General features: G+C 64.6%; 57 protein-coding genes and 1 pseudogene (2 of these 58 cut by a window edge). 43 read left to right on the top strand and 15 right to left on the bottom strand.

Annotated features, from left to right (window positions below):
* The 13 genes from AB7535_RS28990 to AB7535_RS28930 form a co-directional block, all read left to right on the top strand.
* Positions 1–276, top strand: the 3' portion of a protein-coding gene (locus AB7535_RS28990; RefSeq protein WP_063981311.1) for a flagellar hook protein FlgE. It extends 957 nt beyond the left edge of the window; the window shows 276 of its 1,233 coding nt (coding positions 958–1,233); the start codon falls outside the window, past its left edge; its stop codon occupies positions 274–276.
* A gap of 34 nt (positions 277–310) precedes the next feature.
* Positions 311–1,786 (top strand): flagellar hook-associated protein FlgK, encoded by a 1,476-nt coding sequence (gene flgK / locus AB7535_RS28985; RefSeq protein WP_439037393.1) that lies wholly within the window; start codon positions 311–313, stop codon positions 1,784–1,786.
* A 3-nt stretch (positions 1,787–1,789) separates the two neighbouring features.
* The gene (locus AB7535_RS28980) at positions 1,790–2,836 is read left to right on the top strand and encodes a flagellar hook-associated family protein (protein ID WP_231143350.1); all 1,047 of its coding nucleotides are present in this window, start codon (positions 1,790–1,792) and stop codon (positions 2,834–2,836) included.
* 54 nt (positions 2,837–2,890) lie between these two features.
* Positions 2,891–3,235: a flagellar biosynthesis regulator FlaF gene (flaF, locus tag AB7535_RS28975; protein WP_208069782.1), complete on the top strand. Its 345-nt coding sequence runs from the start codon at positions 2,891–2,893 to the stop codon at positions 3,233–3,235.
* Positions 3,235–3,654 carry a flagellar biosynthesis repressor FlbT gene (flbT, locus tag AB7535_RS28970; protein WP_063981315.1) on the top strand — a complete coding sequence of 140 codons (420 nt, stop codon included), beginning with the start codon at positions 3,235–3,237 and terminating at the stop codon, positions 3,652–3,654. Before flaF ends, flbT begins: the two co-directional genes overlap by 1 nt.
* Positions 3,655–3,669: 15 nt before the next feature.
* A complete protein-coding gene (flgD, locus tag AB7535_RS28965; protein WP_063981316.1) occupies positions 3,670–4,089 on the top strand; it encodes a flagellar hook assembly protein FlgD in 420 nt (139 codons plus the stop codon).
* On the top strand, positions 4,086–4,352 hold the full coding sequence (gene fliQ / locus AB7535_RS28960; protein ID WP_014492683.1) for a flagellar biosynthesis protein FliQ: 267 nt from the start codon (positions 4,086–4,088) through the stop codon (positions 4,350–4,352). The genes flgD and fliQ overlap by 4 nt, the downstream gene beginning before the upstream one ends.
* A gap of 76 nt (positions 4,353–4,428) precedes the next feature.
* Positions 4,429–6,510 carry a flagellar biosynthesis protein FlhA gene (gene flhA / locus AB7535_RS28955; RefSeq protein WP_071909981.1) on the top strand — a complete coding sequence of 694 codons (2,082 nt, stop codon included), beginning with the start codon at positions 4,429–4,431 and terminating at the stop codon, positions 6,508–6,510.
* On the top strand, positions 6,507–7,259 hold the full coding sequence (fliR, locus tag AB7535_RS28950; RefSeq protein ID WP_063981318.1) for a flagellar biosynthesis protein FliR: 753 nt from the start codon (positions 6,507–6,509) through the stop codon (positions 7,257–7,259). The genes flhA and fliR overlap by 4 nt, the downstream gene beginning before the upstream one ends.
* 5 nt (positions 7,260–7,264) lie before the next feature.
* Positions 7,265–7,684 carry a hypothetical protein gene (locus AB7535_RS28945; RefSeq protein ID WP_208088488.1) on the top strand — a complete coding sequence of 140 codons (420 nt, stop codon included), beginning with the start codon at positions 7,265–7,267 and terminating at the stop codon, positions 7,682–7,684.
* Entirely contained in the window at positions 7,681–8,166 is a 486-nt protein-coding gene (locus AB7535_RS28940) for a rod-binding protein (protein WP_063981319.1), read from the top strand. The genes AB7535_RS28945 and AB7535_RS28940 overlap by 4 nt, the downstream gene beginning before the upstream one ends.
* 39 nt (positions 8,167–8,205) lie before the next feature.
* On the top strand, positions 8,206–8,718 hold the full coding sequence (locus AB7535_RS28935) for a flagellar biosynthesis protein FlgN (RefSeq protein ID WP_231143348.1): 513 nt from the start codon (positions 8,206–8,208) through the stop codon (positions 8,716–8,718).
* Complete coding sequence (locus AB7535_RS28930; protein WP_014492689.1) at positions 8,715–9,173, top strand: hypothetical protein; 459 nt, start codon at positions 8,715–8,717, stop codon at positions 9,171–9,173. The genes AB7535_RS28935 and AB7535_RS28930 overlap by 4 nt, the downstream gene beginning before the upstream one ends.
* 122 nt (positions 9,174–9,295) lie before the next feature.
* Here the strand turns inward: AB7535_RS28930 and AB7535_RS28925 are convergent, their stop codons facing one another.
* Positions 9,296–10,066, bottom strand: coding sequence for a response regulator transcription factor (locus AB7535_RS28925; RefSeq protein ID WP_231145403.1), 771 nt, complete (start codon positions 10,064–10,066; stop codon positions 9,296–9,298).
* Positions 10,067–10,883: 817 nt separating this feature from the next.
* Between AB7535_RS28925 and AB7535_RS28920 the strand changes: the two genes are divergently transcribed.
* Positions 10,884–11,810 (top strand): hypothetical protein, encoded by a 927-nt coding sequence (locus AB7535_RS28920; protein ID WP_231143347.1) that lies wholly within the window; start codon positions 10,884–10,886, stop codon positions 11,808–11,810.
* A gap of 14 nt (positions 11,811–11,824) precedes the next feature.
* On the opposite strand, the gene AB7535_RS28915 is transcribed toward AB7535_RS28920, so the two are convergent.
* Complete coding sequence (locus tag AB7535_RS28915; RefSeq protein ID WP_208088486.1) at positions 11,825–12,406, bottom strand: MarR family winged helix-turn-helix transcriptional regulator; 582 nt, start codon at positions 12,404–12,406, stop codon at positions 11,825–11,827.
* A gap of 545 nt (positions 12,407–12,951) precedes the next feature.
* On the opposite strand from AB7535_RS28915, the gene AB7535_RS28910 reads away from it, so the two are divergent.
* On the top strand, positions 12,952–14,178 hold the full coding sequence (locus tag AB7535_RS28910; RefSeq protein ID WP_231145400.1) for an MFS transporter: 1,227 nt from the start codon (positions 12,952–12,954) through the stop codon (positions 14,176–14,178).
* 101 nt (positions 14,179–14,279) lie between these two features.
* On the top strand, positions 14,280–15,167 hold the full coding sequence (locus tag AB7535_RS28905) for a dienelactone hydrolase family protein (protein ID WP_231143346.1): 888 nt from the start codon (positions 14,280–14,282) through the stop codon (positions 15,165–15,167).
* A gap of 58 nt (positions 15,168–15,225) precedes the next feature.
* Here AB7535_RS28905 and AB7535_RS28900 read toward each other — a convergent pair.
* Together AB7535_RS28900 and AB7535_RS28895 are read right to left on the bottom strand one after the other, a co-directional pair.
* A pseudogene (locus AB7535_RS28900) lies at positions 15,226–16,494 on the bottom strand (serine hydrolase domain-containing protein).
* 121 nt (positions 16,495–16,615) lie between these two features.
* On the bottom strand, positions 16,616–17,464 hold the full coding sequence (locus AB7535_RS28895; protein ID WP_231143344.1) for an NAD-dependent epimerase/dehydratase family protein: 849 nt from the start codon (positions 17,462–17,464) through the stop codon (positions 16,616–16,618).
* Positions 17,465–17,611: 147 nt separating this feature from the next.
* Between AB7535_RS28895 and AB7535_RS28890 the strand changes: the two genes are divergently transcribed.
* Positions 17,612–18,367 carry an HAD family hydrolase gene (locus tag AB7535_RS28890; protein ID WP_231143343.1) on the top strand — a complete coding sequence of 252 codons (756 nt, stop codon included), beginning with the start codon at positions 17,612–17,614 and terminating at the stop codon, positions 18,365–18,367.
* Positions 18,368–18,391: 24 nt separating this feature from the next.
* Here the strand turns inward: AB7535_RS28890 and AB7535_RS28885 are convergent, their stop codons facing one another.
* The gene (locus AB7535_RS28885) at positions 18,392–18,799 is read right to left on the bottom strand and encodes a nuclear transport factor 2 family protein (RefSeq protein WP_231143342.1); all 408 of its coding nucleotides are present in this window, start codon (positions 18,797–18,799) and stop codon (positions 18,392–18,394) included.
* 98 nt (positions 18,800–18,897) lie between these two features.
* Positions 18,898–20,382 (bottom strand): mannitol dehydrogenase family protein, encoded by a 1,485-nt coding sequence (locus tag AB7535_RS28880; RefSeq protein ID WP_231143341.1) that lies wholly within the window; start codon positions 20,380–20,382, stop codon positions 18,898–18,900.
* Between the two features lie 146 nt (positions 20,383–20,528).
* Between AB7535_RS28880 and AB7535_RS28875 the strand changes: the two genes are divergently transcribed.
* The 7 genes from AB7535_RS28875 to AB7535_RS28845 all read left to right on the top strand — a co-directional run bounded on the left by AB7535_RS28875 (position 20,529) and on the right by AB7535_RS28845 (position 28,185).
* Positions 20,529–21,338, top strand: coding sequence for a FadR/GntR family transcriptional regulator (locus AB7535_RS28875; protein WP_231143340.1), 810 nt, complete (start codon positions 20,529–20,531; stop codon positions 21,336–21,338).
* A gap of 88 nt (positions 21,339–21,426) precedes the next feature.
* Positions 21,427–22,386: a sialic acid TRAP transporter substrate-binding protein SiaP gene (locus AB7535_RS28870; RefSeq protein ID WP_071917185.1), complete on the top strand. Its 960-nt coding sequence runs from the start codon at positions 21,427–21,429 to the stop codon at positions 22,384–22,386.
* 233 nt (positions 22,387–22,619) lie between these two features.
* A complete protein-coding gene (locus tag AB7535_RS28865) occupies positions 22,620–23,198 on the top strand; it encodes a TRAP transporter small permease (protein ID WP_231143339.1) in 579 nt (192 codons plus the stop codon).
* Between the two features lie 4 nt (positions 23,199–23,202).
* Complete coding sequence (locus AB7535_RS28860) at positions 23,203–24,609, top strand: TRAP transporter large permease (RefSeq protein WP_231143338.1); 1,407 nt, start codon at positions 23,203–23,205, stop codon at positions 24,607–24,609.
* Entirely contained in the window at positions 24,606–25,655 is a 1,050-nt protein-coding gene (locus AB7535_RS28855) for an L-idonate 5-dehydrogenase (RefSeq protein ID WP_231143337.1), read from the top strand. The genes AB7535_RS28860 and AB7535_RS28855 overlap by 4 nt, the downstream gene beginning before the upstream one ends.
* Positions 25,656–25,728: 73 nt before the next feature.
* Complete coding sequence (gene uxuA, locus AB7535_RS28850; RefSeq protein ID WP_231143336.1) at positions 25,729–26,919, top strand: mannonate dehydratase; 1,191 nt, start codon at positions 25,729–25,731, stop codon at positions 26,917–26,919.
* 114 nt (positions 26,920–27,033) lie between these two features.
* Complete coding sequence (locus tag AB7535_RS28845; protein WP_063981332.1) at positions 27,034–28,185, top strand: alpha-hydroxy acid oxidase; 1,152 nt, start codon at positions 27,034–27,036, stop codon at positions 28,183–28,185.
* Between the two features lie 20 nt (positions 28,186–28,205).
* Here AB7535_RS28845 and AB7535_RS28840 read toward each other — a convergent pair whose 3' ends face one another.
* A complete protein-coding gene (locus AB7535_RS28840) occupies positions 28,206–29,144 on the bottom strand; it encodes a LysR family transcriptional regulator (protein ID WP_231143335.1) in 939 nt (312 codons plus the stop codon).
* 212 nt (positions 29,145–29,356) lie between these two features.
* On the opposite strand from AB7535_RS28840, the gene AB7535_RS28835 reads away from it, so the two are divergent.
* From AB7535_RS28835 to AB7535_RS28810, 6 genes are all read left to right on the top strand, one after another.
* Positions 29,357–30,439: an ABC transporter ATP-binding protein gene (locus tag AB7535_RS28835; RefSeq protein WP_231143334.1), complete on the top strand. Its 1,083-nt coding sequence runs from the start codon at positions 29,357–29,359 to the stop codon at positions 30,437–30,439.
* Between the two features lie 36 nt (positions 30,440–30,475).
* Positions 30,476–31,192: an HAD family hydrolase gene (locus AB7535_RS28830; RefSeq protein WP_014492710.1), complete on the top strand. Its 717-nt coding sequence runs from the start codon at positions 30,476–30,478 to the stop codon at positions 31,190–31,192.
* A gap of 15 nt (positions 31,193–31,207) precedes the next feature.
* A complete protein-coding gene (locus tag AB7535_RS28825) occupies positions 31,208–32,515 on the top strand; it encodes an NAD(P)/FAD-dependent oxidoreductase (RefSeq protein ID WP_231143333.1) in 1,308 nt (435 codons plus the stop codon).
* Positions 32,516–32,537: 22 nt separating this feature from the next.
* Entirely contained in the window at positions 32,538–33,584 is a 1,047-nt protein-coding gene (locus AB7535_RS28820) for an ABC transporter substrate-binding protein (protein WP_231143332.1), read from the top strand.
* Positions 33,585–33,652: 68 nt separating this feature from the next.
* The gene (locus tag AB7535_RS28815; RefSeq protein ID WP_049807861.1) at positions 33,653–34,465 is read left to right on the top strand and encodes an ABC transporter permease; all 813 of its coding nucleotides are present in this window, start codon (positions 33,653–33,655) and stop codon (positions 34,463–34,465) included.
* Entirely contained in the window at positions 34,462–35,247 is a 786-nt protein-coding gene (locus tag AB7535_RS28810) for an ABC transporter permease (RefSeq protein WP_063981335.1), read from the top strand. The genes AB7535_RS28815 and AB7535_RS28810 overlap by 4 nt, the downstream gene beginning before the upstream one ends.
* A gap of 198 nt (positions 35,248–35,445) precedes the next feature.
* Here the strand turns inward: AB7535_RS28810 and AB7535_RS28805 are convergent, their stop codons facing one another.
* Positions 35,446–36,096 carry a TetR/AcrR family transcriptional regulator gene (locus AB7535_RS28805; RefSeq protein ID WP_085405284.1) on the bottom strand — a complete coding sequence of 217 codons (651 nt, stop codon included), beginning with the start codon at positions 36,094–36,096 and terminating at the stop codon, positions 35,446–35,448.
* Positions 36,097–36,304: 208 nt separating this feature from the next.
* Between AB7535_RS28805 and AB7535_RS28800 the strand changes: the two genes are divergently transcribed.
* Entirely contained in the window at positions 36,305–37,645 is a 1,341-nt protein-coding gene (locus AB7535_RS28800) for an MFS transporter (RefSeq protein ID WP_354097163.1), read from the top strand.
* Between the two features lie 22 nt (positions 37,646–37,667).
* Complete coding sequence (locus AB7535_RS28795) at positions 37,668–39,167, top strand: carboxylesterase family protein (protein WP_231143330.1); 1,500 nt, start codon at positions 37,668–37,670, stop codon at positions 39,165–39,167.
* Here the strand turns inward: AB7535_RS28795 and AB7535_RS28790 are convergent.
* Complete coding sequence (locus AB7535_RS28790; protein ID WP_166106094.1) at positions 39,136–39,597, bottom strand: GNAT family N-acetyltransferase; 462 nt, start codon at positions 39,595–39,597, stop codon at positions 39,136–39,138. The genes AB7535_RS28795 and AB7535_RS28790 overlap by 32 nt on opposite strands.
* 32 nt (positions 39,598–39,629) lie before the next feature.
* Entirely contained in the window at positions 39,630–41,327 is a 1,698-nt protein-coding gene (locus AB7535_RS28785) for a GMC family oxidoreductase (RefSeq protein WP_231143329.1), read from the bottom strand.
* A 262-nt stretch (positions 41,328–41,589) separates the two neighbouring features.
* Here AB7535_RS28785 and AB7535_RS28780 point away from each other — a divergent pair, with 262 nt between their 5' ends.
* A complete protein-coding gene (locus AB7535_RS28780) occupies positions 41,590–42,360 on the top strand; it encodes a metallophosphoesterase family protein (RefSeq protein WP_231143328.1) in 771 nt (256 codons plus the stop codon).
* Between the two features lie 42 nt (positions 42,361–42,402).
* Here AB7535_RS28780 and AB7535_RS28775 read toward each other — a convergent pair whose 3' ends face one another.
* The 4 genes from AB7535_RS28775 to AB7535_RS28760 are packed head-to-tail and all read right to left on the bottom strand — an operon-like array spanning position 42,403 to position 45,433.
* Positions 42,403–43,131 (bottom strand): aspartate/glutamate racemase family protein, encoded by a 729-nt coding sequence (locus AB7535_RS28775; RefSeq protein ID WP_354097164.1) that lies wholly within the window; start codon positions 43,129–43,131, stop codon positions 42,403–42,405.
* Positions 43,132–43,168: 37 nt separating this feature from the next.
* Complete coding sequence (locus AB7535_RS28770; protein ID WP_231143326.1) at positions 43,169–43,927, bottom strand: amino acid ABC transporter ATP-binding protein; 759 nt, start codon at positions 43,925–43,927, stop codon at positions 43,169–43,171.
* Complete coding sequence (locus tag AB7535_RS28765; protein ID WP_354097165.1) at positions 43,924–44,586, bottom strand: amino acid ABC transporter permease; 663 nt, start codon at positions 44,584–44,586, stop codon at positions 43,924–43,926. Before AB7535_RS28765 ends, AB7535_RS28770 begins: the two co-directional genes overlap by 4 nt.
* 10 nt (positions 44,587–44,596) lie before the next feature.
* On the bottom strand, positions 44,597–45,433 hold the full coding sequence (locus AB7535_RS28760; RefSeq protein WP_354097166.1) for a transporter substrate-binding domain-containing protein: 837 nt from the start codon (positions 45,431–45,433) through the stop codon (positions 44,597–44,599).
* Between the two features lie 237 nt (positions 45,434–45,670).
* Between AB7535_RS28760 and AB7535_RS28755 the strand changes: the two genes are divergently transcribed.
* From AB7535_RS28755 to AB7535_RS28710, 10 genes are all read left to right on the top strand, one after another.
* Positions 45,671–46,588 (top strand): NAD(P)-dependent oxidoreductase, encoded by a 918-nt coding sequence (locus tag AB7535_RS28755; protein ID WP_231143323.1) that lies wholly within the window; start codon positions 45,671–45,673, stop codon positions 46,586–46,588.
* Between the two features lie 16 nt (positions 46,589–46,604).
* Positions 46,605–46,958, top strand: a complete 354-nt coding sequence (locus AB7535_RS28750) for a RidA family protein (RefSeq protein WP_231143322.1) — start codon at positions 46,605–46,607, stop codon at positions 46,956–46,958.
* 9 nt (positions 46,959–46,967) lie between these two features.
* Complete coding sequence (locus AB7535_RS28745; RefSeq protein ID WP_231143321.1) at positions 46,968–48,194, top strand: pyridoxal phosphate-dependent aminotransferase; 1,227 nt, start codon at positions 46,968–46,970, stop codon at positions 48,192–48,194.
* Positions 48,191–49,852, top strand: a complete 1,662-nt coding sequence (locus AB7535_RS28740) for a thiamine pyrophosphate-binding protein (RefSeq protein WP_231143320.1) — start codon at positions 48,191–48,193, stop codon at positions 49,850–49,852. The genes AB7535_RS28745 and AB7535_RS28740 overlap by 4 nt, the downstream gene beginning before the upstream one ends.
* Before the next feature lie 3 nt (positions 49,853–49,855).
* Positions 49,856–51,121, top strand: coding sequence for an NAD(P)/FAD-dependent oxidoreductase (locus tag AB7535_RS28735; protein WP_231143319.1), 1,266 nt, complete (start codon positions 49,856–49,858; stop codon positions 51,119–51,121).
* 9 nt (positions 51,122–51,130) lie between these two features.
* A complete protein-coding gene (locus AB7535_RS28730) occupies positions 51,131–51,874 on the top strand; it encodes an aspartate/glutamate racemase family protein (protein WP_014492734.1) in 744 nt (247 codons plus the stop codon).
* Positions 51,875–51,994: 120 nt separating this feature from the next.
* On the top strand, positions 51,995–52,687 hold the full coding sequence (locus AB7535_RS28725) for a GntR family transcriptional regulator (protein ID WP_439037392.1): 693 nt from the start codon (positions 51,995–51,997) through the stop codon (positions 52,685–52,687).
* A gap of 310 nt (positions 52,688–52,997) precedes the next feature.
* On the top strand, positions 52,998–53,540 hold the full coding sequence (locus tag AB7535_RS28720) for a thiamine pyrophosphate-binding protein (protein WP_063981353.1): 543 nt from the start codon (positions 52,998–53,000) through the stop codon (positions 53,538–53,540).
* Positions 53,540–54,130 (top strand): thiamine pyrophosphate-dependent enzyme, encoded by a 591-nt coding sequence (locus tag AB7535_RS28715; protein ID WP_231143316.1) that lies wholly within the window; start codon positions 53,540–53,542, stop codon positions 54,128–54,130. The genes AB7535_RS28720 and AB7535_RS28715 overlap by 1 nt, the downstream gene beginning before the upstream one ends.
* A 57-nt stretch (positions 54,131–54,187) precedes the next feature.
* Positions 54,188–54,967 carry an SDR family NAD(P)-dependent oxidoreductase gene (locus AB7535_RS28710; protein WP_028147108.1) on the top strand — a complete coding sequence of 260 codons (780 nt, stop codon included), beginning with the start codon at positions 54,188–54,190 and terminating at the stop codon, positions 54,965–54,967.
* A 4-nt stretch (positions 54,968–54,971) separates the two neighbouring features.
* Here the strand turns inward: AB7535_RS28710 and AB7535_RS28705 are convergent, their stop codons facing one another.
* On the bottom strand, positions 54,972–55,733 hold the 3' portion of the coding sequence (locus AB7535_RS28705) for a carbohydrate ABC transporter permease (RefSeq protein ID WP_081369148.1). Its footprint extends 66 nt past the window's final position; 762 of the gene's 828 nt are visible here — the last part of the coding sequence; its start codon lies off the right edge, out of view; its stop codon occupies positions 54,972–54,974.

The following is a 55,733-nucleotide window of genomic DNA, read 5'->3' as shown; positions in this document are numbered from 1 at the left end:
ACCATCATGCTCGCCGACGTCGCGAGCCCCGACAACCTGACGCCGGAGCCCGGCAACGTCTATTCGACCAACATGAATTCCGGCAACGCGCAGGCCGGGAATGCCGGTACCGGCGGTCTCGGCACTGTCCAGTCGGGCGCGCTGGAGGACTCCAACGTCGACCTCGCGGACGAACTCACCGGGATGATCGAGGCGCAGCGCGGCTTCACTGCGAATTCGAAATCGTTCCAGACCGGCGCCGATCTTCTCGACGTCGTCGTCAACCTGAAGCGCTGAATCCTCAAGCGCTCATTCCGGGCAAGAGCAGATTATGTCCCTTACCGCCGCTCTCGACTCCGCTCGTGCGTCGCTCATGGCGTCGGGTATCCAGTCGTCGACGATCTCGCGCAACATAGCCGGTGCCAGCGCCGCCGGCTATTCGCGCAAGATCGCCGTGCTGGACAATCTCCCCGGGGCCGGCGTCTATGTGGCGGCGATCCAGCGCGCCGCCAGCTCGGGTCTCTATAATAACGTCCTGATCGCGACGTCTGGGTCCGCCAAGCAGAATGCGATCCTGGACGGTCTTCAGAAGATATCGGCCTCGACTGTGGACGATCCCGAACTTGGGCAGTCGCCGGCCGCCCAGCTCAACAAGCTGAAGCAGGCGCTCCAGCAATATGCCAACGCTCCGGACAACACCACGCTGGCGCAGGCGGCGGTCACGTCCGCCAAGGACATGGCGACCGCGCTCAACCAGGCCACCAAGACCGTGCAGACGGTGCGCCAGGGAGCGGACGCCGACATGGCGACTTCGGTCGGGAATATCAATCAGCTCCTGACCCAGTTCGATAAGGTCAACACCGCGATCGTGAAGGGGACGATCGCCGGCGACGACGTCACCGATTATCTCGACCAGCGCGACAACATCGTCTCGAAGATGTCGCAGGAGGTCGGCGTCTCGATGACGCTGCGCGCCAACGGCGACGCGGCGCTCTACACCGACAGCGGTGTCGTGCTGTTCGACAAGACGGCGCGCTCGGTCAGCTTCGCGGCGACCAACATCTATACGCCCGGGACCACCGGAAATGCTGTCTATATCGACGGTGTCCCGGTCACCGGCGCCAATTCCGTGATGCCGATCAAGACCGGCAAGCTCGCTGGCCTCGCCCAATTGCGCGACAACGCCACGGTCACGTATCAGAGCCAGCTCGACGAGGTCGCACGCGGCCTTGTCGAATCCTTCAAGGAGGTCGACCAGTCCGGCGCCGCGCTGCCCGACCGGCCCGGCCTCTTCACCTATCCCGGCTCACCCGCGATGCCCGCAAGCGCGACCGTCTCGGTCGGCCTGGCCGGCTCGATCAGCGTTGCCGCGTCGGTCGACCCGGCCCAGGGCGGCAATCCCAACCTGCTGCGTGATGGCGCGATCAGCGGCAACGTCGCCTACAGATACAACACCACCGGCAATGCCGGCTACTCGACCAGGCTGCAGCAGCTGATCGGCAACATGGATGCGTCGCAGCCGTTCGATGCAACCACGCAAGGCAAGCCGAGCGGCAGCTTGATCGACTTCGCGGCGTCGTCGACGAGCTGGATCGAAAACCAGCGCAAGGCCGCGGACGACTACGCCACCTATCAGAACACGCTACTCGACCGCAGCTCCGCAGCGCTGTCGAACGTCAGCGGCGTCAACATGGACGACGAGATGTCCTTGATGCTTCAGGTCGAACGTACCTATTCGGCGTCGTCGAAGATCATCTCGACCGTCGACCAAATGTTGCAGAGCCTGCTGGCCGCCGTGGGGAATTAAGTCATGATGAGCGCCAACTACATCTCGACCCTGATGCTGTCTTCGTCGTTGAGGTCCTCGATCACGAACAATCAGGCCGCGCTGACCAAGGCCTCGAAGGAAGCCACCACCGGCCGCTTCGCCGATGTCGGCCTCGAGCTTGGTGCCACGACGGGAAGCGACGTCACCCTGCGGGCGGACCTGAGCTTCGCCGATCAGCTCGTCGATACCAACGGGCTCGTCTCGGGGCGCCTGGACACGACGCAGAACCGGATCACCCAGCTGGGCGCAACCGCAACCTCTTTCCTCAAGGACCTGATCGCGGCCCGCAGCACCGACGGCGGCGGGCGGATCATCCTGCCGCCTGCGTCCGCCAACCTCCAGGATCTGATCGGCGCGCTGAACGTCTCCTATAATGGCTCGTATCTCTTCTCGGGGGTCAACACGCAGAACACGCCGATCACGGCTTACACTGCGGGTTCGGCCAGCAAGAACCAGGTCGATGCCGATTTCCTTGCGACCTTCGGCTTCTCGCAATCCTCGGCCAGCGTGAGCACCATTACCCCGGCCCAAATGCAGACCTTCCTCAACACCACCTTCGATGCCGAGTTCGCGAGCCCGGCCTGGAACACCAATTGGTCAACGGCCACCGACCAGACCATGCAAAGCCGTATCTCCACGACCGAGATCGCCGATACGTCCGTTAGCGCCAACCAGATCGGCTTCCGTAGGCTCGCCGAGGCCTACACCATGATGGCGGATCTTGGGAACGCGAACCTGAGCCAGGACACGTTCCAGGTCGTCGTGGACAAGGCCATCGGCCTCGTCGGTAACGCCATCACGGACCTCGCTACGCTCGGCGGCGGCGTCGGCACGGTCCAGCAGCGGGTCACCGGCGCCACCGAAAAGCTCAAGACGCAGCAGGACATTCTGAACAATCAGATCGTCAAGATGGAGGCCGTCGACCCGACGGAGGCCTCGGTCCGGGTCAACACCCTGCAGACCCAGATCAAGACGGCGCTGTCGCTGACGTCGCAGCTCCAGCAGATCAGCCTGATCAACTATCTCTGAGCCGGGGTCTGTAACTTTGTCTTGTTGTTCGGTCTCCTGCGCAGAGTGGTTCTGATGACGTTTGAAGCCTATGAAGCGGTCGTCGATGATAGCGCCTCTGAGGCGCGGGGCCGCGAGCGGCAGGCGCTCAGTCTCGGCATCGACCGGCTCGAGCGGGTCCAGGGCGGGCGCTTCAGCTTCGAAGATCTGGTCGAGAGTCTGCTCTACGTGCGGCGGCTGTGGACGATCTTCATCGAGGATCTCGCCCATCCGGAGAACGCACTCCCGGAAAAGTTGCGCGCCGACATCATCTCGATCGGCCTGTGGGTCGTCAAGGAAGCCGATCGGCTTCGCGAGGAGAAGTCGAACGACGTGATGCAGCTCATCGAAATCAACCGCCTGATCCGAGACGCGCTCTGATGAAAATATCCTTGCGGGCGGGTGAGCGGATCTACGTCAACGGCGCAGTGCTGCGCGTGGACCGCAAGGTCTCCGTCGAGCTCGTCAACGACGTGATGTTCCTGCTCGAAGGGCAGGTCATGCAGGCTTCCGACGCCACTACGGCGATGCGGCAGCTCTATTTCATCGTCCAGCTCATGCTGATGAACCCGACGGATATCGGCGCCGCAGTCGCGCTCTACGGGGAGCATCACGCGGCCCTGCTCGCGGTTTGCGAGAGCCGTGAGATGCTCGACGGGCTCGCCACGATCCACGAGCTGGTCCGCACGACCCGATATTTCGAGGCGCTCAAGCGGATCCGGGGACTGTTCCCGGTAGAGGACGCAATCCTGGCCGGCCTGGCCGGCGTCGCCACCGAGATCCCATTCGAGGCTGCCTGACAGCGGAGAGGCTACATGAACGTCAACAGCGCGACCGACAGCACCAGCAAGTCCAATGCGACCGATTCCACGAAGAACACGGCGAGCAACACCGTCGACTACAATACCTTTCTTCAGCTCCTCGTCGCCGAGATGAAGAACCAGGATCCCACCAATCCGATGGATACCTCGCAGTACATGAGCCAGTTCGCCCAGCTCTCGACGGTCGAGCAGGCCATGCAGACCAACTCGAAGCTCGATGCGCTGCTGTCGTCGCAGTCGCTGTCGCAGGCCAACGGGCTGATCGGAAAGACCGTCAGCTTCACCGACGCGACCGGCGCGACCTTCAGCGGCAAGGTCGTTTCGATCTCCATCAACAACGATGGCTCCATCGCAACCCTCGAGAACGGCACGAAGGTCGCGGTCGGGCCCGGCCTTACGATCAGCCAGTCATGAACGAGCGGGACGCCCTCGACATCGTCCAGGCGGCGATCTGGACCATCATCGTCGCCTCCGGCCCCGCCGTCGGCGCCGCGATGCTCGTCGGCACCGCCATTGCGCTGATCCAGGCGCTGACCCAGGTCCAGGAGGTGACGCTGACCTTCGTGCCGAAGATCATCGTCATCCTCCTGGTCGTTGCCGTCTCCGGCTCCTTCATCGGCGCCCATCTCTCCACCTTCACCGAGATGGTCTATTCGCGGATCGAGCACGGCTTCTGATCCGCGCGAGCCCGGCCACCACCCTCGCGTAAGCTTTGCACGGCAGATTGCGGGGCGGACCCTCTGCCGGTGACCCATGGCCGATACATTAGCTGCTAGCCTGCCGACCCCGCGACGATTGGGGGCCGACGCCTTTTTCGCGGGCGGTATCGTGGCCATGCTCACGATCCTGTTCCTGCCCATACCGCCGATCCTGATCGACCTCGGCCTCGCCTTCTCGATCGCGCTGTCCGCGCTGATCCTGATGGTCGCGCTGTGGATCCAGCGGCCGCTCGATTTCTCCGCTTTCCCGACCGTGCTGCTGATCGCGACGATCCTGCGGCTGGCACTCAACGTTGCGACCACCCGTCTGATCCTGTCGCGGGGCGGGGAGGGCGAACAAGCCGCGGGTCACGTCGTTGCCGGCTTCTCGAAGTTCGTCATGGGCGGCGACTTCGTCATCGGTCTGATCATCTTCGCGATCCTGGTGACGGTGAATTTCGTCGTGATCACGAAGGGCGCAACGCGTATCGCCGAAGTCGGTGCCCGCTTCACCCTGGACGCCATCCCGGGCAAGCAGATGGCGATCGACGCCGACCTCTCCGCGGGCCTCATCGATGACAAGGAGGCCCAGCGCCGGCGCCGCGAGCTCGAGGAGGAAAGCGCGTTCTTCGGCGCAATGGACGGTGCTTCGAAATTCGTCCGCGGCGACGCAATCGCCGGCCTGATCATCACGGCGATCAACATCTTCGGCGGCATCATCATCGGCGTGACGCATCACGGGCTGACGCTGTCGCGCGCCGCCGACGTCTACACCAAACTCTCCGTCGGCGACGGTCTGGTAACGCAGATGCCGGCACTGATCGTGTCGCTGTCGGCGGGCCTCCTGGTCTCCAAGGGCGGCACCAGGGGGTCGGCCGAGCAGGCCGTGCTGAGGCAGCTCGGTGGCTACCCGCGCGCGGTGTCGGCGGCGTCGTTGATGATGTTCGTGCTCGCCTTGATGCCTGGGCTGCCGATGGCACCCTTCGTGCTGCTCGGCGGTGCCATGGCCTTTGTCGGCTACTCGCTGCCGCGGCGGCAGGCGGCGCGGGAGAAGAAAGAGCATGCGCGCAAGGCCGACGAGCGCGCCCAGGCCGATGCCAAGGAATCCGTCAAGGAATCGCTCAAGACCGCAGAGATCGAGGTGTCGCTCGGCGGCCATCTGTCGGTCCATCTGCTGGGCGCGCGCACCGAGCTTGGGCACCGGGTCAGCAAGCTCCGCAAGAAGTTTGCCAAGCAATACGGCTTCGTCATTCCGGAGATCAAGCTCAGCGACAATCTGTCGATCGATCCCAAGGGATACCAGATCCGGATCCACGACACGCGTATCGCCCATGGCGAGCTGCGGCTCGGCGAGGTGCTGGTGCTCGTCGACAAGGACGGTAAGCCCGACGTGCCCGGCGAAGAGGTGATCGAACCCGCTTTCGGCATGAAGGCGCTGTGGGTGACGGAGGCGTTCACCGACGAGGTCAAGCGTCAGGGCTGCAAGCCCGTCGACAACCTGTCGGTGCTGCTCACGCACTTGAGCGAAGTGCTCAGGGCAAATCTCGCACAGCTGCTATCCTACAAGGACATGCGCGGCCTGCTCGACCGTCTCGATCCCGAATACAAGCGCCTGGTCGAGGATCTCTGCCCGTCGCAGATCTCCTATTCGGGCCTGCTGGCGATCCTGAAGATCCTGCTGGCCGAGCGCGTGTCGATCCGCAATCTCCATTTGATCCTTGAGGCCATTGCCGAGATCGCACCCCATGTGCGGCGCTCCGAGCAGGTCGCGGAGCATGTGCGGACCCGACTTGCCCAGCAGATCTGCGGCGACCTTTCCGACAACGGTGTGCTGAACGTCGTCCGCCTTGGCAATCGCTGGGACCTGGCGTTCCACCAGAGCCTGAAGCGCGACGCCAAGGGCGAAGTCTTCGAATTCGACGCCGATCCTCGCCTGATCGAGCAGTTCGCAACCGAAGCCAGCGCCGCGATCCGAAAATTCACCGAGAACGGCACCAGCGTGGTTCTGGCGGTCACCCCGGAAGCCCGCCCCTATGTCCGGATGATCCTGGAGCGGGTGTTCCCGACCTTGCCGGTCCTGTCGCATGTCGAGGTCGCGCGCAGCGCCGAGATCAGGGCGCTGGGAGCCATATCGTGATCAGCGGCCTCGCCGACAGCGTGCTGGTCACGTTCATCGTGTTCTGCCGCATCGGCGCCTGCCTGATGCTCGTGCCCGGCTATTCCAGCGTCAACGTTCCGGCCCAGGTTCGCCTGTTCGTCGCGCTCGTCACGACGTTTGCGCTGACGCCGATCCTGATCTCGGTCCTGAAACCTCTCACCGACAACGCCGCGCCGCTGACGCTTGCGCTTCTGATCTGCTCCGAGCTTGTGGTCGGCAGCGTCATCGGGCTCGGCGGGCGCGTGTTCTTCCTCGCGCTGCAGACCATGGCGACCGTGATGGCGGGCGCGATCGGGTTGAGCAACATCCCGGGAACGCCGGTCGGCGACACCGATCCGGCGCCGGCCCTGGTCCCGCTGATCATGGCAGCCGTCACCACGCTGTTCTTCATGACCGATCAGCACTGGCAGGTCCTGCGCGGGCTGATGAACTCCTACGACGTCTGGCAGCCCGGCAACAGGATCGGCGGCAGCATGGCGCTCGAACAGCTGGTCAGCCGCCTGTCCGAGGCGTTCGTGCTGACGCTGCGGATCACCAGCCCCTTCATCGTCTATTCGGTCATCGTCAACCTCGCGGTCGGCCTGATCAACAAGCTGACGCCGGCGATTCCGGTCTATTTCATCTCGGTGCCCTTCGTGCTGTTCGGCGGCTTCCTGCTGCTCTACCTCACCAGCGACGAGCTCTTGACGCAATTCATGCTCGGCGTCTCGTCGTGGCTGGCGGAGTGATGGTCATGACGTCGCGCGCGGACAAGCTCGGCCGGATGGTCTCGCTCGTGAAGCTTCAGCTCCGGCTGTCCGAATGGCAGCTCGCGCATCTGCGGCAGCAGGAGCGCAGCTTGCAGGACGAGCAGGAATGGCTGGTAGGAACCCTCAACGAGGGCAAACCGCCGGCGGGCTCGTCGAGCGACTCAATCGCGCGGCGCCTGAACAGGACGAGCGCCGGTGCGCGCGCGGTCCAGGCGCAGGCGTCGCAGCAACTCGACCAGGTCCGCGCGGACACCCGCCGTGTGAAACAGCTCGAGCAGGTCGCGAAGGCCGCGCTCGCAGACAAGCTTCGCGACGCGGAGGCGCGCTCGCTCGAAGAGATGACGGGAATAAGCCCCGCCGTGCGTGACTGGACGCCACGGCCAGCCAGCCGGAACAAGACATGATCGTGACAGCGACGCCCGACCTCGTTCTTGATGTCCTCGATGCCGCCGACCCCGTGACGCAGCGGGCGGCGACCGCGAAGCTCGATGCACTGAAATCGTCGGACGCCGATTTCGCCGCCACCATGGACGCGGAGGTCGGCAAGGCTAAGGCGGCGAATGCCGATCAATCCGCGGCGCAGGCTGCCGAAGCGCAGCAGCCGGGTGCGGTGAACGGGCCGCCGGTGCGGGTGATCAAGGCGCCCGCATCCGGCGAGGTGTACCGGAAGTTCGAGGCGTTCATTCTCCAGACCTTCGTCGAGACGATGCTGCCGAAGGAGTCGGAGGAAGTCTTCGGCAAGGGCACGGCCGGCGGCGTCTGGAAGTCGATGCTGGCGGAGCAGCTTGGTGCTCAGCTGGCAAAGGGCAAGGGCATTGGCATTGCCAAGCAACTCGCCGCTGCGCAGCCGGCAGGGCCCGGCGTTACGGAAAAGACCGGATCATGATCCGGGAATGGGTGACAGAAGTTGAGGGGTGAATTTCCTATGCAAGCACAAGAAGGTGCGGCGGTCCTGGTGGTGGAGCAGCCGGTCGTGGACGCCGACGCGATGACGCTGGAAGCGGCAGAAGGCGATGCGTTCTTGCCTGCGCTGCTGCCGAATCTCGGCGGTGACGTGGTGAACGACGGCACCGACGCGGCGAGATCGGACGAGGTGCGTGGCCTGCTGTCTGCGATCCGCCGGCTCGAGAACATCGTCGAGGAGGAGACGGTCGCGCTCTCGACGGGCAAGAAGATCGATTTCGACGACTTCAGTGCCCGGAAGAGCCGGAGCATGCTCGAATTCGTCCGCTTGATGCGGGCACGGATGCATCTCGGCAACGAGGTCGAGATCACCGAGGAGATCCAGCGGTTGCGCGAGAAGCTCGAGCGAAACCGTTCCATCCTCGAAATGCATTACGATGCGGTGCGCGAGGTCGCGGCCATCATCGTCAAAGCGATCAAGGAAGCCGAGTCGGACGGCACCTATACCGGCCGCACAGCACAGGACGGAAAATGATCAGACTCGTGCTGGCCGGGCTCTGGGTATGCATCCTCACCGCGGGCACGAGCTATGCCGTGGCCTATTGGAAGGAAAACGGCAGCCTGCTGCCGGCGAAGGACGAATATCTCGACGGCCTTCAATACCAGAAGACGCGGGCGCTGAGCGTGCCAATGGTCGAGGGCGGCAGCGTGCAGGGCTACATCGTGGCGCGCTTCGTCTACACCGTTGAGGCGCGGATCATGCACCAGCTCAACGTCCCTCCGGAGCCGTTCGTCGTCGACGAGGCCTTCCGCAGGATCTATGCCGACGACCGCCTCGATTTCAGGAAGCTCGCCCGTTACGACCTTTCCATCCTCACGACGGCCATCAAGCAGCGCGTCAACGAGCGGATGCAGGCCGACGTCGTCCAGGACGTCCTGGTCGAGGACTTCAACTATGTTTCGAAGGAAGAATTCCAGCAGAAGCCGTAGCTATCGCGGCGCCGGCATCGCGAGGCCGCTGTTCCGCCATCCCTGCCGCTGAAAGTGCAACGGCCTCTGCGAAGGGTACTCCGCAGAGGCCGTTGTCGTTTTTGTGGCGGTGCCCTGCCGCGTCAGTTTCCGGCCGGGTACGCCGCCGGGGCGGAATGTGCCCTGTTCAGGAGGATCCCGACCTCGTCGAGTTCCTGCATCGGCACGTCGATGGTCTCGCCGGCAGGGATGTTGAGGCGGTATCCGACGTAGCGCCGGGCCACGATCGCGTCGAAGCCGAGGCGGTCGCGGAGTTTCTTGCGCAGCTTGCTGACGTGGCTCTCGATCACGCTCTCGTCGAAGGTCGACTCGAAGATGCCGTAGACCGCGTTGAAGATCTGCGTCTTGGTGATCCACTTGCCGTGGTTGCTGACCATATACTCGAGAATGCGCAGCTCGCGGCGGGGCAGGGTGAGAGCGTGGCCCGCGATCTCGGGGTCACGTCCGTTGAAGAAGACCTGGATCCTGGTCTCGCAGGGCCTCGGCAGCTCGCCCACCCGGCGGCGCGCGATTGCGGCCGTTCGGGCGAGGATCTCGCGCAGGTGAATCGGTACATGGACGACGTCGTCGACACCCGATTCGAACAGCTCAAGCGTGTTCTTGAGCATCTTCTGGCCGCTCATGGCGATGATGGGCGCCGAGGAGCGCTTGCGCATCGCCCGAGGCAGGCTTCCGCGGGCATCGCAATCCCCGAGGAGAAAGGCGTCGACCGCCGCCAGATCCGGTTCGCTCGCAGATTGCAGCCAGTCCCAGAATTCTCCGGAGGAGAAGCCGATCGACGATACACCTTCGCGAACGAGCCCTCCAACGTAGCTGTTCGTGACGCTCTCGCGATCATCAACGATAATATACATTAGTCTTTCGCCCCTGTTTCGCACTTGTTGCGGCCGGATGGTTGTTGTGATGCCCGGCTCGGCAACCATGCTGTTTGACGATATTTCCATCCCGCGAACCGTTATTATGGTTTCGATATTCGCGGGCAGCCCTACGCATTCAGTGCCTGCGTGTGCAGGCCTGCTACATCGACTCGATACTGAACGCTTACTGCGTGAGGCTCGGCGGGTGTCTTACGGATCACCTCGCGGAGCGGATTGAGACAGACCTAGAACAGTTGCGCCAACTTGCCGATTGCGTCCGAACGCACCTGAACTGTGTCGATCTCCTCGCCAACTGGCGAGAATCACTTGAGTAGGACCGTAACAATTGCCGATTTCCGATCAAGCGCGCGCAGCAAAGCGGTTGCTATGCGTGTTTGATGCTGTTGATTCGTTTCTGGTTGTTTCTTTGTATGCTCGATCGCATCAGTTGATTTGATAATCGAACTAGTTTTGCACCGTAACGTTTCTAAAGTTCCGCATCCCCGCGTAATCACAGCTATTTTGCGCGGCGCTGCGGGTCATCCGCATAGCGGGGTTTTCAACCCGGGATTGACTCTCCTGCTGGTGTTTCCCCATGCGACAATTCGACTCATGTATGGCGCGGCGACTCCAGCTTGGCGAAATCTTGGCGAGTGTGTGTCTTTCGAGTCGCACTCTCGCCACGTCCATGACGCTTTTGACTCATGCGACGTCGCATCGGGCGCGATGAAAAGTTTTCGCTGCGCACGTTTCAGGCAAGCTTCGGCAAATAACTTCACCGTTCGATAGATCGAACCGAACGGAGCATTTTCACATGTTGTCCGATGGACAAGCTCGTCCCAACGCGACCGCTGATGTTTCCGCGGCGGCGAAGCCGGCTCCGGATGCGCGCGATACAAGCACGACACAGACGGCCAAGCCCGCTGCAAGCGCGAAGCGTGTGTCGGCTGCGGCGAACGACGAGACTCTGGCGAAAGAGGCGCTCGAGGGGCTGAAGCGCATTCGCGCCAAGGCGCGCCTCGACAAGATGGCGATACCGAAGCCTGCGCCGACCGTGATGAAGCCGGCCGTGATCGTGGCCAAGCCGCCGCCGCCGCGTCCGACATGGGTCGCGCCGCTCGCAACATTGGCGGTCGCCGCGATCCTGGTGGTCTGCGCCTGCACCGGCGTAATCGCCTATCTCACCACGCAGCCCGCCCAAAGCAACGTTGCCGCCAATACGGAGATCAGGAATCTGCGCGAGACTGTCGCGCTGCTGCGCAAGCAGGTGTCGGGCGTGTCCGAAAATCTCGACGGCCTGCGCACCGCGGTCGATCAGTCGAGCAAGGCGACCAACGATCGCTTCGGCAGGTTCGCCGAGAATCTGGACCGTATCGAGCGGGTGAGCTCGTCCTCGACGGTGAAGCTGGACAAGCTCGCCCAGGCTCAGGCGCAAGCGCCGGCGGCCGTTGCTTCGCAGCCGCCCTCGCAGACGATGCCGATGATGGCCTCGGTTGCCGCGCCCGAGATCACGGGTTCGGTTCCTCCGTCGGCGCCGCGCAAGGTGGTCAAGGGCTGGTCGGTCCGCCAGGCCTATGAGGGAATTGCGATCCTGCAAGGTCCGAACGGCGTCATCGAGGCCGTGCTTGGTCAGCAGGTACCCGGCCTTGGCCGCATCGAAGAGATCAAGAACGAGAACGGCCGTCTGGTCGTGGAGTCCAGCGGTGGCGTCATCTACTCGTCACGCAAGGCGACGCCGTGATCGAGGGCCGCCTCCTATTGGCGATGATGCTCGAAGCTGGTGCATAGCAGATCGATCTCCGGCTCCGCGATCGGCGCGCGAAACAGGCGGCAGCTGAACTCGGCGGCGCCGGGCTTGCCGTCCGTGGCGGTGCGATCTTCGCGCAGGAAGATGCATCGCTTGCAGACGTCGGTATGGTGCCGCTGCTCGGCCGCGTCCGCTTGATCGAGCACGTGCCGGAGCGTGTCGCGAAAGCGGATCTTGGCCTCGTCGTCGAGGACGGCGATCGGCTCGAGGAGAACGCTGATGGGGTCGCGCACCAGGAACTTCTTGCCCTGCTGCGTCACGCTCAGCGTCACCGATCGCTTGTCCGTCGCGGAGCGCTTTCGCTCCAGATATCCGAGCCGCTCGAGCTCGCCGATGATGAAAGAGGCGGTGCCGCGCGTGGTGCCGACGTAGCTCGCGAGCGCCGAGGGCGTCCGCGAGAAACGGTTTGCGCGAGAGAGAAAGCGCAGGGCCATCCATTCGCGGTCGCGCAAGCCATGTTTGGTGCCTTCGAACCACAGGATGCGGGCCATCTGTCCCAACAATTCAATCGCTTCGCGAGCTAAAATCATTTCAGTTCCAGGTCGGACAAGCTTTATTCAATTGAGCCTTTGGTAGCGCAATCTGGGTGGACGAGAATGAAGTTCTCGGGCGATTCTTCGTCCGTTGCCGGATGGAGGGACCGCGCTCGGGAAGTTGCACCCGTTGTGCAGATGGAACTTCCGGCCGTGGAACTAGAGCGTCACACAGAAAGTTCGAGTAAATCGCACGGCTCAACTCTTCTGAAAATTTCAATCAAATCACGAGAGCTTGCACGTGAATTGACGGTGATGTGCGACGCCTGAGCAACATGATGTGTCATTGTCGCCACTGCGAGGCCCATTTGTTGCGGCCTGGAGTTTCGAATACGCAAAAGGGCGCATCACCGGCAACGCCTGGCGATGTGGCTGGCCGGGAGTGAACCCTCTCTTTCGGTTAATGGATGTTGCGACGCAATGCAGCCAGACGGTTAAGTCCGGCAAACGAGCGAATCCAGGGAGTCAAAGTGTCGTTGGGAATTGCGCAAGCGGCGCCGTTCAACGTCAAACGAGCAGCATTCGCAGCCACCATCGGCAACATGCTCGAATTCTACGATTTCATTACCTACAGCTTCTTCGCCATCCAGATCGGCCATAGCTTCTTCCCGACCGGAAGCGAGTACGGCAGCCTGATGCTGTCGCTGGCGACGTTCGGGGCCGGCTTCGTGACGCGGCCGATCGGCGGGATCGTGCTCGGCATCTATTCCGACCGGATCGGCCGGCGGCCCGCCATGCTGCTGAGCTTTGCGTTGATGGGAGCTGCTATCCTGACCATCGCGCTCACGCCGTCCTATCGCATGATCGGCGTCGCCGCGCCCATCATCGTGATTGCGGCGCGCATGGTGCAGGGCTTCGCCCTCGGCGGCGAGGTCGGACCGACCACCGCCTATCTCCTCGAGATTGCCCCGCCCGAGCATCGGGCGCTGGTCGTGGCATGGCAGCCGGCGAGCCAGGAGATCGCGGCGACCGCCGGCGCGCTGGTCGGCGTCATCCTGAGCACGACCATGGCGCCGGAGATGCTGGACTCCTACGGCTGGCGGGTGGCGTTCCTGATCGGGGCCGTCTGCCTGCCGTTCGGGCTCTGGATGCGGCGGACACTGCCCGAGACGATTCCGCATGCCGATGCCGGTGTCGCAGCGAAAGAGCGCACGGGTCACCTCTCGCAGGCCCGACGCCACCTCGGCATCATCGCGCTGGCCTTGATGATCCTGGCCAGCGGCACGATCTCGACCTATGTCACGCAATACATGACGACCTATGCGCAGAATACCCTGCACGTGTCGTCGACGCTGGCTTTCGCCGTGTCGCTCGTCAGCAACGGCATTCAGTTCGTCGGCGCACTGGTCGGCGGATGGCTCGCCGATCGTCTCGGCCGCAAGCCGATCATGATCTGGCCGCAGCTCGCAACCCTCCTGCTCACCTATCCGACCTTCCTGTGGATCGTCCATGCACCGGGCGCGCTGTCGCTCCTGATCGGCTTCGGCGTGCTATCGATCATCGGCTCGCTGCCGTTCACCGCGTTCTATGCGACCTTCACCGAAGCGCTGCCCCAGAACATCCGCGGAGGCGTGTTCGCGACCGTCTACGCGGTGGCGATCGCGAGCTTCGGAGGTACGGCGCAGCTAGTGGTCACGTGGCTCCTCCACGTCACCGGCAATCCGCTGGCACCGGCCTGGTACCTCCTGCTTGCGGCGATCGTCGGACTTGTCGCAATGAGCCTGATGCCCGAAACGGCGCCGGTGAAAAGACGTCAGGGCCTGGCCTGAACACGAACATGCTCGCAGGCTGGTGATTTGCGTTTCGCCGGCAATTATCGGCGAATGCGCCGCCTGAGGAATCAGGGCCAAGCATCAGGAAGGATCGACCGATGAGCTTCGAAACCACCATGACATCCGACGTCGTCGGGCTGACGAAAGTCGCCCCGGTCTCGCGCCGCGGATTCATGAGCGCCACCGCGGCCGTCGCTGCCGGCTACACGCTTGCGGCCGGTCCGGTCCGCGCCGAAATCATCACGACAGATACCGGCGGCCTTCAGGCTGGCGACACCAGGATCAAGGTCGGCTCCGAAGAGATGCCTGCCTACTTCGCGCGCCCGGCCGGCAACACGAAGGCGCCGGTGATCATCGTGGCGATGGAGATTTTCGGCCTGCACGAATACATCAAGGACGTGACACGGCGCCTCGCCAAGCTCGGCGCATTCGCGGTCGCACCCGACTATTACTTCCGCAAGGGTGTCGACCTCACCAAGGTCACCGACATCAAGGATCTGCTGCCCGTCGTCAATGCCAAGCCGGACGCCGAGCTGCTGTCCGATCTGGATGCGACGGTGGCGTGGGCGGGATCGCAAGGCGGCGACACCGCGAAGCTCGGCATCATCGGCTTCTGCCGGGGTGGCCGCAATGTCTGGGAATACGCCGCCCACAGCGGCACCCTCAAGGCTGGTGTCGCGTTCTACGGTGCGCCGGTCGATCCCGCCAATCCGGTGTGGCCGAAGAGCCCGCTTCAGCTCGCCTCCGAGATGAAGGCGCCGGTGCTCGGCCTCTATGGCGGCGCCGATACCGGCATTCCCGTGGCGCAGGTCGAGCAGTTCAAGGCGACGCTCGAGCAGGACAAGAAGGTCGCCGAATTCAAGATCTATCCGCAGGCGCCGCACGGCTTCCATGCCGACTATCGCGGCAGCTATCGCAAGGATGCGGCGGAAGACGCCTGGAAGCAGGCCCAGGCCTGGTTCAAGAAGTACGGCGTGTTGAGCTGACGCCAGATTCGCAAAGGGCGGCCTGAGCGGCCGCCCTTTCTATTCCAGCGCGCCGGTCTCACTTCACCATCGCGCCATAGACGATGTCCTGCACCTGCTCGCGATAGTATTTCCTGAGCTCGCCCGGCGCCGCCGTTCCCACCACCACGACGAGACGCTCCTTGGGATCGCAGAAGAACTGCGTCCCGTAGGCGCCGTTCCAGGTGAACTCGCCGGGATTACCGGGAACCGACGACAGCCCCTCGCTGGTCCGGACCGCGACCGCGAGACCAAAGCCGAAGCCGGCGCGATGCGGCTCGATGTTCGCCACATTGTTCTTGATCTCGGGACCGAGGTGGTTGGTCGTCATGTGATGCACGGTCTTCGGGGAAAGAATGCGCTGGCCGTCGAGCTCGCCGCCGTTGAGCAGCATCTGGCCGAAGCGGATGTAATCGCCCATCGTCGCGAATGAGCAGGCGCCGCCGCAATCGAACTTGGTCGGGGTGTCCAGCAGCTTGATGGCTTGCGGCTTCCCGGTCAGCGGATCGTTGGCAAACGGGCGGGCGAGGCGAGGGCGCTGTGCGTCGGTCGGGTGGAAGGTCGCGTCCTTCATGCCGAGCGGCTGCCACACATTGGCGGCGAGATAGTCGCCGAGCCTCTGCTCGCTGACCTTCTCGACGACGGCGCCGAGCACGTCGATCGAGAAGCCGTATTCGAACTCGGTCGAGGGCTGATGTGCCAGCGGCAGTTTCGTGATGCGGCCGATGAAGGCCTCAGTGTCGCCTTCCACCGCCGGGGCGACGCCATCGGGGTATTGCCGCGCCACCGGGCTCGATGAGTCGGGGCGGCCGCCATACATCAATCCGGACGTATGCCGGTAGAGATCGTGGATAAAGATCGGGGAGGCCTGCGGTTCGAGCTTGAGCGAGCCATTGGCCTCGGTCGCGCCGACCTTCATGTCGGCAAAGCCTGGATAGTAGTCGGACAGCTTGGCCTGGAGCGGCAACTGGCCTTTCTCCATCAGCGTCAGGCCGGCGACCGCCGCCATCGGCTTGGTCATCGAGGCCAGCGCGAAGATCGCGTCAACCGGCATCGGCGTGCCCTTGTCGGGATCGAGCATGCCCTAAGCCTTGTAGTGCACGAGCTTGCCGTCCCGTGCCACCGCGACGACGGCACCGGGGACGCGCTTGGCGGCGATCTCGCGCGCGAAGAAGCTGTCGAGCCGCTCGAGACCCTGCTTCGAGAAACCGGCGTCATCAGGGTTGGCTTCGGGCAGTGGTGCGGCGCGCGCCGTACCGAACGTGATGACGGCAGCCGCCGTCGCGATCATGGCGATCGTCTTGTTCATTGCATCCTCCCAAGGCGAGCTCGTTCTGTGGTGGCTCGCCGAGCGGCTAGATCACGGCTGCGCCTGAGCGAAGTCAAGCGCGGGTGGGGCATGTCTGGGACGCGTCGGAGATAACCGGAACCTATCGCCCTTGCCCGGTGTGCCACAGCGCATCCAGGCCATGCCGATAGGTCGGATGGGCAAGCGTGACACCGAGCTCGTGCTTCAGTTTCGCGTTGGAGACCCGGGCACTGCTGGCATAGAAGCTGCGGGCCATCGCCGACATCTCGGCAATCTCGAACGGCTCTTCGGGCGGCGGCGCAAGGTCCATCAGTTTCGCCGCATAAGCGATCACATCCTGCGGCGGCGCCGGCTCGTCGTCGCAGACGTTCCAGGTGCCGCCGTCACTGTGCTTCACCGCGGCCATGATCGCGCTCGCGATGTCGTCGGCGTGGATGCGGTTGAAGACCTGTCCCGGCTTGATGATGCGCCGGGCCGTCCCCGCCCGCAGCGTCACCAGCGCGTTGCGGCCGGGACCGTAGATGCCCGCAAGCCGCAGGATCGCGACATCGCCGCGCGCCGCGGCGGTCCAGGCTTGCTCCGCCGCAACGCGCGTTCGCGTGCGGTCGAGGGTGGCCTGCGGCGGCGTGCTCTCGTCCACCCAGCGGCCTGCGTGATCGCCGTAGACGCCGATGGTGGAGAGATAGACGATCTTCCGCCGCCGGCCCGCGAGCGCGTCGCCAAGGGCCGTAACTGCGGGGTCGCCCGCGCTGCCGGGCGGGATCGATATGAGAAGGACATCGGCGTCGCGCACTCTCTCGATCACCTCGCGCGCCGGACTGCCGCCGGAAAAGGCGTGCACCTCGATGCCGGCAAGGTCGTTTCGCTTCCCTGGATCGCGCACAGTGCCGGCGATATGCGAGAAGGCGCCGCCGAATTGGCCGACGAAATGCCGGGCACTGTAGCCGAGGCCGAGGATGAAGAGCCGCATGCGCCTGCCGTGCTGGTCGGAGTTCCCGCTCGCGCGAGCTGCGCGCCGTTCGCTCATAAGGGATTTTTGGGTCTGGCAAAAGATATTGCGAGTTTACTCGGCCGCCAGGGCAGGGGATGCTGGCTTGTCAGGAGGGAGGCGTCGGTCATGCAGGCAGAAGCGCCGGCCGCAGTGCCATGCGGTGCCGCGGAGTTGATCGGGCGCGCCGCCGCGCTGATCTTCGATGTCGACGGCACCCTGGCCGAAACCGAGGAGCTGCATCGGCAGGCCTTCAACCACGCCTTCGTTCGCCACGGTCTCGACTGGCAGTGGGACCGGGCCGTCTACAAGGAGCTGCTGCGTGTCACCGGCGGCAAGGAGCGCATGCGCGCCTTTCACGCGAGGCTGCAGGTCGCGCCGCCATTGCCGGATGCCGACATCGCAGCCCTTCACCGCATCAAGACCGCGCATTACGCCGAGCTGATCGAAACCGGCTGCTGCCCCTTAAGGCCCGGCGTGGCGGACCTGCTCATTGCTGCGAAGGCCCGCGGCCAGCGGCTCGCGATCGCGACCACCACCTCGCACGGCAATATCGATGCGCTGCTGTCGCAAGCGCTGGGAACGCGCTGGGCGGCGGATTTTGATGCGGTCATCGCCGGCGACGATGTCCGCCACAAGAAGCCGGCGCCGGATGTCTATCTGGAAACCCTGGCGCGGCTGAATCTGGGCGCAGCCGACTGCGTCGCGATCGAGGATTCCCGCAACGGTCTGATCGCGGCCTCGCGGGCGAACATTCCGGTGCTCATCACCAGGAGCATGTTCTTTCGGGACGATGATTTCAGTGCGGCGCAGGTCGTGCTGGACGATTTGTCGGAACTCGGGGGCTCAAAACAAAAAACTGAAAAACAACCCCATGCACAGTAGAAAGCGCCGGCCGGCCCGCCGCAGTCAGTGGACGCGGTGGCTCGCTCTATCGTCTTCAGCCTGCTCGACAATCTGCGCGATTGGGCTCGACTGGTGGTGCACCAGCCGCCAGCCGTCGCCGACACGGCGAAAATGGTTGGCCGCGGCCAAAGCGGTGCCGTCGACGATCTCGATGCAGAGCACGCGCGCGCTGTCGCCGTCGACGATCGCCTGCGGTTCGGCGCAAACGATCTGCGGCCGCTCCGGATTTTGCAGGATGTCGCGCCAGCTGCCGATCACCGTGGCTCGGCCGATGATGGCCGGCCAGCCGGGATGGATGCAGGAAATGGCGTCGTCATCCGCCCACATCCGCTCCATTCCGTCGAAGTCGCCCGTTGAAAAGGCGGCGTAGAAGGCCGCGTTCGCGGCGATGACCTTATTGTCCTTTGCCATGCCTCTCGGGTGGGGCAATGGCAGGCAAAAATCAAGCGCGACTTCCGTCCGACTTTGCGTTCGATTTGGACCGCAGTGCAGCATTGCCTGCTTTGTGGTCACGCCGAGACAAATGTCTCCACCGCCCGCCGCGCACCATCCTTATAAAGACGGCCGAGCGCCGTGGTCACGGCCTCGCGCAGGCGCGGCTCGGTGCCCAGCGGTCCGAACACTTTCTCGACCCCGAGCAATGCGGGCGCGAGCCGTTCGGCGACGGGACCCGCCTCGCGCGCCAGCGCGGCGAACTCGGCGGCGAGCGGATCGCGAACGTCGATGGCGCGGCCCTGCTCGTCGCGTGCGGTGACGTAGCGCATCCAGCCGGCCACCGCGAGCGCATGCGTCGCAATCGGCAGGTTGTTGCGCAGGCGATCCTGCATCGCGCCGAGCAGGCGCTGCGGAAGCTTTTGCGAGCCGTCCATCGCGATCTGCCAGGTGCGGTGATGCAGCGCCGGATTGGCGAAGCGCTTGAGCAGCGAGGTGCGATAGGCGGCGAGATCGGTGCCAACAGGCATCGTCAGCGTCACCGCGGCCTCTTCCATCACCTGCGCGGCGAGACGGGCGAAATGCGGATCCAGCATGGTGTCGGCGATGGTCTCGTAGCCCGCGAGATAACCGAGATAGGCCAGCGCCGAATGGCTGGCGTTGAGCAGTCGCAGCTTCATCAGCTCGAACGGCTTGACGTCGGTGACGAGCTCGACACCGGCGGCGGCGAAATCGGGCCGCCCCGCTGTGAAGCGGTCCTCGACCACCCATTGCGCGAACGGCTCGGTCATCACAGGCCAGGCGTCGCGCATGCCGAGCGCGTTCGAGACCGCATCCCGGTCGGCGTCCGTCGTCTCCGGCACGATGCGGTCGACCATCGTCGATGGGAAGGCGGTACTATCGGCGATCCACTTGCCGAGGTCCTTCGAGCGGAGCGCGGCGAACTGCGTCACGATCCGCTGCACGGTGTGGCCGTTGGCGGCGAGGTTGTCGCAGCACAGCACGGTGAAGGGCGCTAGACCCTGTGCGCGCCGGCGCGCCAGTGCAGCGACGATGAAGCCGGGCGCCGAGCGCGGCGCGTCAAAATTGTTGAGATCGTGCACGACATCCGGATGGCGCTCGTCGAGATCGCCGGTCTGCGGCGTGTGGCAATAGCCCTTCTCGGTGACCGTCAGCGAGACGATGCGAATGGCGGGATCGGCCATCCGCTCGACCAGTGCTGCCGGCTTCTCGCGCGCGACGACGCTGTCGAGCAGCGCGCCGATGACGCGGTGTTCGGTGCCTTCGGCGGCACGTACGGCGACAGTGTAGAGATGATCCTGCGGGGCGAGGGCGTCGCGCGTATCCGGGCTGCGCAGGCTCGCGCCGACGATGCCCCAGGACGAGCTGCCTGCGGCAAGGCAATCGTCGATGACCACAGCCTGATGGGCGCGATGAAATGCGCCCAGGCCCAGATGCACGATGCCGGGCGTAACGCGCGAGCGGTCATAGGCCGGGCGGCGGATGGCGGGCGGCAGCCGGTCGAGATTGGCGCGGCCAAGACGCGTTGAATCATGGCGCATGGTCGTCTCTCCCTGTGTTTGGCCGCTGCTTGACATGGCCCCTGTCCTCGGTCAATGCTTCGGTCAATTGGTAAGACCAATTTTCCAAAATTGGCGGGCCGCCGGGACGCGATGCTTCCCGGCGAGACCCTTTCGGGGAGGCCAGCGTGCCGCTGGAAGCTGTGGAGGCGAGACGGCTTTACCGCCAGGTCGCCGATCAATTGCGAAGCCTGATCGACAGCGGCGAGTACGCGGTCGGCAGCCGCTTGCCGACCGAACGGGAACTCGCCGAGCAGCTCAAGATCTCGCGGCCGACGGTGCGCGAAGCCCTGATCGCGCTCGAGGTCGAGGGCCGTGTCCGCATTCGCGTCGGCTCCGGCATCTATGTGACCGAGCCAGCGGACGCCGCGCCAGCGCTTCCGGCCGCCGGCATCGAAGGCCCGTTCGAGCTCTTGCGCGCCCGCGAATTCCTCGAAAGCGCGATCGCCGAGCAGGCCGCGCGCGTGGCGACCAAGGACGATATCGCCCGCATCGATGCGTCGCTTGTCGCCATGGAGAATGTCGAGCATCCCGGCGAGGCCTCGATGGTGCACGACCGTGCCTTCCACGTCGCGATCGCCGGCAGTCTCGGCAATGCCGTGCTGGTGCGCGTGGTCGGCGAGCTGTTTGACCAGCGCCTCAATCCCTATTTCGCGCAGCTTGCACATTACTTCGAGAGCCCGGGCACCTGGCGCACTGCGCTCGACGAGCACTGCGCCGTGCGTGACGCGATTGCGGCGCACGATCCGGACACTGCCCGTGAGGCCATGCGCAAGCACTTAGCGCGCTCGCAGGAGCGCTTTGCGCAGAATTTTGGTGCCGAGACCGCCGCGGGATCGCCCGCGGAGCGAGGCGGGGCCGCGCGCACGCCGGCGAAACCGGCAAAACCAAAACGCGCGAAGACGCAGGCCAAAAGCGGCAACACGCGGCGACGATGAGATTGGGCGGCTCGTCCCGGTTTTGGGCGGGTGAACAAGAAGCAGACTTTAGTCAGTGGAGGATAAGTCAGTGTTGAAGAAGATGACGATGGTGCTGGCGACTTCGGTCGCGGCGATGTTCGCGGCGACCAATCCCGGCATGGCGCAGACCAAGCTCAAATGGGCCCATGTCTACGAGACCTCGGAGCCGTTCCACACCGCCTCGGTCTGGGCCGCGCAGGAGATCGGCAAGCGCACCAACGGGCGCTATACCGTCGACGTTTATCCGGCGTCGCAGCTCGGCAAGGAAGCCGACATCAACCAGGGCCTCTCGCTCGGCTCGGTCGACATCATCATCTCCGGCTCGAGCTTCGCGGCCAAGAGCTTCCCGCCGATCGGCGTGACCTACTATCCCTACACCTTCCGCGACGCCGACCATCTCCTTGCCTACACCAAGAGCGACATCTTCAAGGAGCTCGCCAAGGGCTATGAGGACAAGAGCGGCCACCACATCGTCGCGGTGACCTATTACGGCGTGCGCCAGACCTCGTCGAACAAGCCGATCAAGACTTGCGCCGACCTCAAGGGCCTCAAGATGCGCGTGCCCGACGTTCCGGCCTATCTGGCGATGCCGCGCGCCTGCGGCGCCAACACCGCGCCGATCGCGTTCGCCGAAGTCTATCTCGCGCTTCAGAACGGCACCGTCGAGGCGCAGGAGAACCCGCTGACCACGATCGAGGCCAAGAAGTTCTACGAAGTGCAGAAGCACATCGTGCTGACCGGCCACATCGTCGACCACCTCAACACGGTGGTGGCGGGCGCGCTCTGGAAGAAGCTCAGCGACGAGGACAAGAAGATCTTCACCGACGTCGCGCAGGAGGCCGCTGCGAAGGCGACCGCGGAGATCAAGCAGAACGAGGCCAAGCTGGTTTCCTTCTTCAAGGAGAAGGGACTGACCGTGACCGAGGTCGACAAGAACGAGTTCCGCGACATCGTGCTGAAGAACGTTGCGTTCGAGACCTTCGGTTATCGCAAGGCCGACTGGGAACGCATTCAGGCGGTGAAATAACTGAGACCCTCATGGTGAGGAGCGCGAAGCGCGCTCCGGACGATGCTTCGCATCGCCGGGCGAACCATGAAGGCCCGGATGTCGCTCAGGCGTCGCCCGAGGCCATCCTTCGAGACGCTTGCTTCGCAAGCTCCTCAGGATGAGGAGCGGAGTTCGTAGAACTAAGTCGTCGTTCCGGGTTCGGCTCTTCGAGTCACCCCGGAATGACGATTAAGAGGTTGAGGAGTAACCCCATGTCCACCGTCGAAGTGCACCGGCAGATCACCGGGGACGAGATCGCCCACACCTTCGAAGAAGAGGCGGTGCCGAAGGTCGATCTCGGCGTCTACGCTTTCGAGGACTGGGTGGCGCTGGTGATCTTCTGGGTGATGGCGCTTGCCGTCTTCCTCCAGTTCTTCACCCGCTACGTCCTCAACGACAGCTATGCCTGGACCGAGGAGATCGCGACCTACTGCCTGATCGGCGTGGTCTTCATCGGCTCCTCGATGTGCGTGCGGCTGTCGCGGCACATCCAGGTCGATCTGATCTACCGCTATCTGCCGCATGTCGTGGCGCGCGCGCTGTCGACCGCGATCGACCTCATCCGGATCGCTTTCTTCGGCTACGCCATCAAGCTGGTCTGGGTCTACATCCAGATCATCGGCGATGAATCGATGACCACGATCAATCTGCCCAAGGATTACGTCTATTACGCCGTGCTGGCGGGCTTCGTGCTGATGTTCGTGCGCTCGGTGCAGGTGACCATTCAACATCTGCGACAGGGCTATTCGATCCTCGAACGTCCCGGCGCCTACGACGGTTTTGAGGGGTAAAGTTATGTTGCTGTTGCTTGGAGGCTTCCTCGTCCTGATGCTGCTCGGCGTTCCCGTGGCGATCGCCATGGCCGCGTCGTCGCTGCTCTACATTCTGGTCAGCGGCGTGACGCCTGACGTCACGCTGGCGCAGCGCATGATCGCCGGCGTCGAGAGCTTTCCGTTGCTCGCGGTGCCGTTCTTCATCCTGGCCGGCAATCTCATGAACATCGCCGGTGTGACCGGCCGCATCTACAAATTCGCGGTCGCGCTGGTCGGCTGGATGCGCGGCGGCCTCGGCCACGTCAACATCATCGGCTCGGTGATCTTCTCCGGCATGTCCGGCACGGCGATCGCGGACGCCGCCGGTCTCGGTACCATCGAGATCAAGGCGATGAAGGACCACGGCTATTCCACCGAGTTCTCGGTCGGCGTCACCGCGGCGTCCGCCACGCTCGGGCCCATCATCCCGCCGTCGCTGCCCTTCGTGATCTACGGCATGATGGCGAACGTCTCGATCGGTGCGCTGTTCCTGGGTGGCGTCATTCCCGGCATCGTCATGACGCTGCTGATGATGGCCACCGTCACCTACTTCGCGCACAAGAACAAATGGGGCAGCGATACGCCGTTCTCCTGGCCGCAGCTCGGCTCGGCCGGCCTCGAGATCGCCATCGTGCTCGCTTTCCCGCTTGCGATCTGGCTGATGGTGCTGGCCGGCATGTCCACCAACATGGCCGTCGTCATCGGCCTCGGCGCGCTGCTCGCGATCGACTGGTACTTCGACTTCTCGGCGGTGATGGCGCTGATGGCGCCGGTCATCCTGATCGGCGGCATGACGCTCGGCTGGTTCACGCCGACCGAGGCCGCGGTCGCAGCCGTGATCTGGTCGCTGTTCCTCGGCCTCGTCCGCTACCGCACCATGACCATGAAGACGGTGGCGAAAGCGACCTTCGACACCATCGAGACCACGGCCTCGGTGCTGTTCATCGTCACGGCAGCCTCGATCTTCGCCTGGCTGCTGACGGTGTCGCAGGCAGCCCAAATGCTCTCGGACTGGATGCTCAGCATCACCCACAATAAATGGGTGTTCCTGGCGCTCGCCAACGTCCTGATCCTGTTCGTCGGCTGCTTCATCGACACCACGGCGGCGATCACCATCCTGGTGCCGATCCTGCTGCCGATCGTGCTCAAGCTCGGCATTGATCCGATCCATTTCGGTCTGATCATGACGCTGAACCTGATGATCGGCCTGTTGCATCCGCCGCTCGGCATGGTGCTGTTCGTTCTCGCCCGCGTGGCAAAACTCTCGGTCGAGCGCACGACGGTCGCGATCCTGCCCTGGCTGGTGCCGCTGATGGTCGCGCTGATCGCGATCACCTACATTCCCGAACTGACCCTCTGGCTGCCTAAATACATGGGACTCTCCAAATGACCTCCACCGCTCTCGCCGCAACCCTGTTCGGCCCCGAAGATCTGCGCATGATCGAGCATCCGCTCGACAAGCTCGCTGATGGCATGGTGCGCATCCGCTTCGGCGCCGGCGGCATCTGCGGCTCCGACATGCACTATTTCCGTCATGCCCGGACCGGCGATTTCGTCGTGAAGTCGCCACTCGTGCTCGGCCACGAGATCTCCGGCGAGGTCGTGGAGATCGCAGGCTCCGCAGCGAACCTGAAGCTCGGCGACCGTGTCGCCGTCAATCCGTCGCGCTGGTGCGGCCATTGCGTCGCCTGCCGCGAGGGCCGGCCGAATCTCTGCGAGAACATCTACTTCATGGGTTCGGCGTCGAAGACGCCGCACATGCAGGGCGGCTTCGCCAACTATTTCGACGCGGTCCCCGCGCAATGCGTGAAGATCCCCGACCACGTGTCCTATCAGGCGGCGGCGCTGGCCGAGCCGCTCGCGGTCTGCCTGCATGCGGTGGCGCGCGCCGGCAATATCGAAGGCAAGCGCGGCATCATCTTCGGTGCCGGCCCGATCGGGCTTTTGACGATGCTCGCTGCACATCGCGCCGGCATGGCCGACATCACGGTGGCGGACATCGCGCCGGCGCCGCTCGCGTTTGCGACCCGGCTCGGCGCTTCGCACGTCGAGAACGTCGCGGCCGGCGAGGAAGGCCTGAAGGCGCAGGCCGCCTCGCGCCCCTATGATGTCGCGTTCGAGGTCTCGGGCACCGCCGCGGGCCTTGCCAGCGCGATCGGCATCGTCAGGCGCGGCGGCATTGTGGTGCAGATCGGCAATCTGCCGGGCGGCCAGATTCCGACGCCGTCGAATGCGGTGATGGCCAAGGAGATCGACCTGCGCGGCTCGTTCCGCTTCGGCTTCGAGTTCATGACCGCGGTGGAACTGATTGGCGCAGGCAGCGTCGACGTGCTGTCGCTGGTCACTGCCGAGCGGCCGCTGTCGACCGCGCCGGACGCACTGCGGCTGGCACTTGACCGCTCGCAGAGCGTCAAGGTCGTGCTGACCGCGAACTAATCCTTTGTTTTGACGCGTTTTCTTCACGCGAACCGGTATCCACTTCGCTCGAAAACGCTTTAGGAGAACTTCGATGATGCTCGAGGGATGGCGCTGGTACGGTCCGGATGATCCGGTGTCTTTGGACGATGTCAGGCAGGCCGGGGCGACGGATATCGTCTCGGCGCTGCATCAGGTGCCGATCGGCGAAGCCTGGACACGCAAGGCGGTCGAGGAGCGCAAGAACTTCATCGAGCATGGCCAGCCCGGCCGCTCGCAACTGACCTGGTCGGTGGTGGAGTCGATTCCGATCCCCGACGACGTCAAGCGGCTCGGGGCCAAGGCGACGGCCTCGATCGAGGCGTGGATCGCGAGTCTTGAAGCGGTGGCCGCGGCCGGCATCAAGATCATCTGCTACAATTTCATGCCGGTGGTGGACTGGTGCCGCACCGATCTGGAATGGGAGCTGCCGAACGGCGCCCGCGCCATGCGCTTCGACCAGGACCGCTTTGCAGCGTTCGAGCTGCATATCCTGAAGCGCCCCGCCGCCGTTCAGGAGTATTCGCCCGAGCAGCAGGCGCGCGCGAAAAAGCTGTTCGAGAAGATGAGCCAGGCCGATATCGACTATCTCGTCATGGTCATCGCCAGCGCGCTGCCGGGCTCGACCACCGAGCCGATGACGATCCCGCAATTCCGTGACCGGCTGGAGACCTACCGCGACATCACGCCAAAGATCCTGCGGCAGCATCTCGCCGAGTTCCTGGGCCGTGTCACGCCGGTTGCCGAGCAACTCGGCGTCTCCCTGACGCTGCATCCCGACGATCCGCCGCGCCCGCTGTTCGGCCTGCCGCGCATTGCCTCCACCGCCGAAGACTATCAGGCGCTGTTCGACGCCGTGCCGTCCAAGGCCAACGGCATCTGCCTGTGCACCGGCTCGCTCGGCGTGCGCGCCGAGAACAATCTGCCCGCGATGGCCGAGCGCTTCGGACCGCGCATTGCGTTTGCTCATCTGCGCGCGACCAAGCGCGAGGCCGACGGCCTGTCCTTCTACGAGTCCGACCATCTCGACGGTGACGTCGACATGGTCGCCGTGCTCAAGGCGCTGTTGAAGGAGAACGCACGGCGCTCACCCGACAAGAGAATCGTGTTCCGTCCCGACCACGGCCATCGTATGCTCGACGATCTCGCCGCCACCAAGCGCACCAATCCCGGCTACACCGCGATCGGCCGCCTGCGCGGCCTTGCCGAGCTCCGCGGCGCGATCAGGGCGATCGAGCATCGATAGGAGACCGGCGGGGCCATCAGGCGAGAGATCGCCGCGATGGCGACCGCTGACAGCATCGGCGGCGCGATGGCAAGATGATCGACGCGCAGAACATGCCGCGAGCGGAGTTGAGAAATGCGCCTGACACAGTGTCATAACTTCCACGATTTCCGGCGACTGGCGCGCCGCCGACTGCCCGGTCCGATCTTCGACTATATCGATGGCGCGGCCGACGATGAGACGACCCATCGCCGCAACAGCGCGAGCTTCGAGCATTGCGACCTTCTGCCCAACGTGCTGCGCGGCGTGCAGGACGTCGATCTCTCGGTCACCATCATGGGCCAGAAGCTCGCGCTGCCGTTCTACTGCTCGCCGACCGCCTTGCAGCGCCTGTTCCATCATGAAGGCGAGCGTGCCGTCGCCGCTGCTGCGGCGAGCTACGGCACCATGTTCGGCGTCTCCTCGCTGGGCACGGTGTCGCTCGAGGAATTGCGCAAGGCCCACGACACGCCGCAGGTCTATCAATTCTATTTCCACAGGGATCGCGGTCTCAACCGCGCCATGATGCAGCGCGCCAGGGACGCGGGCGTCGAGGTGATGATGCTGACGGTCGACAGCATCACCGGGGGAAATCGCGAGCGCGATCTGCGCACCGGCTTCAGCATTCCCTTCCGCCTGACGCCTGCGGGCATGTTGCAGTTCGCGATCAAGCCGATGTGGGGTATCCAGTATGTCAGCCACGAAAAATTCAGGCTCCCGCAGCTGGAGGAGCATGTCGACATGAGCGGCGGCGCCATGTCGATCGGCCGCTACTTCACGGAAATGCTGGATCCTGCGATGAATTGGGACGATGTCGCGGAGATGGTACGGACCTGGAACGGCCCGTTCTGCCTGAAGGGGATCATGTCGGTGGAAGACGCGCGCCGCGCGGTCGATATCGGCTGTGCCGGGATCGTCCTTTCCAATCATGGCGGCCGCCAGCTCGACGGCTCCCGCTCGGCTTTCGATCAGCTCGCCGAAATCGTCGATGCCGTGGGCGACCGCATCGACGTGATGATGGACGGTGGCATCCAGCGCGGAACTCATATCCTGAAAGCGCTGTCGCTCGGGGCCAAGGCTGTCGGGCTTGGACGATACTATCTCTATCCGCTCGCCGCCGCCGGCCGGCCCGGCGTCGAACGGGCCCTCGGCCTGCTGCGGGCCGAGCTCGTGCGCGATATGAAGCTGATGGGATGTACGTCGATCAGCCAGCTATCGCGCGCCAATCTGCGCTTTCGGCCGGGGTAGCGCGCGGTGATCGCTCGGCCTCAATAGCAGGCGGCCATCGCGCCGAGCTTCGGATAGAGCTGGTCGATCGCGGCGATCTCGCTTTTCATCTGCGCGATGATCCAGTCGCGGATCTCGGCAGCGATGGGGCGCATCGGCCGGTTGCGCGGCGGCAGGAATTCGCAGATGCGCCGCGTGGTGGTGAGCGTCTCGGAGGCCGGCACGAGCGCGCCGGTCAGGAGCCAGTGCGAGGCCACCGTCAGCCAGCCGAGCGCGATGCCCTGGCCGAGCAGGGCGGCCTGCATCACGACGGCATAGTCGGTGAAGCTCAGCGCCTTGGCCGCGCCGCGGCGGCCGGTGAGAAGCGAGGCGTAATCCGCCGCCCAGTCGCCCGGCGTCTCGGCGAGGCGAATGATGGTGTTGCCTTCAGCGGGATCGGTCTCGCCGAGATAGCCAGGGCTGCACATCGGCAGCATGACTTCCTTCATCACCAGCGTGCCGCCGGATGACGGCTCGTCGCGGTCACGGAAGCGCATGCCGAGGTCGACATTCTCGACCGGCCCGCGCAGCGCGCCGGAGATCAGCTGGAAGCGCAGATCGACGTCGGGAAACTGCTTCTGGAGCTTGTCGATGCGCGGCATCAGCCAATGCGTGGTGAAGGCGGAGGAGACCGACAGCGTCACCGTCTCGGTGCCCTTGCGGCGCCGCTCGATCTCGACGAGCCCGGTCTCGATGCTGCGAAAGCCTTCGAGCACGCGGCGATAAAGCAGCTCGCCTTCCTCGGTGAGCACCGCGCGCCCCGCAGTGCGGTCGAACAGGCGGACGCCGAGATGCTCCTCGAACTGTCCGAGCATCCGGCTCACCGCCGGCTGCGTGACGTTGAGCTCGGCTGCTGCCGCCGTGAAACTGCCATTGCGCGCCGCTGCGTCGAAGACGAACAGGGCGTTACTGGAGGGCAGCATCCGGCGGAGCTCGGGCATAACGCCATGTTATGGACGCGGTGAGAATTTGGCAATTGCCGAGTTTTGCCAAGTCTGGTGTCATTGGCATCACAGCCTAAAGACAGGGCTTGCGAACGAAGATTTGGTGCGGTGCACGCTTCGGCCGTGATTGCTCAAAATTCCTGTCTATAAAGCAGGCTTATGGCGCGCAGTGAGGCACGCCATTGCAGGGAACGAGGCGAGGTCGATCGTTGGACAAACGAGCGGAAAGCGTCGAGATCAGGTCCGCGAGCAAGGCGTATGGCGCCGTTCGCGCTCTCGACGACGTTTCGCTCAATGTCGGCGCCGGCGAGTTCGTCTCCCTGCTCGGCCCCTCCGGCTCCGGCAAGACCACGCTGCTTGGAATTCTCGGCGGCTTCATCCTGCCATCGAGCGGAACCATCCTGTTCGGCGGTCGTGACGTCACCTGGATGCCGCCGCACAAGCGCGACATCGGCGTGGTGTTCCAGAACTACGCGCTGTTCCCGCATATGAGCGTCGGCGAGAACGTCGCCTTTCCCCTGCGCGCACGGCGCCTGCCGAAAGCGAGCTGGCCCGACAAGGTGCGCGCCGCGCTCGCGATGGTCGGTCTCGCCGGTTATGAAGAGCGCGGCATCGCGCAGCTCTCCGGCGGCCAGCGCCAGCGCGTGGCGCTGGCGCGTGCGATGATCTTCGAGCCGCGCCTGATCCTGATGGACGAGCCGCTTTCCGCGCTCGACAAGCAGCTTCGCGAATCCATGCAGATCGAGCTGCGCGCGCTGCACCGGCGCATCGGCGCCACCATCATCTACGTCACCCACGACCAGCGCGAGGCGCTGACCATGAGCGACCGCGTCGCCGTGATGAAGGACGGCCGGCTGATCCAGATCGACGCGCCCGAGCGGCTGCACGATCATCCCGCGGACTCCTTTGTCGCGAGTTTCATCGGGGAAGCGACGATGCTGCCGGTTCGCCGCGTCGATGCCTCCAGCGTCGCGCTCGGCAACGCGCTCTTGCGCAGCGCCCGCGCCATTCCCTCAGGCGATGCCCTGATGCTCGCCGTGCACAGCGAAAAGCTCTTGATCGACGACGGCGCGCAGGATGCCGCCTGCAACCGGCTGACCGGGACGGTCACCGACATCGTCTACCAGGGCGAGAGTCTCCGCATCTTCCTGGCCCTCGCCGATGGCATCGCGCTCAGCCTGCGCCAGCCGAGCTATCACCAGGCCTACAGCCGCATCCCGTCGCTCGGCGGCAGCCTCACCGTGACCCTTCACCCCGAGGACACCATCGTTGTCCCCAGGGCGGGGGACTGAACTCAAGCCCTGTTCAACCGAGAGAAGAAACCAAAGATGTCGTCAGCAGCCTCGTTCAGCAATTTCAAGGTTCTCACCTTCGACGTCGTCGGCACCTTGATCGATTTCGAGACCGGCGTGCTCTCCGCGGTACGCAAGATCTCCGGCAAGTCGCCGGCCGAGCTCAGCGACGAGCAGATCTTCGAGCCCTACAAGCGCGGCCGCGACAAGCATTATGAGCGCTCGAGCGAGGCGATGTTCCACGTCTATCGCCATCTCGCCAAGGAGCTCGGGCTTCCCTCCGACGATGCATCCTGCGATGTGTTCCAGCTCTCGGTGCTGCGCTGGGGGCCGTTCGCGGATTCGGTCGAGGCGCTGAAGCGCCTGCGCACGAAGTTCCGGCTGGTGGCGATGACCAATGCGGATCGCGTCGCGCTCTCCTGCTACGCGCACGCGCTCGGCAATCCCTTCGACGACACCGTCTGCGCCGACGATACCGGCGTTGCCAAGCCGAACCCGGAGTTCTTCGCCTACAACAAGGGGCGCCAGTCCGCCTTCGGCTACAAGCAGTCCGACATCCTGCACGTCGCGCAGAGCCAGTACCACGACATCGGGATCGCGCGAAAGCTCGGATACAAGGTGTGCTGGATCGAGCGCCGCCAGGGCATCGCCGGGTTCGGCGGCACGCCGGCGGTTGAGACGCTGACCAAGCCGGACTTCCACTTCCCGACGCTGAAGGCGCTGGCCGACGCGGCCATCGGACCGGCGGCGTAAGGCATGAGCGGCGGCATGACACGGGATTGGAGCGCATTGCCATCGGCCAACTCGCTGTGGGAAGCCACGGCGGGGCCGGCGCACGCGTTTCCCGTGCTGTCGGGCGAGCGACAGGCGGATGTGGTGATCATCGGTGCAGGCTACACGGGCCTCTCCGCGGCGCACCACATCGCCAAGAGCGGGCTTAGCCCCATCGTGCTGGAGGCCAACCGCCCCGGCTGGGGCGCGAGCGGGCGCAATGGCGGCGTGATCACCGCAAAATTTCGGCTGTCGTTCCGCGAGATCGACGCCGCGCATGGCCGCGCCATGGCGCAGCGCATGTACGAGATCGCGCATGAATCGACTGACATGGTCGAAGAGCTGGTGTCCGAATTCGGCATCGCCAGCGCGGCGCTGACACGCACGGGCCAGGTCAAGGCCGCGCATAACGAGACGACGCTGAAGGCCGCGATCGACGAAGCCAACTGGATGACGCGCGAGATGGGCTCCGCCGAAGTCCGCATCCTCGACAAGCGCGGGGTACGTGACGAAACCGGCTCCGACATTTTTGTCGGCGGCGTGCTCAATCCCGGCTCCGGCGGCATCCATCCGCTGAACTATCTGCGCGGGCTCGCCGATGGCGTCGCGCGCCGCGGCGTTCCCATCTTCCAGGAGTCGCCGGTGGTGCGACTGCGGAAGGAGAACGGCGGCATCGTCGCCGAGACGCCGCAAGGCGCGGTGCGCGCGAAACAGGCGATCATCGCCACCAACAGCTACTCCGATCTCACCAGCGCGACCGCGCATATGCAGCGCACGCTGATCCCGTTCCGCAGCGCCATGGTCGCGACCGACCCGCTGCCGCGCAATCTCGCGGGCAAGCTGATGCCGACGGGGCGCACCTACACCGAGACCAAGCGCATGATGCGCTGGTTCCGCATGGTCGACAACCGCGTCATCTTCGGCGGCCGCGGCGCCTTCGGCAAGCAGGACTCGCAAGCTGCCTTCGACGCGTTGCGCAAGGCGATGGTCGGCATCTTCCCCGATCTTGCCGATGTGCCGCTCGCCCACAAATGGTCGGGCCTCGTCGCGATGACGATGGACTCGGTGCCGCATATCGGCCGGCTCGACGACCGCACGCTGGTCTCGATGGGCTACAATGGCGCTGGCGTTGCGATGTCGAGCCTGATGGGTCGCTATCTCGCCGCCTTTGTCCGCGGCGAGACGCCCGAGGTCGGGCTGCTCGATATCAGGCGCATGAAGGCGATCCCGTTCTATCCGCTGCGCGAGCCCGCCGTGCGCATGGTCGCCGGCTGGTACCAGTTTCTCGATGCGATTGGTCAGTGAGATCTCTTTGGAGGAGGCGAGGATGACGACGACACGGAATTTTGGATTGGGCTGTGCCGTGCTGGGCGCAATCGGATTTACCACTGCGGCGGGCGCCGCCGAGCAGATCACCTTCGTCTCGCAAGGCGGTGCCTATCAGGCGGCGCAGACGGTGGCGATCCTCGATCCCTCCGCCAAGAAGCTCGGCATCACCATCAACCAGGACTCCATCCCCGACGCCTGGCCCGCGATCAAGACGCAGGTCGGCAGCGGCAAGCCGATCTGGGATGTCGTCGATACCCCGACCGGCAACTGCCTGCGCGGCGGCGAGCAGGGGCTGATCGAGAAGCTCGATTTTTCGAAGATTCCAAACGGCGCGGCGATGCCGGAGGCCTATCGCAGTCCCTATTCGGTGTCATACGAGTTCTATTCCAGCGTGCTGGCCTACAGCCAGAAGACCTTCCCGAAGGACGCGCCGAACAGCTGGGCCGATTTCTGGGACGTGAAGAAATTTCCCGGCCGCCGCGCGCTGCGCAACCATCCGTTCGCGACGCTCGAGGCCGCGCTGATGGCCGATGGCGTCGCGCCGGACAAGCTCTACCCGCTCGACGTCGACCGCGCCTTCAAGAAGCTGGAGGAGATCAAGCCGCACATCACGGTGTGGTGGACGTCAGGCGCGCAGTCGGCGCAGCTGCTCAACGACGGCGAGGTCGACATGGAGATGGCGTGGAACGGCCGCGTCAGCGCCGTGGCCAAGGAGGGTGCAAAGGTCTCCTTCACCTACAACCAGGGCGTCCTTCAGAGCACCTCGCTCTGCATCCTCAAGGGCGCGCCGAATCTGGAGACGGCAGTCAAATTCATCAATGAGGCCGTCGATCCCGTGCACCAGGCCAATCTGCCGCTCAGCATCGACTACGGCCCGGGCAATCCGAAGGCGTTCGAGACCGGCGTGATCAAGCCCGAGCGTGCCGCGCAGCTGCCGAGCGAGCCGGCGAACGCGGCCAAGCAGGCGCTGATGTCTTACGCCTGGTGGTCCTCGCCCGCGGGCGAGGCCGCCGAGAAGCGCTGGGCGTCCTTCATGCAGAAGTGAGCGAGGCAGCGTTGTCGACATCCGTGCCAGATTCCTCCCAAAAGCATCAGCGCCGCGAGCATGCGCTGATGCTGGCATTGGTGTCGCCGGCGCTGCTCGTGATTCTTCTCCTGATCGTGCTGCCGGTCGGCTGGCTCGCCTGGCAGTCGATCTACCATGACGGCTTCACGCTGGAGAACTATCGCCGGGTCTTCACGGAAGACATCTACTGGCGCAGCTTCGCGCTGACCTTCGAGATCAGCCTCGCGGTGACAGTCATCGCGCTGCTGCTCGGCTATCCCGTGGCCTATCTCGCCAACGCCGTGCCGAAAGGCTGGAGCATCCTCATCCTGTCGCTGGTGGTGCTGCCGTTCTGGACCAGCGTGCTGGTGCGCGCCTATGCGTGGCTGGCGCTGCTCCAGCGCACCGGCGTGATCAACCAGTTCCTGCGCTATCTCGATGTCATTTCCGAGCCGCTCGCGCTGGTGCACAACACGTTCGGCACGGTGGTTGCGACCGTGCACATCCTGCTGCCGTTCATGGTGCTGCCGCTCTATGCCACCATGCAGAAGATCCCCGGTGATTTGATGCAGGCCGGTGCGAGCCTGGGGGCGAGCCCGTCGCTCACCTTCTTCCGGGTGTTCCTGCCGCTGTCGCTGCCGGGCGTGCTCGCGGGCTGCACCATGGTGTTCGTGCTCTGCCTCGGCTTCTACATCACGCCGGAATTGCTCGGCGGCGGCCGCACCGTGATGGTGTCGATGCTGGTGAGCCGCAATGTCGAGCTCTACAACCAGTTCGGCGCCGCGAGCGCGGTCGCCGTGGTGCTGCTCCTCAGCGTGCTCCTGATCTTCTTCGCCGTCAGCCGCTTCATCTCGCTCGATCGCGTGTTGGGGCAGAAATGACGCGCACTTCGCCCGCACGGATTGTCCTCTACGTGATCAGCGCGCTGGTGCTGGTCTATCTGATCCTGCCCGTGCTGATCATCGCGCCGATCTCGTTTTCCAGTGCGCGCTTCCTGACGTTCCCGCCGCCGTCGTTCTCGCTGCGCTGGTACCAGCAATATTTCGCCAATCCGGCCTGGATGCAGGCGACGCGGGTGACGCTGACGGTCGCGTTCTTCACGGTCCTGATCGCAACGCCGTGCGGGGTCGCGGCGGCCTACGCGATCAGCCAGTCGAAGCTGCGCATCATGCGCATCATCCACATGGCGCTGCTGCTGCCGCTGGTGGTGCCGATCATCATCACTGCGGTCGGCATCTTCTTCGTCTATGCAAAGGTCGGCCTGGTCGCGACCATGCCCGGCCTCGTGCTGGCGAACGTGATGCTGGGCCTGCCCTATGTCGTCATCTCGGTGCTTGCGGGCTTGCAGAGCTTCGATCCGGCGCAGGAGATGGTGGCGCGCAGCCTCGGCATGAACCGCCTGCGCAGCTTCTTCGCGGTGACGCTGCCGCAGATCAAGTCGAGCGTGGTCGCGGGCGGCATCTTCGCCTTCATCTCGGCGATGGACGAGACCATCGTCGCGCTGTTCATCTCCGGCGGCCAGTATCAGCCGCTGACCAAGCGCATGTTCACCGCGCTGCGTGACGAGATCGACCCGACCATCGCCGCGATCTCGACGCTGATGACGGTGGCGTCGTTCATGCTGGTGCTGCTGGCGAGCACGCGGGGGAAGAGGGGCGGGTGAGGGGGGCTCCGGTCTCCGCCGTCATCACCCGCGAAAGCGGGTGATCCAGTATTCCAGAGCCGGTAGTGGTTCCTCGATAGGCCGCGGCGTACTGGATTCCCCGCCTGCCGCCTACGCTAAAGCTTCGGCGCCCCTGGACCGCAGCCCCGGCGAAGCCTTGGCGTAGCCGGGTCGCGGGGAATGACAGCAAGTGTGTTGCTAAGCCTTCGCCCCGAGCCACGCCAGGATCATCTCCACGATCTGCGTCCGGCTCTTCGCCAGCACCCTGGGCTCGCTGAGGTCGCGGTCGAACAGGGCGCCGAAGGTGTGGCGGTTGGCGACGCGGAAGAAGCAGTAGGAGGAGATGGCGAGGTGCAGGTCGATGGCGTCGACGTCGTCTCGGAAGACGCCTTCGCCGCGGCCGCGCTCGAGGATGCCGTCGAGTGTCGCGATCACGCTGGCATTGAGCTGGCGCAGTTGCAGATTCTGCTTCAGGTGCTTGCCGTGGTGGATGTTCTCGATGCTGACGAGGCGGATGAAGTTCGGATTGCGCTCGTCATGGTCGAAGGTGGCCTCGATCAGCCGGCGCAGTCCCTCCCGGGCGTCGCAGCTTTCGATGTCGAGCTGGTCCTCCAGCGCGCGGATGCTGCGATAGGCCTCCTCCAGCACCGCGAGATAGAGCTGCTCCTTGCCGCCGAAATAGTAATAGATCATCCGCTTCGACGTACGCGTGCGCGCCGCGATCGCATCGACGCGGGCGCCGGAATAGCCCTCCGAGGCGAATTCGGCCATCGCCACTTCGAGGATGTCGCGCTTGGTGCGCTCGGGGTCGTTGGTGCGTTTCGATGGGGGCGGCATGCGCTCGAGCATCACTGTTTCTCCCGCCAGTTTCCACGGATCACCTTGAAGGTGAAGGCAAATTTCACCCGTCGGGGCGCTGATCCAATGCGTATTGCATAAACGTACTAGTTCGTACATTATTGCTCGAGACCAAAGTTGCGGCAACCAGAACCAGAACACGCGCGCGAGGCGATCTGCCGGACGCGAACCGCACCGGCCACATGGGGAGGAACCTTCAATGACGTTGACGTCAACCGCACCGCTGCGCGCATCATCCAGCGCGGAAGCCGCGCCGAACAAGCTGCCGAAGCGCGCCGCGCTGGTCAGTTTCGTCGGCAGCATGCTCGAATACTACGACTTCTTCATCTACGGCACCGCGGCGGCGCTGATCTTTCCAAGAGTATTCTTCGCCAATGTCGATCCCTCGACCGCGACGCTGCTCGCGTTGCTCTCCTTCGGCATCGGCTATATCGCCCGGCCCGTGGGCGCCGTCATCCTCGGCCATTTCGGCGACCGTATCGGCCGCAAGACGGTGCTCTTGTTCACGCTGGTGCTGATGGGCGGCTCGACGCTGGCGATCGGCCTGTTGCCGGATGCCAAGACGATCGGCAACGCCGCGCCTGTCATCCTGACGCTGCTCCGCCTGTTGCAGGGCCTGTCGGCTGCCGGCGAGCAGAGCGGAGCCAACTCGCTGACGCTGGAGCATTCCGCCAATTCGAACCGCGCCTTCTTCACGAGCTGGACCCTGAGCGGCACCCAGGCCGGCGCGATCCTTGCAACACTGGTGTTCATCCCGGTGTCGAGCCTGCCGGAAGACCAGTTGTTGAGCTGGGGCTGGCGCATTCCGTTCCTGCTCTCCGCGCTCGTGCTGCTGGTCGCCTACCTGGTGCGGAGGACCATGCCGGAAACGCCCGTCTTCGAAGACATCAAGGACAAGGCGCAGATGGCGCGCTTCCCCGTCGTTACGCTCTTGCGCGACTACTGGCCGGACGTGCTGCGCGTCATCGTCTGTGCGCTGATCGCCACCGTGAGCACGATGACCGCGGTGTTCGCGCTCGGCTATGCCACCAGCAAGTTCGGCGTCGCCCGCCCGACCATGCTGTGGGCCGGCGTGCTCGGCAATGTCACCGCGCTGATCACCCAGCCGCTGTGGGCGCTGCTGGCCGACAGGATCGGCCGCAAGCCGGTGTTCATCGGTGGCGTGCTCGGCTGCGCGGTGCTGGTGTTCCCGTATTTCATGCTGGTGACATCGGGGAATACGCCGGCGATCTTCGCCGCGGCGATGATCCTCTCGGGCGTCATCTACGCCGCGCCGAACGCGATCTGGCCGTCGTTCTATGCGGAGATGTTCGACGCGCGCGTGCGTTACTCCGGCACGGCGATCGGCACGCAGCTCGGCTTCCTCGCCGCCGGCTTCACGCCGCTGGTGAGTGCGAGCCTGGTCGGCGAAGGGCCGAACGGCTGGATTCCCGTGGCAATCTTCGTTGCCTGCTGCTGCGTGATCTCGGCGGCATCAGCGGCCACCGCGCGCGAAACCCACAATGTCGACATCGCCGATCTCGGGAAGCAGCGCGCTTGAGACAAGACAGAGTAACAGTCGCATGTTGACCAATGCAGTTCCGACCACGAGCGGACCGATCGTCGGCGCCGAGCAGAGCGGCGTACGCGCCTTCAATGGCGTACCGTTCGCAATCGCGCGGCGCTTTGCCAGGGCGACACCGCCGCTCGCGTGGACCGAGCCGCGCCGCTGCACGGACTACGGCGCCTACGCGCCGCAGCCCGGCCATCTCGATCATGCTGACGAGGAATCCTGTCTCAGCCTGAACATCTGGGCGCCGGCGGCGGATCACCCGCTGCCGGTCAATTTCTTCATCCATGGCGGCGCCTTCGTCACCGGCGGCGGCGCCGACTATGACGGCTCCTTCCTCGCCGCCCACGGCCCGGCCGTCATCGTCACCATCAACTACCGGCTCGGGCCGCTCGGCTTCCTGCAACTGCATCGCTACGGCCTCACCGAAGCCAACAACCTCGCGCTCCAGGATGCGCTGGCAGCGCTCGATTGGGTCCGGGCCAACATCGCGAACTTCGGCGGCGATCCGGATGCGATTACGCTGTCGGGACAATCCGCCGGCGCCTCCATGGTGATCGCGCTCGCAACCCTGCCGCAGGCAAGAGGCAAGTTTTTCCGTGCGCTCGCGCTGAGCGCGCCCGGGCGCGACATCATGAGCGCAGGTCACGCCGACGATGTCGCGCGCCACGTGCTCGAGGAGCTCGAGCTTGCGCGTGATCCCGGCGGGATTGCGTCCGTGCCGCTGCCAAGGCTGTTCGCGGCGGTCGAGCGCGTCGGACGCAGGCTCGCGGACGAGACGGACGCAGGCACCGTGTTCGGCCCGGTGCTCGACGGGACCGTGATCCCGCGCGAGCCGCGCGACGTCTTCGCCGACGGAACTTTGCGCGGCATTCCGCTCTGGCTCGGCTCCTGCCGCGACGAGATGGTGATGTTCCTGAAGAGCGCGCCGCCTGCGGCGATGATCCGCACCACCGAGCGACAAGTGCGTGCGGCATTCGGCGATGCCGGCTGGTGCCGGCTGCTATCCTATTATCGCGCCAACGCGCGCCTCGACGAGGATCCGTACGAGGCGCTGTTGTCGGATGCGTTCTGGCATCGCCCCATGGCCGATCTCGCGCGGCGTCATGCTGCGGCAGGCGGCGCGGTGTGGTTGAGCCGGTTCGATCATCGCCCGGCGCTGGAGCCGTTCCTGTCGCAGGGACCAACCCATGGCGCGGACAATGCCTGCCTGTGGGCGCATCTGCCTGATTTCATCGATCGGCCGATCCTCAGGCGCAAGGGCGGGCCGATGACCCCGGCCGACATTGATGTCGCGGCGCGGTTTCAGGCGAGCGTCTTGCGCTTCGTCACGACCGGCATGCCGGACGTCGCGCAAGCCTGGCCGCAGTTCGCGCCGGGCCATGAGCCGCTCGCGATCTTCGGCCAGCCGTTTCACATCGTGCCGCTCAACGACGGCGCGCGCTTCCGCGTATGGGCGGAGCTATCGGCGCAGTCCGGACCTACGAAACAGCAGCGAGCGATCGCTCCATGATGATCGTGCGCTCATCGCCAAAGTAACTGTCACGCACGGCCTTGAACCCGAGCCGTGCGTAGAAGGATTCCGCGGTGACGGAAGACGGGACGGTCAACAAAGCGATCTCTCGCTCGCGCGCGATGCGTTCGATCTCGGCCATCAGGAACTTGCCGATCCCCTGCGCCTGAACGTCGGGAGCCACGAAGACCGTGCGGACGACGCTTCCGTCAAGGCTCGCCGTTCCAACGACGCGGCCGCCAAGGGCGGCAACAAGGACCGTGCGTTTGCGGATCAGCTCCAGAACGGCGGTCGGGCTGAAGCTATGCTCGACCCGCTCGATGATCTCGTCTGTGTAATCCCTCGCATTTGTCTCGCGCAGTGCGCGCAGAATGACGGCGCTGATTTCGCCGCTATCCTCTTCGCGCGCCGGGCGGATGCTGCAATCCATTGATCCCTCCAGCTCCCGGCAGTCGCTAGCCCTCACTGCATTATCGACGCCGCGATCTTCTCCGCCGACATCAGCACCGGAAAATTGGTGTTGGCGCACGGCACCACGGGGAAGATCGAGGCGTCGACGACGCGCAGGCCCTGAACGCCCTTGACGCGGCCTTGATTATCGACCACTGCCATCGGATCGTCGGCCCGGCCCATGCGGCATGAGCACGAGGCGTGCCACACCCCGATGGTCGCCTTGCGGACGAAGGCTTCCAGCGCATCGTCGTCGTTCATCACCTGGTCGAAGGTGAAACCTTCGACGACGAAATTGTCGATCAGGTAGTGGCGCAGCGCCGCCGGCCCGTCCATCAAGGTCGCGGCGATCTTGGTCAGGATCCTGTTCTTGGTATTGACCACGCCGATCTTGCGCACCTTGTCCGTATAGGCGGCCGGAAACGGCTTGTCCGTCACTGCTTTCACCACGTCGCTCATCTGCACCGCCGCCATCTTGCGGAAGCCGCTCATCAGGCGATCGAGGTCGCGGCGGTCGGACAGCAGATTGAACTCGACGATCGGCTCGGCGGCGGGATCGCGCGAGGCGAGCTTGACCTGTCCGGTCTCGGAATAGGTCTTGTTGACGAAGGTCAGCAGCGAGCCGATCTGCTCGCCGACCGCGTGCCAGGCCGATTTGCTGAGCAGGACGACGAACATGTCGCCCTTCGGTACGCCCGACAGCCCGGATGAATAACGCAGGCCAAGCTGCATGTGGCGCCTGGTGTGCTCGTTCATGCGCGCGCCGCGGCGGACAAAGGACGACAGCGAAATCGAGGGATGATCCATCAGGCGCTGACCGACGCCTGCCAGCCCCATCAGGACCGGAATGCCCATATCCTTGAGGTGACCGACCGGGCCGATGCCGGCGCGCAGGAGATGCGCCGGCGAATGGATCGCGCCGCTGGAGAGGATGATCTCGCGGCCGCGGAATTCCTGTTCCCGTCCGTCGACCATCGCCTTCACGCCGACGCATTGCGTGCCTTCGAACAGCAGCTCTCTCACCTGCGTGTTGGTGGAGATGGTGAGATTGGCGCGCTTGCGCGTGTCACGATCGAGATAACCCATCGCGGCCGAGACACGTTGCTCGGCCTGATTGGAATGCGTCACCGGAAAATAGCCGTCGACGAACTCGCCGTTCTGGTCCGGCACGAACTGATGGCCGGCCTGCTGGAAGGCGTCGGCGAACGCCTGCGAATGCCGCGTCCAGTGCTCACGCGGAATTCTGCGTACCGGAATTCGACCGTCCTTGCCGTGATACGGCCCGTCGAAGTCGAGGTCGCGCTCGACCTTCTTGAAGAAGGGCAGCACGTCGTTCCAGCTCCAGCCGTCGGCGCCCCGCGCGTCCCATTCATCGTAGTCGGTCGGTGCGCCGCGGTTGGCCATCTGGCCGTTGATCGACGAGCCGCCGCCCAGCACGCGCGCCTGCTCGTATTTGCGTAAAGGAGGGCGCGCTTCGTTCGGATTGTTGTGGCTGACGATCTGGGTCGTGACCTTGAGTTCGGTCCAGTGGAAGCGGGGATCGAAATAGGCCGTGCCCGGATAGCTGTCCCTGATCTCGGCGGGCTCGTTGCCGGGCGGTGTGTCCTGTCCGGCCTCGCACAGCAGGACCTTGTTGGCGCTCTTTGCGGAGAGCCGGTGGGCCAGCACGGACCCCGCCGAGCCGCCGCCGACGATAATGAAGTCGTACACGATTGGCGTTTCCTCTTGGTCTTCTCCGGGAAACGTAGCGTGTTATTTTCCCGAGGTCACGTCGGCATTGCCGCGACAGTTCGTAACTCGCATCGCTTGCCTGGCAACCGCGATCGTGTAATTCTTCTGCCAGCGCCGATTTGATCCTCAGCTTGCGGGCGCTTCTACAAATGCAGCTAAAGAGACGTAGCTAAATTGACTAGCCAGTCCTGCATCCCCCGCATAGCGAGAACGATCGGCCATTCCGAATGGGAGGGGCCAAATGAGATTTGCTGCCATCGCGGACGTGCATGGGAATCGTCCGGCACTTGAAGTCGTCCTTGCGGACATTGCCATGCTCGGCCTCGACGAGGTCGTGAATCTCGGCGACCACGTCAGTGGCCCGCTCGAGGCGGCCAGGACCGCGGACCTGTTGATGGCGCGAGGCTTTCCGTCGATACGGGGCGATCAGGATCGAATCCTCGTCGAGCTCTGGCAGGCCGGCGGCTCCGGTCGCAGCGATTTCCGTCAGCTCACGCGCAAGCATTTCGACTGGATGGCAAGCATGCCGTCCACGCTCACGTATAACGGACGGGTGTTCCTGTGCCATGGATCGCCAAGGGACGATGCAGCTTTCTGGCTCGACCACATCGCCGACGACGGCTGCCTGCGTCCGAGCGGCATCGACGCGATCGAGGCTGAAGCTGAGGGGATCGACGCCGAGATCATCCTGTGCGCCCACACCCACATTCCGCGCGTGGTGCGCCTGAGGGATGGACGGCTGGTCGTGAATCCCGGCAGCGTCGGGTTGCCCGGTTATGACGGGAAGGCGCCCGTTCCTTACGTGGTCGAGGTCGGTACGCCGCATGCGTGCTACGCGATCCTGGAGCATGCCGGCGCAGGCTGGTCCGCGACGATCCGCTACGTGCCCTATGACACCACGGCCATGGCCGCATTGGCGCGCAGCAAAGGCATGCTCAGCTGGGCAAACGCGATTGCGACGGGTTGGGTGGAGCGGGAGGGGAGGGAGGCCGACGCCTCCGTCACGCCCTGACGCGTCTCGTTCCGGCCGGCAACGAGGGGCAGCGGGGCTCGTTCAGCGCAAGAATGGCACGGGATTGGCCGCGCGGTAGAACAGATTGATCAACGTGTTGATGTCGAACACCGGAAGGCCCGATACTTCGGCAACGTCCTTCGAGAACGGGCACATGTTGGTGCATTCGAACAGGATCGCGCCCGGGTTTTTGCAGGACGCCATGAAGGCTTGCGTCATCTCGATCATCTCGGCGCGCAGCACGTCGGTGTCCAGTTCCTCGCGGCCGAGAATGTAGGTTGCGGGAAACTGCGCATCGGGCTTCATGCCCTGGATCTGGACGGGGATCTCGTCCGGCGACCAGCCGACACCGCGGAAATGCCCCTCGTTCATGTGGTGGCCGCGTTCGGTGAAGATGCCGATGACCTTGCCCGGCGGCAGCATGGCATGAATCAACGGCGCCTGGATCAGGCTCGAGGTGAAGACCGGGATGTTCACGGCTGCCGCGAGCTGCTGCTGAAATGGCGCGAGGAAGCCGCAGCTCGTGGTGATCGCCTTGACGCCGTCGGCTTCCAGCTCGCGGGCCGCCGCGATGAACGGCTCGAGCAGGGCGGGATCGGGATGGTCGCCCATGATCCTCGTGGCGTGTGCGCCGCGCACGATCTTGTAGCGCACCGGGAAATCATAGGAGAGCGCATTGCCGATGTCGCCGCGCGGACGCGGGAAGCGGGTATCGAGCATCAGGATGCCGATCGTCTCGCCGTAATTCGTGAAGCCGCCGCGGAGTTTCATGATCTACCCACCGATCCAGGATGGTCGTGACAGCAGTCTAATGCGTCTCGTGAAACCGGGCCAGGAACGCCTTCAGCCGTTCGCTGCGCGGCTGACGGATGGTTTCCTCCGGCGTGCCGATCTCGGCCATGATGCCGTCGTTCATGAAGCCGACGCGGGTGGAGACGTCGGCGGCGAAGGCCATCTCGTGCGTCACCAGCACCATGGTCATGCCTTCGCTCGCGAGGCTGCGGATGACGGAGAGGACTTCGCCGACAAGTTCGGGATCGAGCGCCGAGGTCGGTTCGTCGAACAGCATCACGTCTGGCTTCATCGCGAGTGCACGCGCGATCGCGACGCGCTGCTTCTGGCCGCCGGAGAGGCGGCTCGGAAACGCGTCGGCCTTGTCGGCGAGGCCGACCTTGGCGAGCAGATCGCGGCCAAGCGCGTCGGCTTCGTTTCGCGCCATGCCCTTCACCTGCACCGGCCCTTCGGTGACATTGGCGAGCACCGACATGTGCGGGAACAGGTTGAAGTGCTGGAACACCATGCCGACGCTGCGCCGAAGCAGCGCGAGCTGCGCATCGCCGGCGGCGCGCATGCCTTTGCCGAAGGCGAATTTATGCGTGCCGATCGCAAGCGCGCCCTGCTGCGGCATTTCCAGGAGATTCAGGCAGCGCAGGAAGGTGGACTTGCCGGAGCCGGAGGCGCCGATCAGGGTGACGACCTCGCCGCGGGCGACCGAGAGCGAGACGCCCTTGAGCACCTCGTGGTCGCCGAACGCCTTGTGGATGTTGTCAGCGATCAGAGCACTCATCGGTGCGCTCCCATCTTCAGCTCGACCCTATCAGCGATCAGCGTCAGCGGGAACAGCACGACGAAATAGAGCACGGCGATCGTGGTGTAGACCTCGAGCGGCTTGTAGCTCGACGCGGTGATGACAGTGCCCTGGTAAAGCAGGTCGCCGACCGCGACCACCGACACCAGCGAGGTGTTCTTGAGCTGCATGATGGTCTGGTTGATGAAGGAGGGGATCATCACCTGCGTCGCCTGCGGCAGCACGATGCGGCGAAAGATCTTGCCGCGGCGCATGCCGATGGCGCGGCCGGCCTCCCACTGGCCGGTGTCGACGGCCTCGATGCCGCCGCGGAAGATTTCCGCATAGAACGAGCCGGCATAGAGCGACAGCGCGATGAAGCAGGCCATCGCCGGCGACATGTCGACGCCGATCAGCACGGGCAGGGCATAGTAGACCCAGATCAGCTGCACCAGCAGCGGCGTGCAGCGGAACACCTCGATATAGAGACGCAACGGCACCGTGATCCAACGCGGAGCCGTCGTGCGCAGGATGCCGACGAACAGTCCGATGGCGAGACCCGCGACCACCGTGGTCACCGTGTAATACACGGTGACCAGGAGCCCTTGGCAGATCAGGCCCCAATACGGCTTGAGCGCCGCGAAGTCCCAGACGTACATCGATCGACCGTCAGAACTGCACTTCGGGCGGGAGATCGTCGGCGGTGAGGCCGACCGCCTCAAAACCCTTGAGCATCCAGTCGCGGGTCTGGCCCATCGCGCGGTTGTAGTCGGCCCAGGCGCTGAGGAAGTCCTTGTAGCGGCGGTCGCTCTCGGCGCGGATGCCCATGTTGGTCGGCAGCGTCAGCAGCGGCCGCGGAATGGCGAGATCGCCGAGGTTCGGATTCTTCTTCAGGGTCGAGACCGAGAGCACGGCCAGCGAGACGTTGCAGTCGGCGCGGCCGGTCGCAACCGCCAGGATCGCCTCGTCGCGGTTCTTGAAGCCGAGGATGGTCGCCTTCGGACAGTAGCGCCGCGCGATCGTCTCATGGGTCGAGCCGATGTCGACGGCGATCTTGACCTCGGGCTTGTTGAGCTCGGCCCAGGTCTGCGGCTTGGCAAAGCCCTTCTTGGTGATGACGGTGAAGGAGTGCACCAGGATCGGCGTCGAGAAGTCGATGACGAGCGCGCGCTCCGGCGTCGGGTTCACGGCGAAGGCGAGGTCGACCTTGTCGGCCTGGAGATCGAGGATCTGGTTGCCCCAGGTCGATTCCAGCGTCTCGACCTTGGCGCCCAGCTTGCCGGCGATGTCCTTGGCCATGTCGATGCAGGCGCCCGACCATTCGTTGGTGGCGAGGTCCTTATGGAAATAGGGCTCCTGGCCGACGATGACAGCGACGCGCAGCACGCCATTCTTCTTGATGCGGTCGAGCGTGGAGGTCGGCGCATCGGCCTTGGCCGAGCCGCTCGCGGCGGCGATCGCTGCGCCTGCCAGCGCGACGGTGGTGAGAGCATCCCTGCGATTCATGGTCTCTGTCTCCCTGGAATCTGGGTCGGATCGTGTCCGGCCTCTGGACTATTTCTGTATTCAGGATAAAATGCAATACGGTATTTCGAGTTGCTGACCATTTGGGCGGCAATGCAGAAATGAGCCCAATATCTTGGCAGGATTGCGCAAAATTCCCGATGGGGAGGGGTTGTAAATTGCATTTAAGTCTGAATACAAGACTGAACGCAATATGGAAGTGAGCTGAAGGAGAGGCCTGTGCGCGCCCTATTCGTCGATGCGAACGAGACCCTGGCAGCGGTGACCGACAAGCTGCTGCGCTCTGCCAGCCTGCCGGTCGGCATCAACCGCAATCCCTCGATCAAGCCCGACGATCTGCCCGGCCTGCTCGGCGATGCCGAGATCATGATCGTCGACCACACGGCGGTGCCATCAGCGATTGCCGAGAAATGCGCGAAGCTGAAGCACGTCGTCTTCCTCGGCACCGGCGCGCGCAGCTACATGAATCCGGAGGAGCTCGCCGAGCGCGGCATCTCCGTCCACACCATCAAGGGTTATGGCGACACCGCGGTTGCCGAGTGCGCGATCGCGCTGATGTGGGCGTCTGCGCGAAATTTTGGCGAGATGGACCGCGGCATGCGCGAGGGCAACTGGCTGCGCCGTGACGCGATGCAGCTCACCGGCAAGACGCTCGGCCTGATCGGTTTTGGCGGCATCGCCGCGGAGGCCGCGCGCATGGCGGCGGGCTGCGGTATGAAGGTGATTGCCTGGAACAGGACGCCGAAGACGCATCCCGGCGTCGAGTTCGTCTCGCTGGAGAAGCTGCTCGCCGAGAGCCACGTCGTCTCGCTGCATCTCTTGCTCAACGACGAGACCAAGGGTTTCCTGTCGCGCGAGCGCATCGCCCAGATGCGTAAAGGCAGCATCCTGATCAACACCGCGCGCGGCGCCGTCGTCGACGAGGATGCGATGCTCGACGCGCTGCGTTCGGGCCACATCGCCCATGCCGGCCTCGACGTCTTCACTGTCGAGCCGCTGCCGGCCGGGCATCCGCTCACAAAGCTGCCGAACGTGACGCTGTCGGCTCATTCGGCGTTCCGCACGCCCGAGGCGAGCGACAACCTCATCGGCGCGGCACTCGACCACTGCCGCCGCATCATCGCCACCGGCAAGTAAAGTTAAGGACAATCCCATGTCGGATATCACCCGCATCGACCAGAACGCCCGCCGCAGCCGCGCTTCCGTGTTCGGCGATCTCGTTTTCCTCGCAGGTCAGGTGGCGGACACCAAGACCGCCGACATCATCCAGCAAACGAAAGAGGCGCTGGCGAAGGTCGACGACATGCTGGCGCGCGCCGGTACCGACAAATCGCGCCTGCTCAGCGTGCAGGTCTGGCTCAAGACCATGGACGATTTCGACGCCATGAACGCGGTCTATGATGCCTGGGTCGTGCCGGGCAACACGCCGACCCGCGCCTGCGGCAAGGTCGAGCTCGCCGATCCCGCCTTCCGCATCGAGGTGATCGCGATCGCCGCGCGCAGTTGAGGCTCGGCCGTGACTGTCCAGGCGCCCGCATCGACCTTCCGTCCCGCCCAGCGCATCAGTGCGATCGGCGTCTCCGAGATCCTCAAGATCGGCGCGGTCGCGCAGCGGCTGAAGCGCGAGGGGCGGCCGGTGATCGTGCTGGGCGCCGGCGAGCCTGACTTCGATACGCCTGATCATGCCAAGGATGCGGCCGAGCGCGCCATCCGCGCCGGCCAGACCAAATACACCATCCTCGACGGCACCGTGGAATTGAAGGCGGCCATCGCCGACAAATTCCGCCGTGAGAACGATCTCGTCTATGCCGCCGACGAGATCACCGCAGGCGCCGGCGCCAAGCAGGTAATCCACAACGCCTTCATGGCGACGCTCAGTTCCGGCGACGAGGTGATTCTCGCCGCGCCGTACTGGACCAGCTATGCCGACATGGTGCGGATCGCCGACGGCACGCCGGTCGACGTGCCCTGCCGCGAGGAGAACGGCTTTCGCCTGGACGCCGCCGATCTCGAACGCGCGATCACGCCGAAGACGCGCTGGCTGCTGCTGAACTCTCCGTCCAATCCGACCGGAGCCGCCTATTCGGCCGCGCAGCTTCGCCCGATCCTGGATGTGCTCAAGCGCCATCCGCATGTCTGGTTGATGGCGGACGATATCTACGAGCACCTGATTTATGACGGCATGCCGTTCGTGACCGCAGCGGCGCTCGAGCCGAGCCTGAAATCACGCACGCTGACCGTGAATGGTGTTTCCAAGGCCTACGCCATGACCGGCTGGCGCGTCGGCTATGGCGGCGGTCCGCGCGAATTGATCGCGGCGATGGCGGTGGTGCAGAGCCAGAGCACGACGAATCCGTCCTCGGTGAGCCAGGCCGCTGCGATCGCTGCGCTGACGGGGCCGCAAGGCATCCTGATCGAGCGCCGTGCCGCGTTCCAGCGCCGCCGAGACATCGTGGTCGATGCGCTCAATGCCATCGACGGCGTCACCTGCCGCCGGCCGGAAGGTGCGTTCTACACCTATGCCAGCTGTGCCGGCCTGATCGGCCGCCGTACGCCTGATGGTGCCACCATCGACAGCGACGCGGCGTTCTGCCGCTTCCTGCTGGAGAGGCATGACGTGGCCGTGGTGCCGGGCAGCTGTTTCGGCCTTGCACCTTATTTCCGCCTGTCCTACGCCACCTCGGAACAAAACTTGCGCGAGGCCGTGATGCGCATCGCCAAAGCCTGCAGGGAGCTGTCATGACCATTCGCAACACCCGCACCGGGGGCCAGATCCTTATCGATCAGCTCGTCGCCCAAGGCGTCGAGCGCGTCACCTGCGTGCCGGGCGAGAGCTACCTCGCGGCACTCGACGCGCTGCATGACAGCCCGATCGACGTCGTGATCTGCCGCGCCGAGGGTGGTGCTGCGATGATGGCCGAAGCCTATGGCAAGCTCACCGGCCGTCCCGGAATCTGCTTCGTCACCCGCGGCCCCGGCGCCACCAATGCCAGCCACGGCGTCCACATCGCGATGCAGGATTCGACGCCGATGATCCTGTTCGTCGGACAGGTCGACACCGGCATGCGCGAGCGCGAGGCGTTCCAGGAGCTCGACTACAAGGCGGTGTTCGGCACCATGGCGAAATGGGCCGTCGAGATCGATCGCCCCGATCGCATTCCGGAGCTGGTCGCGCGTGCCTTCCGCGTCGCCATGCAGGGCCGTCCGGGTCCCGTGGTGATCGCGCTGCCGGAGAACATGCTGACCGAGACCGCGGCCGTTGCCGACGCCATGCGCATCGAGCCGGCAGTGAGCTGGCCCGCGCCCGCTGACATCGAGCAGGTCAGTGCGATGCTGGCGAGTGCGAAGGCGCCGCTCGTCATCCTCGGCGGTTCGCGCTGGACCGATGAAGCGACCAAGAGCATCGCGCGCTTTGCCGAGCGGTTCGACCTGCCGGTTGCGACCTCGTTCCGCCGCGCCTCGCTGATCGACGCCGATCATTCGCATTATGCCGGCGATCTCGGCATCGGGCCGAGCCCGGGCCTGAAGGCGCGCATCGACAACGCCGACGTCATTCTCCTGATCGGCGGCCGCATGTCGGAGATGCCGTCCTCGTCCTACACACTGTTCGATATCCCGACGCCGAAGCAGAAGCTGATCCACGTGCATCCGGGCTCGGAAGAGCTCGGCCGCGTCTACCAGCCGGCGCTCGCGATCCAGGCGACGCCTGCCGCGTTCGCGGCCGCCGTCGAGACGCTGAAGCCCGCTGGCGCCGTTGCCTGGAAGGGCGAGGCCGCCAAGGCGCATGCCGATTACCTCGCCTGGACCGACAAGGCGCGTGAGCTGCCGGGCACATTCCAGTACGGCCAGGTCATGACCTGGCTGCGCGACCGCCTGCCGAAGGACGCGATCGTCTGCAACGGTGCCGGCAACTATGCCGGCTGGATCCATCGCCATCACCGTTTCCACAGCTTTGCCACCCAGCTCGCGCCGACGTCGGGCTCGATGGGATATGGCGTGCCGGCCGCGGTGCTTGCAAAGCGGCAATATCCGGATCGCGTCGTCGTCGCCTTTGCCGGTGATGGCTGCTTCCTGATGAACGGCCAGGAGTTCGCGACCGCCGTGCAGTACGACGCGCCGCTGGTGGTCATCGTCGTCGACAACTCGCAATATGGCACCATCCGTATGCACCAGGAGCGTGATTATCCCGGCCGCGTGGTCGGAACTCAGCTCAAGAACCCTGACTTTGCGATGTATGCGAAGGCATTCGGTGGCCATGGCGAGCGCGTCGAGCGCACCGAAGAGTTTGCGCCGGCGTTCGAGCGCGCGCTCGCTTCGGGCAAGCCGTCGATCCTCCACTGCATCATCGATCCGCGCGCGATCTCGGTCGGCAAGGATTTCGCGCCGGCGGTGAAGGCGTAGCCGATGTCGGAAGGCCGCCACGTCGCTATCATCGGAGCCGGCGCGGTCGGCGTGATCAGCGCCATCGAGGCGCTACGCGAGGGGCATCGCGTCACGCTGATCGACGCAGGCGAGCCCGGTGGCGAACAGGCGGCGAGCTACGGCAATGCCGGCTGGCTCTCCTCCCATTCGGTGATTCCGCCGGCCGAGCCGGGCCTCTGGAAGAAGGTGCCGGGTTATCTGATGGACCCGCTCGGCCCGCTCGCGATCCGCTGGTCTTACTTGCCGAAGGCGCTGCCCTGGCTGGTCAAGTATTTGCTCTCGGGCTGGACCGAGGCACGGGTCGAGAAGACGGCGTTTGCGCTGCGCGATCTGCTGAAGGACGCGCCGCTGCTGCACAAGAAGCTCGCGGAAGAAGCGGGCGTGCCCGAGTTGGTCGAGCGCAACGGCGTGATGCACGTATTCCCGTCGCGCGGCAATTTCGACAGCAATCTCGGCTGGCGCCTGCGCAAGAAGGTCGGCGTCGAATGGATGGAGCTGAACGCCGACGAGATGCGTCAGCGCGAGCCGGATCTGCATCCGCGCTACACCTTTGGCGTGGTGGTGGAGGAAGCCGGCCGCTGCCGCGATCCCGGCGCTTACGTTGCGGCGCTGGCCCAGCATGCGCTCGCGAGCGGTGCCAAGCTCGTTCATGCCAGGGCGACCGGTCTGAAGCTTTCAGGCAACAAGCTCGTTGCCGTTCTCACCGAGACCGGTGAGATTGCTTGCGATGCCGCGGTGGTCGCCGCCGGCGCGCGGTCAAAACAGCTCACCGCATCCGTCGGCGATCCCTTGCCGCTCGAAACCGAGCGCGGCTATCACGTCATGATCGAGAACCCGGAATCGGGTCCGCGCAGCTCGATGATGGCGTCCGACGTCAGCATGGTGGTGAACTGGACCGACAAGGGCCTGCGCGCCGCCGGCACGGTCGAGATCGCGGGCCTCGAGGCCGCGCCGAACTGGAAGCGCGCCGAAATCCTGCGCAACAACCTCTTCAGCATGTTCCCGAAACTGCCGAAGGATATTCCAGATTCGCGCATCAAAACCTGGTTCGGCCATCGGCCGAGCATGCCGGATGGGCTGCCCTGCATCGGCCATGCGCGTGCCTCGCGCGATATCGTCTACGCCTTCGGCCATGGCCATGTCGGCCTGGTCGGATCGGCCCGCACCGGCCGTCTCGTCGCCCAGCTCCTGAGCGGCAAGCAGCCGGAGATCCCGCTTGCGCCGTTCGCGCCCACTCGCTTCCTCTGAGAACGCAACATGACCTATCCAGCCAACTCGTCCTCTCGCATCGCCCGCGGCGGCAAGGCCATCTATGGCGCGCCGCTCGGCATTTTGATGCTGGAAGCGCGCTTTCCCCGCATTCCCGGCGACATGGGCAACGGCACGACCTGGCCGTTCCCCGTGCTCTATCGGGTGGTGAGCGGCGCTTCGCCGGAGAAGGTGGTGCTGAAGGGCGCCGCCGGCCTGCTGCCTGACTTCATCGATGCGGCGAAGGACCTGGTGCGGTTGGGCGCGGAAGCCATCACCACCAATTGCGGCTTCCTCTCGCTGTTTCAGAAGGAGATCGCGGCCGCCGTCGGCGTTCCCGTAGCGACCTCGTCGCTGATGCAGGTGCCGTGGGTGCAGGCGACCTTGCCGCCGGGCAAGCGCGTCGGCCTCGTCACGGTATCAGGCTCGACCTTGACGCCGGCCCATCTCGAAGGCGCCGGCGTGCCGCTCGATACGCCACTGGTCGGCACCGAGCACGGCAAGGAATTCTTTCGCGTCCTGATCAAGGCCGAGAAGGACGACATGGATGTGGCCCAGGCCGAGCGTGACGTGGTCGAGGCGGGCAAGGAGCTGGTCGCGAAAAATCCGGATGTCGGCGCCATCGTGCTCGAATGCACCAACATGCCGCCTTATGCGGCAGCTCTGCAGGCCGAAGTTGGACTGCCGGTCTACGACATCTATTCCATGATCACCTGGTTTCATGCTGGACTGCGCCCGCGCGCGTTTGCCTGAATCCGGCTGTCGCAAAGCTCTGCACAAGATGTGCTAGGCAGCTGTTTGGATTGCAATCGTCCATATAGCCCCGGTATATTGGGCTGTGTTCGGGCATGAATGCAGCTTATGAAGAGCAACGTGGAACTGGCTTCCGATAGTATCGTCGATCGCGTCTATGAACAGCTCAAGGCGATGGCCGTGAGCTATGAGTTCAAGCCGGGCGAACGGCTCAACGAGGGCGAACTGGCAAAGCGCCTCGGCGTTAGCCGCACGCCGCTGCGCGAAGCGCTCAACCGTCTCAACACCGAAGGCTTCCTGCGCTTCACGCCGGGCAAGGGCTTCTTCTGCCGCGAGCTCGACGCGCACGAGATCTTCGATCTCTACGAGCTGCGCAAGTCGATCGAGGTCGCCTCGATCCGCCTCGCCATCAAGCGTGCCAAGGACGAGGACATCGACGCGCTCCTGAAATTCCTCGAAGCCACCGGTCCCGATCCCGGCGAGCGTTCGTCGGTGGAGCTGGTCGAACTCGACGAGACCTTTCACGAGCGGTTGATGGGGATGTCGAACAACGCCGAGATGCTGCGCGTGCTGCGCAACGTCAACGCCCGCATCCGCTTCGTGCGCTGGATCGACATGGACCGCATCAACCGCTCCAACACCCAGGCCGAGCACCGCGCGGTCGTCGAAGGGTTGAAGGCGCGCGACGAGGAGGCCTGCGTCTCGGTGCTGGAGAAGCACATCGACCGCCGCCTCGACCGCATTACCTCCGCGATCAAGGAAGGCTACGCGCAGATCTACATGCCGGCTGCGGCGAGGTCTGCGGCGAATTGAGGTTCTTTCTTCCTTCTCCCCTTGTGGGAGAAGGTGGCGCGAAGCGCCGGATGAGGGGTATCTCTCCGCGCATATTGATGCATTGAATGCGCCGAGAGATACCCCTCACCCCAATGAGTTTGTGTCAACCTGTGGTGATGCCCTCTCCCGCAAGGGGAGAGGGCGCAGTCATGCGCATCGTGCTCTGGTCCCGCAGGCGACAACGGAAAAGGCAGCTATACAATTCCTCGATATCTGCTCGTGCCAGACGGTCAGAGCCGTCGCGCGGAATAATCGCTAGCGTCTGCCCGAATTTCACGGAGACCTCGCGGTGCACAGCCCTCAACCGAATCCTGAAACGCGCAGCAGCGACGACTGGCCGTCCGAGCTCTATCGTATCCTCAAAGCCGCCGACGTCAGGCAGATGTCCTACGTGCCGGATGCCGGCCACAGCCAGCTCATCCGCATGTTCTCGGCCGACCGCGACGTCACCACCAACGTGCTGACGACCGAGGAGGAGGGCATCGCCATCGCCGCCGGCGCCTGGCTCGGCGGTCAGCGCAGCGTGCTGCTGATGCAGTCGAGCGGCGTCGGCAATTGCATCAACATGCTGTCGCTGTCGGCGATCGGGCGCTTTCCGCTGCTGATGCTGGTGACGATGCGCGGTGAATGGGCCGAGTTCAATCCCTGGCAGGTGCCGATGAGCCGGGCGACGCAGCCCTCGCTGGAGGCGATCGGGCTGAAGGTGATGCGCGCGGAGACGGCGGAGGATCTGGTCGAGACGGTCGAATCGGCGGCATCGCTCGCCTACGAGTCCGACCAGCAGATCGCGGTTCTGATCGGGCAACGCCTGATCGGCAAGAAGAAGTGGTGATGCCGATGCAAGCTCAACTCGATCGTCGCGCCGCTGTCGCCGCGCTCCTGAAAGACCGCAAGGACACGCTGGTCGTCTCCGGTCTCGGCTCGCCCACCTATGACCTGCATTCCGTGGGGGATCACGACGGCAATTTTTATCTCTGGGGCGCGATGGGCGGCGCCGCGCTGATCGCGCTTGGGCTCGCGCAAGCCCAGCCGGGCAAGCGCGTCCTCGCCTTGACGGGCGATGGCGAGCAGTTGATGGGGCTCGGCGGCGTCGCCACCATCGGAGTGGCGCGCCCGCGCAACCTCGACATCGTCGTGATCGACAATCAGCATTTTGGCGAGACCGGCATGCAGGCGAGCCACACCGGCCGCGGCGTCGATCTCACGGCAATTGCCGCCGCCTGCGGCTTTGCCGCGACCGGAACCGTGCGGACGCTCGAGGAGGTGCAACACCTCGCAGCGCAGATCGCCGAGCCGGCCGATGGCCCGCGGCTTTTTGTCATCAAGGTTCTGGCGGAAAATCCGCCGCGCTCGCTGCCCTCGCGCGATGCCGTCTTTATCAAGAACCGGTTCCGTGCTCATCTCGGCTTTGCGGCGGCTTGAACCGGGGTCCTCTCCGGGATAGCTCGCTGCCCAAGCAGCTATCCTGGAGTGAGACCCATGAAACTATCCGGCAAAGTCGCCGTCATCACCGGCGCGGCGCGCGGCATTGGCAAGGCGTGCGCAAAACGGTTCCTCGACGACGGCGTCAAGGTCGTCATCTCGGACGTCGATACGGATGAGCTCGAGAAGACGGTCAACGAGCTGGGCAAGCCCAAGGAATTGTATGCCGTGCCATGTCACGTCGCGCGGCGTGCGGACGTTGATCGCGCGGTGGCGACCGCGGTCAGAGAATTCGGCCGGCTCGACATCATGGTCAACAATGCCGGCGTCGCCCGCAACCGCGACATCCTGGAGATTTCCGAAGAGGAATTCGACGAAATTATCGGCATCAACCTGAAGGGCGCGTTCTTCGGCGTGCAGGCTGCCGCGAAGCAGATGATTGCGCAGGGCGGTGGCGGGGTCATCATCAACATGTCCTCGGTGAACGCGCTGCTGGCGATCCCGACGCTTGCGACCTACGCCATCTCCAAGGGCGGCATGAAGCAGCTGACCTCGGTCGCCGCCGTCGCGCTCGCCCCGCACAACATCCGCGTCGTCGCGGTCGGGCCGGGCACGATTTTGACCGACATGGTGGCGTCGTCCATCTACACCTCGGAGGATGCCCGCAAGACCGTGATGTCACGCACGCCGGCAGGCCGCGGCGGTGAGCCGAGCGAGATTGCGTCGGTCGTGGCGTTCCTGGCGAGTGACGATGCGTCCTATATCACCGGGCAGACGATCTATCCGGATGGCGGGCGGTTGATCCTGAACTACACGGTGCCGGTGAAGGACAAGTAGGGCTTCAAGACTTCACCGCGCCCGACGTCATGCCGTCGATGAACTGACGCTGCAGCAGCACGAAGATCGCAACGATCGGCAGCACGATGGTGACGGCTGCGGCCAGCATCTCGCCCCAGTCGGTCGAATACTGGCCGGTCAGATTGTAGAAGCGCACGATCGCGGTGACGTTGCTGTCGTTCTGCAGGAACGTCACGGCGATGACGAACTCGTTCCAGGCGTTCAGCCCGACGATGATGGCGACCGTGAGCAGCCCGGGCCGCATCATCGGCAGGATCACGTACCAGAAGGTCTGCCACGGCTTTGCGCCGTCAACTTGGGCTGCTTCCTCGAGCGCGACGGGAATCGCGAGCGCGTAGGTGCGCAGGAGGAAAATCGCAAACGGCGAGAACATCGCCGTGTAGATCAGCGCCACCGCGGGGATCGAATTGACCAGCCCGAGCTTCGCGAAGATGAAGTAGAGCGGGTAAAGATAGAGCTGCACGGGCACGGTGATCGTGGCCATGAAGTAGAAGGTGATGAAGCGCCAGAATTTTCCCTTCTGCCGCGCCAGCACATAGGCGCAGGGCGTCGCGGTGACGCACACCATCAGAATGGTCAGAATCGCGACTTCGGCACTGTGAAGCAGGCTCGGGCCGAGTTGGGCGTTGCGCCAGGCGGAGGAAAAATTCTCCCAGTGCAACTGGGTCGGCAGCGCGAGCGGATTGCTGCCGATCTCGACCGTCGTCTTCAGTGCGTTCATCACGGCGAGCACGATCGGCAGCAG

This window comes from Bradyrhizobium sp. 956_D2_N1_4 (assembly GCF_052076025.1).
In the GTDB taxonomy this organism is placed as follows: domain Bacteria; phylum Pseudomonadota; class Alphaproteobacteria; order Rhizobiales; family Xanthobacteraceae; genus Bradyrhizobium; species Bradyrhizobium barranii.
Note: the sequence above shows the minus strand (reverse complement) of the source record. Positions and strands in the feature narration are given on the sequence as shown.

What these genes read in the sequence shown, in the direction of transcription:
- AB7535_RS28925 (WP_231145403.1), bottom strand. Translation starts at nt 10,066, where the DNA reads ATGTATATTATCGTTGATGATCGCGAGAGCGTCACGAACAGCTACGTT.
- AB7535_RS28935 (WP_231143348.1), top strand. Translation starts at nt 8,206, where the DNA reads ATGCAAGCACAAGAAGGTGCGGCGGTCCTGGTGGTGGAGCAGCCGGTC.
- AB7535_RS28895 (WP_231143344.1), bottom strand. Translation starts at nt 17,464, where the DNA reads ATGCGGCTCTTCATCCTCGGCCTCGGCTACAGTGCCCGGCATTTCGTC.
- AB7535_RS28715 (WP_231143316.1), top strand. Translation starts at nt 53,540, where the DNA reads ATGCCGATGCAAGCTCAACTCGATCGTCGCGCCGCTGTCGCCGCGCTC.
- AB7535_RS28810 (WP_063981335.1), top strand. Translation starts at nt 34,462, where the DNA reads ATGACGCGCACTTCGCCCGCACGGATTGTCCTCTACGTGATCAGCGCG.
- flaF (WP_208069782.1), top strand. Translation starts at nt 2,891, where the DNA reads ATGACGTTTGAAGCCTATGAAGCGGTCGTCGATGATAGCGCCTCTGAG.
- flgD (WP_063981316.1), top strand. Translation starts at nt 3,670, where the DNA reads ATGAACGTCAACAGCGCGACCGACAGCACCAGCAAGTCCAATGCGACC.
- AB7535_RS28815 (WP_049807861.1), top strand. Translation starts at nt 33,653, where the DNA reads ATGCTGGCATTGGTGTCGCCGGCGCTGCTCGTGATTCTTCTCCTGATC.
- flhA (WP_071909981.1), top strand. Translation starts at nt 4,429, where the DNA reads ATGGCCGATACATTAGCTGCTAGCCTGCCGACCCCGCGACGATTGGGG.
- AB7535_RS28800 (WP_354097163.1), top strand. Translation starts at nt 36,305, where the DNA reads ATGACGTTGACGTCAACCGCACCGCTGCGCGCATCATCCAGCGCGGAA.
- AB7535_RS28940 (WP_063981319.1), top strand. Translation starts at nt 7,681, where the DNA reads ATGATCGTGACAGCGACGCCCGACCTCGTTCTTGATGTCCTCGATGCC.
- uxuA (WP_231143336.1), top strand. Translation starts at nt 25,729, where the DNA reads ATGATGCTCGAGGGATGGCGCTGGTACGGTCCGGATGATCCGGTGTCT.
- AB7535_RS28885 (WP_231143342.1), bottom strand. Translation starts at nt 18,799, where the DNA reads ATGGCAAAGGACAATAAGGTCATCGCCGCGAACGCGGCCTTCTACGCC.
- flbT (WP_063981315.1), top strand. Translation starts at nt 3,235, where the DNA reads ATGAAAATATCCTTGCGGGCGGGTGAGCGGATCTACGTCAACGGCGCA.
- AB7535_RS28790 (WP_166106094.1), bottom strand. Translation starts at nt 39,597, where the DNA reads ATGGATTGCAGCATCCGCCCGGCGCGCGAAGAGGATAGCGGCGAAATC.
- AB7535_RS28760 (WP_354097166.1), bottom strand. Translation starts at nt 45,433, where the DNA reads ATGAATCGCAGGGATGCTCTCACCACCGTCGCGCTGGCAGGCGCAGCG.
- AB7535_RS28915 (WP_208088486.1), bottom strand. Translation starts at nt 12,406, where the DNA reads ATGATTTTAGCTCGCGAAGCGATTGAATTGTTGGGACAGATGGCCCGC.
- AB7535_RS28880 (WP_231143341.1), bottom strand. Translation starts at nt 20,382, where the DNA reads ATGCGCCATGATTCAACGCGTCTTGGCCGCGCCAATCTCGACCGGCTG.
- flgK (WP_439037393.1), top strand. Translation starts at nt 311, where the DNA reads ATGTCCCTTACCGCCGCTCTCGACTCCGCTCGTGCGTCGCTCATGGCG.
- AB7535_RS28890 (WP_231143343.1), top strand. Translation starts at nt 17,612, where the DNA reads ATGCAGGCAGAAGCGCCGGCCGCAGTGCCATGCGGTGCCGCGGAGTTG.
- AB7535_RS28735 (WP_231143319.1), top strand. Translation starts at nt 49,856, where the DNA reads ATGTCGGAAGGCCGCCACGTCGCTATCATCGGAGCCGGCGCGGTCGGC.
- AB7535_RS28805 (WP_085405284.1), bottom strand. Translation starts at nt 36,096, where the DNA reads ATGCTCGAGCGCATGCCGCCCCCATCGAAACGCACCAACGACCCCGAG.
- AB7535_RS28930 (WP_014492689.1), top strand. Translation starts at nt 8,715, where the DNA reads ATGATCAGACTCGTGCTGGCCGGGCTCTGGGTATGCATCCTCACCGCG.
- AB7535_RS28905 (WP_231143346.1), top strand. Translation starts at nt 14,280, where the DNA reads ATGAGCTTCGAAACCACCATGACATCCGACGTCGTCGGGCTGACGAAA.
- AB7535_RS28855 (WP_231143337.1), top strand. Translation starts at nt 24,606, where the DNA reads ATGACCTCCACCGCTCTCGCCGCAACCCTGTTCGGCCCCGAAGATCTG.
- AB7535_RS28945 (WP_208088488.1), top strand. Translation starts at nt 7,265, where the DNA reads ATGACGTCGCGCGCGGACAAGCTCGGCCGGATGGTCTCGCTCGTGAAG.
- AB7535_RS28775 (WP_354097164.1), bottom strand. Translation starts at nt 43,131, where the DNA reads ATGAAACTCCGCGGCGGCTTCACGAATTACGGCGAGACGATCGGCATC.
- AB7535_RS28825 (WP_231143333.1), top strand. Translation starts at nt 31,208, where the DNA reads ATGACACGGGATTGGAGCGCATTGCCATCGGCCAACTCGCTGTGGGAA.
- AB7535_RS28845 (WP_063981332.1), top strand. Translation starts at nt 27,034, where the DNA reads ATGCGCCTGACACAGTGTCATAACTTCCACGATTTCCGGCGACTGGCG.
- AB7535_RS28710 (WP_028147108.1), top strand. Translation starts at nt 54,188, where the DNA reads ATGAAACTATCCGGCAAAGTCGCCGTCATCACCGGCGCGGCGCGCGGC.
- AB7535_RS28730 (WP_014492734.1), top strand. Translation starts at nt 51,131, where the DNA reads ATGACCTATCCAGCCAACTCGTCCTCTCGCATCGCCCGCGGCGGCAAG.
- fliQ (WP_014492683.1), top strand. Translation starts at nt 4,086, where the DNA reads ATGAACGAGCGGGACGCCCTCGACATCGTCCAGGCGGCGATCTGGACC.
- AB7535_RS28910 (WP_231145400.1), top strand. Translation starts at nt 12,952, where the DNA reads ATGCTCGAATTCTACGATTTCATTACCTACAGCTTCTTCGCCATCCAG.
- AB7535_RS28765 (WP_354097165.1), bottom strand. Translation starts at nt 44,586, where the DNA reads ATGTACGTCTGGGACTTCGCGGCGCTCAAGCCGTATTGGGGCCTGATC.
- AB7535_RS28870 (WP_071917185.1), top strand. Translation starts at nt 21,427, where the DNA reads ATGGTGCTGGCGACTTCGGTCGCGGCGATGTTCGCGGCGACCAATCCC.
- AB7535_RS28860 (WP_231143338.1), top strand. Translation starts at nt 23,203, where the DNA reads ATGTTGCTGTTGCTTGGAGGCTTCCTCGTCCTGATGCTGCTCGGCGTT.
- AB7535_RS28980 (WP_231143350.1), top strand. Translation starts at nt 1,790, where the DNA reads ATGATGAGCGCCAACTACATCTCGACCCTGATGCTGTCTTCGTCGTTG.
- AB7535_RS28830 (WP_014492710.1), top strand. Translation starts at nt 30,476, where the DNA reads ATGTCGTCAGCAGCCTCGTTCAGCAATTTCAAGGTTCTCACCTTCGAC.
- AB7535_RS28820 (WP_231143332.1), top strand. Translation starts at nt 32,538, where the DNA reads ATGACGACGACACGGAATTTTGGATTGGGCTGTGCCGTGCTGGGCGCA.
- AB7535_RS28780 (WP_231143328.1), top strand. Translation starts at nt 41,590, where the DNA reads ATGAGATTTGCTGCCATCGCGGACGTGCATGGGAATCGTCCGGCACTT.
- AB7535_RS28920 (WP_231143347.1), top strand. Translation starts at nt 10,884, where the DNA reads ATGTTGTCCGATGGACAAGCTCGTCCCAACGCGACCGCTGATGTTTCC.
- AB7535_RS28865 (WP_231143339.1), top strand. Translation starts at nt 22,620, where the DNA reads ATGTCCACCGTCGAAGTGCACCGGCAGATCACCGGGGACGAGATCGCC.
- AB7535_RS28840 (WP_231143335.1), bottom strand. Translation starts at nt 29,144, where the DNA reads ATGCCCGAGCTCCGCCGGATGCTGCCCTCCAGTAACGCCCTGTTCGTC.
- AB7535_RS28750 (WP_231143322.1), top strand. Translation starts at nt 46,605, where the DNA reads ATGTCGGATATCACCCGCATCGACCAGAACGCCCGCCGCAGCCGCGCT.
- AB7535_RS28740 (WP_231143320.1), top strand. Translation starts at nt 48,191, where the DNA reads ATGACCATTCGCAACACCCGCACCGGGGGCCAGATCCTTATCGATCAG.
- AB7535_RS28770 (WP_231143326.1), bottom strand. Translation starts at nt 43,927, where the DNA reads ATGAGTGCTCTGATCGCTGACAACATCCACAAGGCGTTCGGCGACCAC.
- AB7535_RS28795 (WP_231143330.1), top strand. Translation starts at nt 37,668, where the DNA reads ATGTTGACCAATGCAGTTCCGACCACGAGCGGACCGATCGTCGGCGCC.